This window comes from Amycolatopsis albidoflavus (assembly GCF_039525725.1).
GTDB classification, from domain to species: domain Bacteria; phylum Actinomycetota; class Actinomycetes; order Mycobacteriales; family Pseudonocardiaceae; genus Amycolatopsis; species Amycolatopsis albidoflava.
The window spans coordinates 291027-348697 of the sequence record NZ_BAAAHV010000015.1; the positions used below are offsets into that span (position 1 = coordinate 291027).

Below are 57671 nucleotides of genomic sequence, written 5' to 3' on the forward strand. Positions count from 1 at the left end.
GAACTTCGGGCAGCCGATGCCCGCAAACTTGGGCAGCCGGCCCCCGCACTAGAGCCCCTGCTCACGGAGACCCAGCGATCGGAGGCGAGAATTAACCGGCCAGCGAGCACTGAGCCGCGTCAGCCACACGCGTGCGACGGCACGGAGCGGCATTGAACCTCGGGCGGATTCGAGTCAAGTGCCGAGGTCGTCGTTCTCGAAGAGTTCTTCGATCAGCCCGCCCAAATGCGCCCAGTGTTCCGCCGACAGCTTGGCGGCGGCCTCGGCGTCGCCCTGTGCACAGAACTCCATCAAGGCCATGTGGTGGCCGACAGTGTCCCGGTGACCGAGCAGCGTGGAGAACTTCCGGTAGAGGATCCGGTGCAGCTGAGGGTGCAGGCGCTCGATCTGGCGAGCCAGGACCGGGTTGGCGGCAGCGCGGATGGGGACGCCGTGGAAGTCGTCGTCCGCGGCCAGCGCTTCCTCGATGTTCCCGGTCTGGACAGCATGCGCGAGGCGCGCAGTGGCGCTGCTCATGAAGTCCAGGTCTTCTTTCGTCAGCCGGGGAACCGCTGTGCTGACCGCCAGCTCGTCGAGGACTTGCAGAACAGCCAGAGTCGCCACGACGTCGTCACGGTTCAGGCTCGTGATCCGAGTGTGCACCCCAGGTTTGGCCTCGACCAGACCGGCGTCGGTGAGCCGGGCGATCGCCTCCCGGACGGGCGTGCGCGACAAGCCGAGCCGCGCCGCGATGTCCGCATCGCGAATCTTCTGCCCTGGCTCGAATTCGCCGCGCACGATAGCCTCTTTAAGCCGCTCGTACGCAACGTCGCTCATAACCGGCCGGTCGACCGGCGCACTGTCCCAACGTCCCATCAGTCATTCAATATACTGCATATCATCGAGCGAGCTGCACGGACACGCGCGACGACAGCTTCGGCGAGCGCCACCGCAGGGTCGATCACCGGCACCCGCAACGCCTCCGGCAAACCCAGCGGAACCTCCGTGCACCCGGCGATCATCGCCGCCGCCCCGCGCTCGATCAACTTCTCGGCAGCGGCTGCCAGCAGAGGACCGGGGGCCGCGCCCGCCTTGACCGCGCGGATCGCCGGCATGACCCACTCGTCCTGCTCCACAAGGGACGGCACCAGCACCGTAATGCCCACTTGGCGCAGGCGGTCCTGGTACAGCCCGGCCCGGACAGTGCCGGTTGTGGCGAGCAGCCCGACCGCGGCGAAAGCTGGTTTCATCCGCGCCGCAGCGGCAGCCGCGGCACCGATCATGTCGACGATCGGCACGTCGATCCGCCTTGCGACTCGCGGGAGAAACGCGTGCGCGGTGTTGCACGGGACGACGATCATGTCTGCTCCGGCCTCGACCAGCCGCATCGCTCCGCGCAGCAGTGCCGGCGTGGGATCCGGCCCGCCTCCCAACAGAGCCTCGGTGCGATCCGGAATGAGCGGGTCGCTCCAGATCACCGCGCGCACATGCTCCTGGTCACGGCTCGCTGGCGTCGCACGCACCAGCTTCGCGTAGAAGTCGGCAGTCGCGGCCGGCCCCATTCCGCCAAGTATCCCGACCAACGGGCCGTCACCGCCAAGACAAGGCCCGCGCTCCGCGCCGGACACGCCCCGGTCTTGAATACCACCAGATGAGTGATCTGCCATATTGCCGCTCCAGGGCACCGAATCACCGTGTAATATACTGCATACCACATCTCGCAGGAAGGTACAGCAGCAATGGCACTGCCGTACCGGGATCTGGAGTCCAAACCTTCAGGTCGGAGAACGCTCCGCGGAGCGCCACCAAGACCCGGTGCATCGTGGTCAGGGAATTTGGCGCACCATCCGAGGCTGTCGCCGCCTCCCCTGTTCGACAAGGCGACTTCCTTGAAATTGCCCTTGATTCCCGCTGCGGAGCGGACGTATCGGCACCCCCGCAAACTCGCCGTCGACGGCGGACAACCCCGCACCTTCCAGCACGAGCACCCTTCGCCGCGCCCGCACTCGGCGGCGCGCCACCGAAAGCAAGGAAAAAGCATGAGCAGCAGCATGCGAGTCGAACTCGACTCGATCGGCGAGTTCCCGGTCCCGACCGCGGCGTACTACGGGGTGCACACCGCGCGTGCGCTGGAGAACTTCCAGATCACCGGCGCGTCAATCAGCCAGTACCCCCTGCTGATCGAAAGCCTCGCGGCAGTAAAACAGGCTGCCTGCCAGGCGAACGCGGACCTCGGCCTGCTCGACGCCCGCCGCGCCGACGCCATCATTACAGCCTGCGAGGAGATCCGCGAGGGCGCACTCCACGATCAGTTCCCGATCGACCCGATCCAGGGCGGCGCGGGCACCTCCACGAACATGAACGCGAACGAGGTCATCGCGAACCGCGCGCTCGAACTGATGGGCCGCGAACGCGGCGACTACGCCCGGCTGGACCCATTGACTCACGTCAACCTCGGGCAGTCCACCAACGACGTCTATCCGACAGCGATCAAGCTGTGCCTTACCCGCTACCTGCGCGGCCTGGTTTCCGCGTTGGACCGGCTCGCGGCGGCATTCGAACACAAGGCCGTCGAATTCGCCGACGTGATCAAAATGGGCCGCACTCAACTGCAGGACGCGGTGCCGATGACGCTAGGCCAGGAATTTGGCACCTACGTCGTGATGCTGCGCGAAGACTGCGATCGGCTCAACGAGGGAGCGCTGCTCTTGCTTGAATGCAACCTCGGCGGAACCGCGATCGGCACCGGCATCAACGGCCATCCGGAATACGCCGCGGTCGCCTGCCACTACCTCCGCGAAATTTCCGGCGAGCCGATCACGTCGGCCGGCAACCTCATCGAGTCCACTCAGGACTGCGGGGCCTTCGTCCAGATCTCTGGAATCCTCAAGCGGGTCGCGGTGAAACTCTCGAAGACGTGCAACGACCTTCGGTTGATGTCCTCCGGCCCGGCCACCGGCCTCCGCGAGATCAACCTTCCGGCCGCACAGGCCGGTTCGTCGATCATGCCGGGGAAGGTCAACCCCGTCATTCCCGAACTCGTCAACCAGGTCGCCTTCGAGGTGATCGGCAACGACACGACTGTCACGATGGCGGCGGAGGCCGGACAGTTGCAGCTCAACGCATTCGAACCAGTCATCGTCTACAGTCTGCTGCGCGCAACCACGCATCTGACGGCCGCCGCGGATACCCTCGCCGCCAGGTGCGTCGCCGGTATCACCGCCAATCGCGAACATCTTGAGCAAGGAGTTCGCCGCTCGGCCGGCATCGTCACCGCGCTCTCTCCGTACATCGGATACGCCGCCAGCGCCGCGATCGCGAAGCAAGCCATGGTGACGGGCGAATATGTGGGCGATATCGCTGTCGACCAGGGGCTGCTGACCCGCGAACAAGTCGATGACATCCTCTCTCCGCGACGCCTTGCCGGAATCCTGACGACGATGACAGAAGGAGCCGCCGAGTCTGCCCCCGGTTATCAGCCGGGCTGATAACCGAGGGTCGCGCAGGTCACCGCGCAACCGGCAGGACAAGTTCCCGACGCCGACGCGGTGACCGCTCCGGCCAGGCAGCAGCGGCGTCGTTGCGGCCGATTCCTTGTGAATGAAATAGACGGCCAATTTTCCGATTTCGTGATGTCCCACCGGCGCAAATGTCGATCCGATTACGCGCTAACCACCTCCTTGACATCGTTATTCCCGCCGGGACAGAGTTAGCCGCCGCTGATGCGGCACTCCGAGGTTTTGCCGTCGTGGCTTGGCGACACTGCGCGAAAGGATGCGCCAATGGATCCGATCGAAAACAACCAGATTGATCAAGAATCCGGTCTCGCCACCACTTTGCACTCCCGGCACATCACCATGATTGCCTTCGGCGGCGCGATCGGGGCGGGCATTTTCGTCGGCGCCGGAACCGAGATTTCCCGGATCGGCCCAGCGGTAGCGCTCGGGTACCTGGTGGTCGGCGCACTCGCCGCGATCGCCATGCGGTTGCTGAGCGTGCAGACCCGGCTCAACCCGGACAGCGGCGCGTTCGCCACGCACGTCGGCGACGCGTTCGGCCACATCGGACGGTTCGCAGTCGGCTGGATGTATTGGTGGCTCATGGCAGCGACGACCAGCGTCGAATGCATCGCTGCGGCCGACATCGCGCACGGCTGGCTACCCAGCTTGCCCGCCTGGGCCTGGTCGGTGCTCTTCTTCTGCACGCTCACGGCGGTGAACCTCGCCCCGGTCCGAGTCTTCGGCGAGTTCCAGTTCTGGCTCGTGCTGTTCAAGGTCGCGACCGTCGTGGCTGTGCCCGTGCTCGCGCTACTGGCGGCTCTGGGAGTTCTGCCGGGCATCCACTCCCCCGGGATGCGCAACATCGTCGACAACGGAGGACTGATGCCGCGCGGCTGGGGCTCCCTGTTCCCGGGAATCCTGCTCGCCGCGTTTGCGTTCGTAGGCATCGAAATGACCGCAGTCGCGTCCGCCGAAGCGCGTCGGCCCGGTCGCGACATGGAGCGCTCGACCCGTATCGTCACTTACGCCGTCGCAGTCTTCTACGTATTGGCATTGCTGATGACTGTCGTCCTGATTCCATGGCACGATCCGACGGTCGCAAAGAGCCCGTTCGAAGCACTGCTGAAAGCGTTGCACGTGCCGGCCGCAGCGACAGTGATCGACATCGTCGTCTTCACGGCCCTGCTGAGCGTCGCCAACTCCTGCATCTACGCCGCTTCCCGAATCAGTCACGCACTAGCCAAACAGCACGACGCGCCCAAGTCCTGGGCTCAGCTCTCGACTACGCGGGTGCCTGCCGCCGCGATCGGGGCAACGGCGTCAGTCGGACTGGTCATCACACTGTTCGGATACTTCGCTCCGGACGCGTTGTTCACCGCACTGATCGACTCCAGCGGAGCCGTAATCCTCATGGTATGGATTGGAATCGCCTTGTCCTACCTGAGGCTCCGCGCGAAGTCGCGGACGCGATTCCGCGCGGAGCCGAGGCACTCGAGCAGGCGCTTGGAACTCGCCGCGTGGATCGTGTCGGTGGCGACAGCGACCATGCTGATCGGAATGATCTTCGTGGATGACACGCAGCTCGACCTGATCATGACTGTGGTCCTGGTCTCGGTCATCTTCCTGATTGTGCTCTGGCGCGAGACTAATCAGTCAGCGGACCCGGAGTGGTGACAGCGTGACGATCAGCGGCCGGTCCCCTCGGCTCAGGAACAGGCGACGCGTAGTCGGCGGAGGCATCTCGATGCTCGCTCCCCGGGCTCAACGTCCGCCAGGCGATCCTGGGGATAAGCCAGCTTCGCCGCTCGCCCGCGGCACCGGGCCGTAGAAGTTCACTCAATCTCACGCACATCTGGACATCGTGCACTCCCCCAGCTTCCCAGAACTCGCTTGCGACCAATGAATGCCCGCAGAATCTCTTGGCGATTACCCCTAAGTGCCCCGCCGAAAGAAGCCGCGTGGTTCCGTTCCGAACTTTTACCACGCTGCCACATCGAGACGGTTTATTCCCGCCGTTCTGCGGTCCGGCGGGTTTGTCTCCGCCAAAGATTCTTAACGTGCCGGCTCTGCTGGCGTGCTTCGCTCAGTCCGCAACGCTCAGGACCGCGTGGATCGCCGCCGCCGACGGTAACCAGCGCTTGACCGGATCCGGACGCGTCAACCACCGCACCGAGCCGAACCGCATTCTGGTCGGCGGCAACGGCACCTCAGCCGCGAGTCCATGAAAACGCACGCCGGCGGGAAGGCTTCCCCGGTCGATGATGAACTCGTTCGCATCGGCGAGGAACACCACAACGTCCGAAGGCCCGGGAAGCACGAGTGCCGGCGCCATCACTCCGGCGCTGCGCAGCTTCGCGCGCGCCCGTTCCGCACGGAGCCTGGGCGCCGAGAAGGCGACCGTCCCCGAAACGAGCGGAAGCAAAAGTGCGCCATCTGCGATCCGAGTTCGCCAGGCATACTCGGAGAGATACAAGTTCGACGCCTGCTGCAGCAACTCGACAAGCCTCGACGGAGCGGGCCCTAGTCCTGTTCGGAGCCCGTCCGACGGAGCAGAGACGATGGGAGTTGTCTCGGCCGCGTCCGGACCTTCCCGGCGTGCAGGGAGGCTCACAGCTCGAGGATGAACTCGGCGCACCTGCTGCTGGCGCAGGGCTGCTGCTCGCAGCAGACGCTGCAGGTGCCGTCCGCGGACGCATGCTCCACGAGGACCGCCGCCGCTTGCTCTCGCAGGTGCTCCAGTGCGGTGTCCCAGTCTTCGCGCAGCGGCTGCACGGAATGTGCGGTCGACATCATAGTCATCACGGCTCTCGGCTCTGGTGAGCGTCTGGCTCGAGTGGACGGTGAGTCGGCGCTCGATCGGGTACGACCGGATGGTCGTGCCCTCTAGTCTGAACTGACGTCCTTCATGAACTCTTGACGGCAGCTATGCGGCGGACAGGCCGTCGCGGATCCACGCGTGCTGCGGCTTTGTCAGCAGCGGCACGCGCTTGTTCATCGGCCGGCTGTCACGATCGGCCGCGATGCGCCTCAATCGGGCCCGCACTGCCTTGTCAGTCTCTTTGTCCGCCTGTGTGCGGTCTCCGGTCTGGAGCAACAGCACCTGTGCCCGAGACGCACCTGGCCGCACCTCGATCACCCGAAAGACCGCGTCCTGGCCGAAAACGACGCGGTCCGTGCGGTCTCCCACTTCCACGTCCGAAACTTGCCGACCGGTACGCGACCAGATCAGGTATTCCACGTTCCCGGGAAGCTCTGCTCCCGGCGCCGCGGTGGCGCTGAGCAAGTACCGGCCACACAAGACCGCACCAGGTTCGGCGAACCGATACGCGTCGTCGTCGAGCCATCCGGAATGGAGAGCCAGCCCACAGTGGAGCGGCAAGTGGGCAAGCCCCGACAGAACGCACCGCGCAACCGAATCCTTCGGATCAGGCCAATCCGCTTCGACAGTCGCGAGATGCCGTCGCACAGCGAGCAAGTCGTCAATCGCCGCGTCGGCGTCGTTCCCGCGCAGCGCCGGATTCAGTGCCAGCAGGCGCCGCATCGACTCCGCCGCAGCCGCGTAGCGGGAGCCGAGCAAGCTCCGAAGAGCAGCGCGCTCGGCCGGCGTGCTGCAGGGCATCTGATCGAGGATTTCGAGCTTGTCCGGGCCTGTGATCCGTTCCCTCGCCGCGCTGCGCAGCTCACGAGTCGGCGCGTCCGTTTCGAGCGCGGCCTGCTGCCGCGGGGCAGTCAAGGCCGGTCGGCAGGGAGCGTGAACACTCAGCACATCGCGGTCCTCCGGAGGCAGGCGGTCCAGAAGCTCAGCGACGCCGGCCCGCAGCCCAGGCGTGTCCGCGGTACCGGCAGGGCCGACCGTAAGGCGCGGTCCTGCCGGGTCGAACGGACGCGCCCGCGGCGCGCCCGCGCGCGGCGGCGCATCACCCTCGTACAACCAGAGGCCGGACGCGACCACCTCGACCAGGAGCCGATCGCCGAGCCGGTAGACCGACGGCGCGACTTCAGCCAGCCCGCGGATCGGCGGCCGTGCGGCCAGGACAATGGGGGCCGCAGTTCCAGGCAGGTGCAGAAGCTGCTGGGCGCACGGATGCCACGCCGGGGTGCCTTCCTCGCGAGGAACAACGACGTCCGCGCCGTTCGCGCCGAAATGCGGCAGCCCGGTGTAGGACTCCACACGGAAGCTGAGCCGGTCCGCGAGCGCTGCGGGCACCCCGCAGTGGGCACCGAGCGGGACCAGCCGCAGAAATTCGCGGGCACAGGCTGAAAGACCCGATATCACTTGGGCGATGTCCGCTTCCGGGAGCGCTGGGCCTCCGGGCGTCCCGACCGCGACGAGCATCGCCTCGGTCCGGCAAGCCAACGCATCGAGCTCAGCGATCGGCTTGTCGTCACTGGCGCCCAGCCAGAACCCGGCCGGAATCGGATCGAGCCGGAGACCGTCGGGCACCTCCACGCTCGAGAGGTCCAGCTGTGCTTCCCATGCCGGTGCGGGAAACCTGGCTCCCGACAGTTCGGGGGCCCGGCCTGGACGAAACCGCCACCAGCCCGCGCTCGTGAAGGCCGTCCCGGAGCTGATCCGCGGCCACCCGCCCGGGGTGACGACTTCCGCGGAGACCTGCTCCGCGATCCATTGCGCCGGAGGGAGAGGCCCCTTGCCCGGACCGGCGCTGACCAGCCTCACCGGCCCTAGCCCGCGCAGCGCATTCACGACGGCAGCTTCGACGCCAACGTTGTTCGTCGCGGCGAGGTCCAGGATCACGGTGGCGCGATGCGGATCAGCGACCAGCTCAGTTGCCATCTTCCGCGCCGCCGGGCTCGGCCCGGACGGCGGGCCGATCACCAGGACTGGTCCCACCTTGTGCCGCACCAGCACGACTGCCGGGGGCTTCGACCGATTCCGCGCTACGCGCCAGGGCCACATGAATGGATCCCTTCGTCCTGCCGGACATCGCACCAGTTCGGTGCCGGACTAGATCGACACTGAAAGCGCGAGTACGACCGCTCAAGTCGCGTTCGGCGGTTGTGCACCTGTGTGCGGCGGATTCGTGTCTCTCCGGTCATCGGACCGGACGAACCCGCAAAGGGTGCCCTTTCACACCTGGCGACCACGTCGCCCGTCAGGGAACACTGAGTCCCGGGACGTCCGCGCATTGACGACCGACCGGCGGATGCCCTGCCCTGGCCCGCGGCGCGACGCACGGCTCCAAGCCGCGGGCAGCACGGCGAGGGCGACGACGCCCCCCACGTCGCCCTCGCCGTGCGTTCCACTCGGCGCTGCCAAGTGATTCCCGCCGAACTGCCGCTCTCGGCGTCTCCGCAGGGATCGCCGTGCTGGTCCGCAGGCTCCATCCGATCGACCAGCCGCTTTCTCGTGTGCCGCACCGCTCTCCTGTTCCGGGAGGATCCAGCGATCTAGGCACCAAACAAGGGAAACAAGCAGGTCAGAAACAGATGACCCGCTCAAGCAGCTCTGCCAGCGCGCTTTCCAGCGAACCTGAACGATTTATCGCGGCAAGATCCCTCAAAAGCGATTACTCTCGGAATTCGGGTAACACCGCCCTAATGTCCCCTCACCAGATGACGCCAAGCAATGAGGTTACGCAGAATAACCGCGCACACCGAACATTAGTCGGCAGCACTCCCGGCACCGGCGCCGGCAAGAGACCTGGACATCAGCGCGCAAACCAGATAAAGCGGACACTCAGCCCGGTCTGGGCGGACTTAGTTCACACCGCGTCGCGCATTCCTGGACCGCGTCCAAACGATCCGGTCACCTCGCGTCAAGACTTCGTGTAGTCACACTCGGCACACTGAGCGCGTCAGAAGGCTCAGCGGCGTCAGGAGTGATCGATGGAACGAGTACGCGTCGCGGTGCACGCATCAGATCCCATTTCGCACGCCGGGGTGTCAACCTATCTCCGGTCCCGCGCCGAGCTCCACGTCCTGCCGTCGGGGCAGTCCGAGGATGCCGACCTGCTCGTCGTGGCCGCCGACGCGATCACTGCCGAGATCATGGCGATGCTGCGCGGCGCGACCACTGACAACCCGCAACTCCGCGTCGTGCTGATCACCAACGAGCTGAAAGAGTCCGACCTGCTGACTGCGATCGAATGTCGGGTTGTCGCCGTTCTGCCGCGCTCGGCGGCCACGGGAGAACGCCTGCTCACTGCGGTCGTCGCCGCTTCGAAAGGGTGCGGGATGCTGCCGTCCGACCTGCTCGGGACGCTCCTGAATCAGGTGGAACGATTGCAGCGGGAAGTGCTCGCCGCGCACGGGCTCACGGCCCCGGGGCTCGCCCCGCGCGAGGTCGACGTGCTGAAGTTGATGGCCGAGGGCGCGGACACCGCGGAGATCGCCGCGACACTCTGCTACTCGGAGCGGACGGTGAAAAACGTCATCTGCGCGATGATGAGCCGGTTGAATCTCAAGAACCGCCCGCACGCCGTCGCATTCGCCATGCGGGCCGGCATCATCTGACCGATGCTGGCCGTTCGGCGAGGGGCACGCTGAAGAGCCCGGCCACCCGAATACACCGGAGGCGATCCCGGCCACGGACCTGCTGTCAACACGGCGTTCCGCGCATGGACTGCCCGAACGGCCGACATCCCTCACTTTATGCAGCAAGAAAAGTGCAGGCTTTAGCGTCTGTGCGCACTCAACCCACCTGGCCTGGCGGTCGAGGCAATCTGATCTGGCCAAGGCTGCCAGCCCGGGCTGGCAGCGCCGACCGGCGGCCCATGGCAGGGTCGCCGGTCGCGCCTCGTCAACCGCTCCTAGTGGAAGATGTTGTCGACCACCTGGTCGGCACGCTTGATCTCGTCCATGATGTTGCCGAGCGACGTCCCGGCCGTCTGTCCCTTGACCGACAGGTCCTGCGCAGCCGCGCTGAGAGCGTCGTGCAACTGTCGGTACGTCGCCTGAGCCGTCGCGTTCCAGTCCTTCAGACTGGTGGCAGCGGCCTGGTCGAGTTCCTCCATCACCTTCCGCAGCGTCGCTGCTGTCGACTGCATGTCCGCAGCGATCGACTGCGCCGCATTCACGTTCGCACTGTATCCGGTCATTTCCCTCTCCGAAGTGTCTCTGCTGTAGTCAGTCGTGCTGGATCTCGCGACGGCAGGTCAGAGCTGCAGGCCGCTGTTCATGTTCGACATCGCCGTCTGAGCGGCGTCGCCGATCCGGCCGTGGGTCCGGACGTACTCCGTCAGCGTGTCCTGGAGCTGGCTGTGCAGCGTCACGGACTTGCCCTTGACCTCGGAGATGAGCGACTCGAGTTCGAGAAGAGCCTTGTTGAAGATATCGGCCGATTCGCCGCCGAAGTTCGGGGCGAGGCTCACCCGGTGGGATTCCACGGCGGCGCGGTTGCGCTCCAACGTCTGCACCGCGTTCTCCGCGACGGTGACGCTTGCACGGATCCCCTCGAGCGGGGTCTGAATCTGACTCATCTGGGCACCTTTTCGTCGAGACCCAAGACTGGCCGGGGTCGTCCTCAGCAATATCCCGGAGAGGAATTGCTCCGGGCGATTCCCTCATTGGGATCTGTTCCCAGTGAATCCGAGCCCGCTCCCCGTCACCAGGTGCCGAGTGCCAATATGCCCTCCTACGCACGGGATCTGTTCCCTTGCTGCCACGAATTGACTTGGCCAATGCGGGCATTCGCCGATTCCGGCGAACTCCCGCTCCGCCGTCACTGCCGCTTGACATCCTCCGGCAGCAACGTCCGCAGTTCCGGCACCGAATGCGCGCCGGACGCGCCCAAGCGGTCAGCCTGCGCGGCGATCACAGCCTGCGCGGTCTGGCACGCCCAATGGCCTTCCCCGGCTCCGGTCGCCGGCGAGCCGGCGAAGACCGACGTCAGCGCACGCACGGTCTCGCCGGTGCACACGTATTCACGGTCTTCGACGTAGCCGACCGCGATCGCGGCCAGCTCGCCCGCCGTGTACCCCGCGAACTCGAGCCGCCCGGAGAAGCGCGCCACCAGTTCCGGATGCCGGGCAAAGAAACTCCTCAGCGGGCCGCTTTCTCCCGCGGCGAGCAATGCCACGTCAGGGTACTCGTCGGCCGTCGCGACGAGTACCGCGACGGCCCCGTCGACCAGATCGCCCGGATGGTCGTCGAGGGCCGGAAGCTCTGTCAGGTAGAGCACTCCGCCGCGAGCACGGTCGAACGCTCTGCGCACCAATCTGCGCGTCTGGCCGAGCCAGCGGCCGACCAGCATGCCGGCCTCGACTTCGACGAGTTGGCCGCGGCTCAGCAGACCGGCGCCCCGGAGCAGTTCGCCGTACGCCGCGGCTACCGTCCGCTTGCCGGTTCCAGCCGGCCCGGAGAGCAGCGCACCGCATTCGCTGGGCTTCCTTCCGTCCAATGTGGACATCATGCCAGTCAGCGCCCTCTTGATCTCGACGAGTCCGACGAGGGCACGCAACGCTTCGGGCTGCTCGCTCGTCCGGCCCCCAGCGCCGTCCGCAGCCTGCCCCTGCCCAGGCGCTAGATCCGCGGCGGTCAGCCGCGTGAGGTCGCCGACGTCGGCAGTCACGGCAAGCCGCGTCGCCTGCCGGTCGACCATATCCTCGAACGTCTTCCGGGCGTCGCGGCCGTTGCCGAACGTTTCGCCGCGCGGCATCCGTTCGAAGTACGTTGCGAGTGCACGACGAGCAGCAGGCTCCAGTTCGTAGCTGTGCTTCGCGCACATCTGTTCCACGATCGTCACCAGCTCGGCCGGGCTGTAGTTGACGAAATGGATCGTGCGGCTGAACCGCGACGCCAGACCGGGGTTCGAGTCGAGGAATCCCGACATCTCCGCAGAATAGCCGGCCGCGATGACCACAACGTCGTCGCGATGGTCCTCCATCAGTTTCACGAGCGTGTCGATCGCTTCGCGGCCGAAGTCCGGCCCGGTGCCGCCTTGCCCGGACGAACTGAGCGTGTACGCCTCGTCGATGAACAGCACCCCGCCGAGCGCTCGGGTGAACGCCTCAGTGGTCTTGATCGCCGTGCCGCCGATGATTTGCGCGACCAGATCAGCCCGGGCTACTTCGACGAGGTGTCCTTCCCGGAGAACGCCGAGATCCGCGAGGATCGTCCCGTACAGCCGTGCGACAGTGGTCTTGCCGGTGCCTGGGGGGCCCGCGAAGACGAGGTGCCGGCTCATCGGCGGCGCCGGGAGGCCCATCTCCTGGCGGCGCTGCGCCATCTTGTTGAGGTTCACCAGCGTGGTGACCTCGTCCTTGACCCCAGCCAGCCCGACCAGGCCGTGCAGTTCGGCGATCGGGTCGCCGGGCCGTCCGTCCGCATGCGGCGGCCCGACCGGCCGCTGCGGGGCCGTCTCGCCGACGGAACTGATCGCGGCACTGCTCTCGTCCGACTGCCCCCCGTCAAGGCTCGACAGGTTCACCACGCTCAGGTTTTCGCTCGCGGCGGCCCGCCGCAGTCCCCGCCCACCGTTGTCAGCGACCTCGCAGTCCTTGATCGAAACCGGATCCGCGCTATGCACGACGAGTCCGTCGCAGGCATTCGAAATCGCCTTGCAGGACGTCAGCTTTGCCCTGGCCCCGACGGAAACGACCACGCCGTGGCGGCGAGCTGCCCGCACCGTAAGACGGGTCAGGCTCACCTCTCCCCCGCCCTCGACGACCACTCCGTCCGACGGTGCGGCAGAGATCTCGCCGTCGCGGAGGCTTCCCGAGCCCCCCGACGCGACGACTACCCCACAGCCCTCGACCCTGAGGCCCGAAAGCGTGGGACTGCCCCCGCTGCCCACCCGGATGCCGGTCCCCCGCGTCTGGATGACCTCGACCTTCTCGAACCGCCCACGGCCCTGATCAACGACCTCGATGCCGTCTCCTTGGCAATTGACCACGCGGAGATCCCGAACCATCGGGTTCGAGCCGGACCGCACGCTGAGCGCGACGCCGTCCAGACCGTCGAGCACCAGGCCGTCGAACTCCGCGGCTGAGTCCTCGTCGAGCCACACTCCGGCACCGCCGGCGACAGTCGTCGTTCTGAAGGAACTTGTACTCGCGCCGCTGACGACCAGGCCGCCGGTCGCCGCACCCGCAACCTCGCAGCCTTCGAACGTGCCGCGGGATCGCCCGGTCACATGAATCCCCGCCGCACCGGCCGCGCTGACGCGACACCGGCGGACGACCGGATCGGCGCCCTCCGCGACCGCGAGGCCGTGTCCAGCCGCGTCGTCCACTAGGCAATCCTCGATCACCGCCCGGCTGCGGGTAGTCAAGTAGATCCCCGAGTCGACACACTCTCGGAGCGTGGTGCGCACCATTGACGGCGAGCTCTCGTCCGCGAAGGCCGCAGCAGGCTTGCGCATCCCGATGATCTCGCAGTCCTCGATCCTGCCGGTCGCACGGCCGGTGAAGTACAGCCCGTTCCCGTTGGCATTGCGCAGAATCGTCCGCTTCAAGAGCAAGTCGCCGCTTTCGGCGACGACGACCGCAGAAGTCTCGAGGTCCTCGATCACGCAGTTCTCGACTGCGCTCCGGACCTGAGAAGTCACGACCACGCCAGCGCCGGCCTTGTTCGTCACGTGGCAGTCCCGCATGGCGATCGAACCCTGTTCCCGCGCCTGCACCGTGGCCCAGCCCCGGCCCGAGATGTCACACGCTTCGACGTCCAACTGACCGCGCACAACGTCCAACGCCACCTGCTGCTCGTCTTGCCCGATCACGGTCAACCCGGTCACCTTGACCGCTTCGGCGGCGCAGATGAGAGTGCTTCCGCTCCACGACAACAGCTCGACGGTGCCCCGCTCGGCGACGATCGTGACCACCTTCGTGATGACGACGCTTTCCTCGTAGCGTCCGGGCGCGATGCTGATCACCGAGCCCTCCGAAGCGGCGGAAAGCGCGGCAGACAACGTCCGGTAACCACTGGAGCGGTCAGCGGACACCAAGAGCATCGGGCGAGTCACAGCGCCTCCTTTGAAGACGGGCGGAGACTCAGTCCCCGGGCTGAAGGAATTAGTCCCGGACGAACCCGTCGAACGATCCCGCGCGGAACCGCGAGCCAGGTACGGATACGCGCGGCACCGGCGATCCCGCACTCGGCATTCGGCTCGTTACTATCCGGCCGCTGGCCAGTCCCGACCGAGTTCCCGCGGCGAAAATGGCCGAGGTACGGCCGAAATCGTGCCCCTTCGGTCTTCTCCCCGCCCGCGAGCGGATCCGGCTCATCCGACCGCCTCGAACGCGCCTGCCGCCTGCTGCTTGCACAAGTCCAGCCCGCCGATCAGCCAGGGGTGTTCCCTGGCGGTGAGCCGGAGGGCGAAGGCGCCGGACTGCTCGTCCCTTGCCTCGGCGACCCGCTCCAGCCGGTTCAGGATCTGCTTGTCGCGACTGGTGATCTCGGCCGGCTCGTGCTGATCGAGAACCTCACGCAGAAGAACCCGGCCGCCGCCGTTCCGCAGGACCTTGAACGACCTGCCCGGTGAGAACACCACACGCCCGGCCATCGAAGGATCCGAGGGCGCAACGTCAGCCACGCGACGGCCAGTCACCGACCAGACGAGGCATTCGGAGCCTTCGGGCAAGCCCGCATTCGTCGACGAAACCGCGTTGACGAAGCGATCGGAGGTTACAACAGTGCCCACTCCCGAATCCGCGGCAACGCGCTCAACGTGCAGCACCGGACCGCGGTGGGAAGGCAGCCGGCGCAGACCGGACATTACGCAACACGCGTAAGACCGCAGCGCGCTGAGCGGGCCGGCGTTCAAAGCGGCACTCGTCCTCGCTCCGCCGTTCGCCAGATACACTTGCACGCCGACGAGATCAGTGACCACTGCTTCCAGCGCCTCGCCCTCCACCGCCCGCAGACCAGGTTGGCGGGACAGCAGCCGCACCACCGCACTGGCGAAGTTGTCGTACTCCGTGCCGAGAGCCCGGCGCAGGAGGTCACGTTCCTCCAGCGTGCTCTGATGTTGCGGATCGATCACCTCGCCCACGTACCCGATCGGCTCCGGCACCAGCTCGTCCACAGGTTCCAGCGGCGCGGCCAGTTCCGGCTCGTCGGGCAGCGGCGGCAACGCGACCTCAAGCACGTCCTGGATTCCTCGGGAACTGTGCCGCGGAGCCGGGACCTTTGTCGCCGAATGCTCATGAACAGACGATTCGACAGCCACGACGGAGGCAGGCGGCAGCGACAACTCGGCCGGTGCGGGAAGCTGCTGACCAGGCCGCCAGAGCACGTTCGTAGGTGCGTCTTCGGACAGCGCCCCGGTCCGAGGAAGGTCCACGTTGGAGACCGGCGCCGGCTCGATCCGCCCCGGTGAGGCTGGAGCGGTGGGGAACATGAACCGCACCTGCCGACGGTCCGCGCCGTCAAGCCGGTCGAGGAGTTCGACAGCAGCCACCGACAACTCGTTCGCCGCGGGCCGGTCGGGATCGCCGATAGCCACCTTGATCCACCGCGGATCCAGCTCGACAGCCCGGATCCGGGAGGCGCACGGGGGAGCTTCGGGCGGCCGGATCCACAAGCCGGACGGAATCACTTCGACGACAATGTCCGTGCTGAGCCAATGCACTGCCGGGCCGCTGGCTGAGACATTGTCGAACGGGGCACGACGTTCGAGAACGACTGGCTCCGATCCCCCTGGCAGGTAGCCGACCTGGGTCGCGAACGGCCGCCAGGCGGACTGGCCGTCGTCGTCGATCGCGACCACGACCCGGGTTCCGGGAGCGGGCCCGCCGACCGGCAAACCGCCGTAACAGACCACTGGCTGTCCCGCCTCGTTCGCCACGAGCTGCCCGAGACTCTCGGTCTGCGAACCGAACGGCGCGACACGTGCCCGCGCGCGCACGTCGTCGGGCAATCCGGTCAGAACCCGTGCCACCGTCGACGCGGGAACGGGCGGCACCCCCGGACTGCCGACCACGATCGTCAGGGTCTCGGCGTGGTAGGGCATAGCATGGACCGAACGGGCGTGCGCGTCGCTGCGCGCCTGCGTGCTGCGCACCCAAAGACCGGCTGCGATCTGGTCAACGCGCCACTGCTTGCCAAGAGCCTGGGCGAGGTCGGCCGGCTCCGGCAGCGACGCCTCCCAGACGGGTACCGGGAAGCGGACAGTGGCAGGCTCGGCCGGCTGTCCCGGACGGAACCTGCGCCATCTGCCCGCTCCAGCGGGTCCTTCGACGAAAGTGCCGTCCCCGAGAGGCCGGACACCGCCGTCCGGAGCCAGCACTTCGACGTCAAGCTGCGCGGCGAGCCAACCCGCCACCGCGGTCTGGCCGGTTCCAGTGCCCGCACCCGCCAACCGGACCGGACCTACGTCGCGAAGTACCTCAACAACTGCTGTCCAGGTCCATGGGTTGCTCGGAAAGGGCAGGTCGAGAACGACCACTTGACGGTCCGGATCAGCCGGGAGCACATTCGCCCATTCGATCACTGCGGGCCTGCTCGTGCCGGGAGGACCGACGACGAGCGCATTGCCGACTTTCCGCCCCTCGAACCGCGAGCCGGACGGCATCCGCGCAGCCTGCTTGCGAGAACGGTTCTTGCCGATCATCGGGTCTGCCTCCATTCCGTGCGAGCAGCAACGGGATCCAGGACCGGGCCGGTCGGGATCAGCCCGAGCACCGACGTGGGAACAGGAACGGGTCTCACTCCGGCGAAGCCGAGCATGGCGGCGACGTCCGCCGACGGCACCGGATACTTGACACCGAGGTCGGTGACCAGAAACAGCGCCGCGGCGGAGACCCCGGGGGCGGATTGGGCCAAGGCGAGGGCGCCGCCTCCGGCCGGCACCGCCACGCGATCCGCATTCCCCACCGCGGCCGGCAGTTCGGCAGGCGCCAGTCTCGTCCGTCCGGACGGGATTGTCACCAGCTGGGCGAGCGCGCCTTTGTCCGAAGAAAACGACAGCTGCACGCACAAAGTGCTTCCTGCGGCGGACAGCAGATCAAGCGGCTGCGGCGGCAACGGTGGGTAGCCCGGCGTCGCCGCCGACCCAGCCAGCTGAGCTTGAGCGATGTCTGCGGAACTCACCGAAATCGGCACCGGCGAACCGCCGGGGTAGGCCGCGGCCGCAGCAGGGTCGGCGAGCAGGAGAGCCGCGTCGGTTTGGCTGACAGCAGCCAAACCGTCCTTCCGGACGACGAACTGGTCCTTGTGCCCGGAGGTGGTATCGCTGACAAGGACCTGGCCGATCCTGGTCGGCACGCCGCCGACCGAGCGGCCAGGGCTGCCCGTCCCGTCCGGCAAGTGCGCCGCGAGATCTGGGCCGCTCGCGAGCGTGTTCAACCACGCTGGACTGACCGGAACGGGTTGTACCGACATGAACCCGAGCGCGGCCAGCGCGCTGGCCCCCGACACGCGCATCCGCTCGTCGCGCCATACGAGGTAGTCGGTCCCGTCTGCACGCACCAGCACAGCCCGCGCCTCGGGCACGGGAGCGGCTTGTTCCGGCTCGAGGCCGAGAAGGATGGCCGGGGCGCTGCTGCCGTCGGGTTGCGGGTGGCTGGCGGCGCAGCTGTACCACGGTCCGCCGGACAACGCGGCTGGAGTCGGCAGAGCGTCCGGGGCGCCCATGATCCCGATCGCCTGGCCGTGCGACACGCCCGCCAGCGACTTCCGGCTGACCGTCTCGACCGGGGCTTGTTTTCCGTTGGCGAGCATTGCGGAGACATAGTTCAGGACCGGTCGCAGCGTGCCATCGAGATACACATACCGATTCCCGGTCTCCTTCTCCACGACGACAACGCCTGGAGCCGCCCAAGCCTTGTTGCCGCCGCCCGAGATCAGGCCGTACACCGCGAATCCAGCGACCAGCACCACGGCGAGGATCGCGCCGATCACGGTTCCGGTCGTCGCGCGCCGAACCGGAGTTTCCGGAGCGTCCGGCTCCGCCCGCACCAGAGCAGACACGAGCCGGGCGGCCAGATACCGGTAGGCGTGCAGCTGGTCGCGTTTGTTCTGCACGGTGTCCTCTCCACGGTCCGTTCAGCCTCGAACTCCGAATTTAGGACCGGGTCTCGCTGCCGGGAAGCGCGCAGAAACCGGAATGCACCCCCGCACCGGCAGTTGCTTCCCCACGAGCCATCAGCGATCGCCGAACTGCGACGGGAATCCCCTATCCGAACAGCCCGCGCGCCCAGGAGTAGACGCCGAGCACTTGAAGCAGCACGGGAATCGCGGCGAGGGCCATCAGCGACTCCGAGATCTCGGCCCATCGGCCCCAGAACGGCACCAGTCGCCGCCCGGGCAGATAGGCGGAACCGAACGAGAGGGCAATCGCGGCAGCACCAAGCACGAGAGCGATCCCGGCTCGGCCCCAAGGCGGCATGCCTCCGGCGAGGGTCAGCGCCAGCGCACAAGCGGCCACCGCACCAGGCACAACTGCCGACGAGCGCTGCCACGCGCTCACCAGCACCCGGGATCGCAGCAGCATCGCAGCGCCGACGAGGAACCCCAACGTGCGCGGAGCCCAGCCTTCGGCGGGCACGAGAATGATCGCGCAAGCCGAGCACAGCACACCGGCGGCCACGCTGAGCGCGTTGAGGTACCGATCTGCCGACTTGGCCCGAGACATGAGCTGCGGCCCGGGCAACGGGTCGATGTCTTCCTGCAACTGTTCGATCGTCTCAGGCATCAGCGGAAGGCGCAGGCGCACCAGTCTGGCTGCGTTCATCGGTCCGAAGATCGTGCACACCAACGCGGTCACCGCCACGAGGCCGGACGCCCCGACCCGGCCGATGCTCCAGACTAGATCGACCGTGCCGCCCAGAACGACACCGACTCCGATCGCTGCGACGCTTACGAAGGCCGGGCGGACGATACCCACCCCGATTGAGACAGCAGTCGCGGTCAAGGCACCTAACGCACCCGCGGCTAGGAAATTGGCGGCCGACAACGGACCGACTGACCAGCCGAACGGCCCGGGAACGGTCGCGGCCGCAGCTGCGGAAGATTGAAACAGATTGGGCAAGAGCAGGCCGCTGAAGCTCGCGAACGGAGCGGCCGCCAATCCGAAAACGCACGCGGCGGCCGGAGCGCCGAGGCTGCGCGAGCAGACGGTGCCCGCGACCCCGGCGAGCACCGCCAACAGCCCCGCGCCGAGCGCTCGAGGCAGCAGCGGCCCCGCGATCAGGAGGGCGAACAACGCGATGACGAGCGCCGAAGCCGCCAGCCCGAGGTAGAGATGCTTGGTCATCGCCGGACGCCATCGGTCCGGACGCTCCCGAATGGCGGTCGCCACTCCGTCGACGAGGTCGTCGAAATGGACCGGAGCCATAGCAGCCTCTCGCATCTGGAGGTACAGCACGTCGCCGTCCAGCAGTCCGAGTGAGTCCGCGGTCCCGTCAGGGTCGAGCGGCTCTTCGCCGACCCGCTGGAGGACCCAGGCATCGATCCCACCGTCCTGAGCCGGGTCCACATGGCGCAGGAGCGTGGGCAGGAGCTCCGAAACGGTCATCTGGACCGGGATCGAAAGGTCGGTCCGGCCTTTGGCCGCGACGACCGTGATGCGGCAGAGGTCGTCGATCACTGAGCTGGTCACGAACGGTCACCTTCTTCGCGGCGGTTCATCGAGGGCCGTCTTCAGCCAGATCGACGTACCCGGTTTGGACGAGCTGGACGGATCGGCGGGTGACGAACTGCGCGCGGCCTGGCAGGAGCGTGCGCGGGACTGCCTCGCCGAGGAACTTGCCCTCCTCTTTCGGATAGGACAGCAGGACACCCGGCGCGCCGAGTTCCCACAGCCTGCGGAGGACCGGATCCATCATCGACCGCATGGCGCCCGAAGTGCTGCGAGCGATGATCAGGTGCAATCCGATGTCCGCGCCCTGGGCCAGCAACGGCTCGAGAGGGTCGAGGGGACCGCCGATGCCCGCGGTCATCAGGTCGTAGTCGTCGATGAGCATGAACAAACGCGCGCCCGTCCACCAGTCGCGCATGCGGAGCCGGTCCGGCGTGATGTCGGTGCCCGGAAGCCGTCCGCGCATGGTGGTCTCGGCTGCCCGGACCAGCTCGCCGAGCGCGTCGGTGCTGACCGCATAGCCGACCCGGTAAGGCTCCGGCACGATCTGGTACAGATCCCGGCGGAAGTCGCCGAGCAGCAACTTGGCCTCGTCGGGCTGGTACCGGTTCATGACCGCCCGGGCGACGAGCCGCAGCACGTTGGTCTTCCCGGTTTCGGCATCGCCGAACACCATGAGGTGAGGCGAGGTTTCGAAGTCGTGGACGAGCGGCTGCAGGCGACGCTCGTCCAGCCCGAGCGGGACCCGTACATCGCCGGTTGGCGCCGGCAGCTCGGAAGCCGGCAGAACCGGCGGGAGAAGCCGCACGCCGGGTGCCGGGTCGCCAGGCCAGAAGTCGGTCACGTCTTCGACCAGCGCCTTGAGCGCCTCCGACAGATCCTCAGTTTCGCTGATGCCGTCCAGCCGGGGAAGCGCGGCGAAAAAGTGCGCGCCTTCGCGAGTGAGACCCCGGCCTGGCGCGTCCGGTACTCCGCGCGCTGCCCGGCTGCCCACCTCGGACTCGAGCGGGTCGCCGAGCCGCAGCTCGTACCGCGTGCCCAGGAGGTCTCGCAGCGATGGCCTGATCTCCGACCAACGGGTCGCGGAAGCGATGATGTGGATGCCGTAGCCGAGACCGCGCGCGGCGACCTCCGAGAGCACCCGCTCGAGGTCCTCGTATTCTTGGCGGAGGGTGTGCCAGCCGTCGACGACCAGGAAGACGTCGCCGAACGCGTCGTTCACCGCTCCGGTACGGCGGAGCCGCCGGTAGGCCGACATCGATTCGACCCCGTTCTCCGCGAATCCCCGCTCACGCAGTTCCAGCAACCCCACCACTTCGTCGACCGTGCGCTTGACGCGGTCGCGATCCATCCGCGCCGCCACCGAACCGACGTGCGGGAGGCTGGAGACCGCGGCCAGCGCGCCGCCGCCGAAATCGAGACAGTAGAACTGGATCTCATCCGGTGTGTGTGTCAGCGCCAACGACATGACCAGGGTCCGGAGCACGGTCGACTTGCCGCCCTGCGGAGCGCCGACGACCCCTACATGGCCCGCTCCGCCGGCGAGATCCGCGACGAGCAGCTCGCGGACTTGTTCGAATGGCCGGTCGATCACTCCGACCGGGGCGCGCAACGCGCCGCTGCCTCGCCAGTCGCCCGCGGTCAACCCGCGCCGCGGATCCGGCGCGACCCCCGGAAGGAGCTTGTCCAGTGTCGGCGGCCTGTCCAGCGGCGGAAGCCAGACCTGCCTGGCGGGCGGTCCCTGTCCCTTGAGGCGGTTGCCGAGCACCGTAAGCAAGGTCTCCTCGTCTTCCTCGGACAGCGGCTCGACCGGCGCTGTCCCGGCCGCCAGCGGCTGGCCCACGGGGATAGCAGGCGCTTGGTACCCCAGAGAGAACGGAACCACCTCGGAGACGAGCATCGGACCGTCCGCACGCCCGGCGATCGCCTGCGGAGCGGCCGGCACCGGGCCGGAGACATAGCCGGCCTTGAACCGCACGAGGGTGTGCATGTCGATTTTCAGGTAGCCGTTGCCCGGTGCGGCGGGAAGCTCGTACGCGCTCGTCACGCCGATGACAGTGCGGGACTCCATCCCGGAGAAGGTCCGCAGCGCAATCCGGTAGGACAAGTGCCCTTCGACCTGATGGATCCGGCCCTCGTCAAGCCGTTGCGAGGCGAGCAGCAAATGGACGCCGAGGCTGCGGCCCAGCCGTCCGATCATGACGAACAGGTCCATGAATTCCGGTTTGCTGGCGAGCAGCTCGCTGAATTCATCGACGACGATGAAAAGCGTCGGCAGCGGCGACAGTTGGCTGCCGGCGGCGCGTGCCTTTTCGTACTCGAGCAGCGAGCTGTGCCCGCACTGGCGGAGCAGCTCCTGCCGCCGGATCAACTCGCCGTGGAGGGACACCTGCATCCGGTCGACTAGCGGCAACTCGTCCGCCAGGTTCGTGATCACCGCGGACGTGTGCGGCAGTTCGTCAAGGCCAAGGAAGGTAGCCCCGCCCTTGAAGTCGACCAGCACGAAGTTCAGCACCTCGGACGAGTGGGTCACCGCCATCGTGATCACCAAGGTCCGCAGCAGCTCGCTCTTGCCCGAGCCGGTGGCGCCGATCAGCACCCCGTGCGGCCCCATCCCGCCTTGCGCCGACTCCTTGATGTCCAGCTCGACAACCGAACCGTCCTGTCCGATGCCGATCGGCACCCGGAGCTTGCCGGAGCGCGACCGAGCCCGCCACAGGGCATGGACGTCGTAGTTCCGGACGTCGCGGATCCCGAGCAGCCTCGTCATCTCGAAATCGTTCGTCAGGGGTTCGGACGAATCGACTGCGCCGCCCGCCGTGCGCAACGGCGCGATGCCGCGCGCGAACGTCTCGACGCCGGTGAGGCTCAGGAAATCCGGAGCCAGCAACCCGCTCTCCACTCCTTCTTCATCCACAGTGGACACTACAGAGGGCTCGGCGACCAGCTGCAGCGAGTGCACCCCAGGCTCCCGGGTCCCGATCTCCAGCAGCACCGCATTCCGCATCCCGCCGGCCAGGAACCTCGAATCTCTAGGCAGCTTGGCACCGTCCGCAACGACCACCAGGTACGGCTCGGTCGAATTCGGCACGGCACCCGCGTCGAAGGCTGACCGCTCGGTGAACGCGGTCCCGAGAACGCCCATCAGTTCGTCGTGGTCTGTCGCGAACAACCGCACCGGCCCTGCAGCGTCCACATCGGACGGATGAGCGACATGAGGGAGCCACTTCGCCCATTCCCACTGCCGGGAAGCAGCCTGGTTCGTGAGCACCGCGATCCGCAGGTCGTCCGGCGCGTGGAAGGTCGCCAGCTGCGCGAGCAACGCACGCAGCAAGCCGCGGGCGACCTCCTGGTCTCCGCCGATTCCGACGCTCGACAGCCCCCGCAGGTAGAGCGCCATCGGCATTCCGGGCACCGAGCTGTGCGCGCGAATGAACCGCCGCAGCGCGATCGCGCACAGCGGCTCAAGGTCTTCGACCGGCTTGGTCTGGGGCGGCACCAGTTTGATCGCCGAGCGCTGCTCCCCCAGGCCGATCCGCACTTCGCCAAAGTCCTCGTTCCCAGAGCGTCGCTCCCAGAGGCGGCCGCCCATCGACAACGACCACAACGTGGCCGGATCGGGGTTGTCCCATGCCGCAGCCTGGCGCTGCTGGCGCATCCCCTCCTTCATCTGGTCACGGGCCTGTCCCAGGTACCGGAGGTAGTCCCGACGCTCGTTCTTCATCTTGCTGCGCCGTGCACCCGCTGCGTTGGTGAGCTGCCCCAGCATCATGCTCACCATCGCGACGCCCATCATGCCGCCGCCGATGAAGCTCGACGGGCCGCCGCCGGAACCGGTGTACATCAGGGCCATCGCCCCGCCCATCAGCACCATCGGGAGCACCGTCATCGCCTGCGTCAGCCCCATGCTGCCGGCATCGGCCAGCACGGGCGGCTCCTGCAGCTCCAACTGGCCTTCTGGCATCGGCGGGCCGGGCTGGCGGGGCATCCTGCTGATGACGATCGTGCTCACGCGCGGACCTCTTCCTCGCCAGTCGCTGGCTGCTCGAATCCGGTCGGCCGCCAACCTCGGCTCCGGCCGCGAGGGACGATCAGCGCGCCGGCAAGGGCGCATACGCCGAGAACCGCAGCACTGCCGCCCACGACCAAGGCCGCGGCATTGCCTGCGCCGAGGCTGGGAGCCGGCGCGGGCCCCGCGACCGTCGTCAGACGAGCAGGCACTGCCGCAGCACCGTGCTCTTCCGGCAGGATCCGGCTCACTGCCGCGTACGGATTGACGACGCCCCAGCCGACTGCCGGGCTCGGGAGGACGCTTGCCGGATGATCTGCTGTCGCTTCGAGCCGGTGCTTGACTTGAGCCGCGGTCAGATCCGGATACCGGGCACGGACCAGCGCCGCTGTCCCTGCGACGAACGGAGCCGCGAAACTGGTGCCGCTGCCGAGAACGTGACCGCTTCCTCCCGGAGCCAGGCTCAGGACGTTCACGCCGGGTGCGGCGATATCGACGTAGTCGCCGACCGCGGAGAACGACGCGCGCTGGCTGTCCGGCCCGACCGCGGCCACAGCGAGCACCTTCGGATAAGCCGCCGGATATGACACGGCGTTCTCGTTCTGCGCGTCGTTGAACACCGCCGCGACGATCAGGACATCACGCGAGGCCGCGTAGTCGACCGCGGACTCGAGGTCGGACGTACTGAAGCTGCTCGCTGCAGAAATGTTCAGTACGCGCGCGCCAGCGTCGACCGCAGCATGGATGGCAGTGGCCATGCGGGAATTCGTACCGTCTTGTCCGTTCGTCGTCTGGCGAATCGGGAGGATCCGAGCGTCTGGAGCGACGCCTGCCAACCCGATGCCGGGCGTCTGGCTCGCCGCGATGATCCCGGCCACGAATGTGCCGTGCCCGACGCAGTCGTCCTGCGCCGGAGCGTTGCCTCGGACAATGTCCTGGCCGGGTTCGACCTTGCCCGCGAGCTGAGGCACCGAACCGTCGACACCCGTGTCGATCACGGCGACGAGCTGGCCACCGCCTCGCGAAAGCGGCCAGGCGCGTTCAGGCACCAGCCTGGTCTGCGCCCAGGGAACAGCCTTGACCACCACGGACGAGGGCGGCGCGCATTGGCCGGGTTGCAGGCTTCTCGGATCGAGGACTGGCGGAGCGGCCGGCTGCTCCTGCGCGGAGGCGGGCACGGCAAGAGCCATCAGAGCGAAGACGCTCGCGCCCAGACAGCACGTCCACCGCTTGCTCAGGTGCCTCACGACTGGACTCCACTCGACCGATGCCGACGAACCACGCCCACGCTATGCGGAGCATGGATCTTGCCGGTCCGTCAGAGACCGCCGCTGCCCTTGTGGGCGCGGCAATGCTTCCCCGGAGGACAACCGGCCAGGCGGCCAGGCGAGCCGCTAGGGCAGGACGATGTCGTCCTGCCCTAGCGGTTGAAGCAGCACGATGGCCGACTTGGCACGCTCAGCAGACCGTTCCAGGTCCCCGCGCTCGAGCGCCCGCAGCGCATCGGCCCCCGCACACAGGCCGCAGAGCAAATCGAGGTAGCACTGCCGGGAACGCTCGCACGGCTGCTCGTCCAGCCATGGCAGCAGCCGGTCGACCCAGGAATCGAGGCGACCGGCGAGGACTGCCTGCGGCACGAGGACGCCGTCGACGGGCAGCGAAACGCGCCGCTCACCTTCGACCGCGATCGCGGGCGTTGCCGCTTCTTTGTCTGGCTCCTCGGATGAGAACACGGTCCCGCCTTCCACCGCACGGTTGTTCCGCTGTCCACTATCGCGACATCGATCTGGAATCGGCAAGCAATTCGCTGACTCTTGACAGCGAAGACAGGAATCCGTGCCCGTAAGACTGCCGAGGTTTCGCACCCGCCCCGGCGATCCGTCACGTCGCGGATGCGTAGCGCTTCCGTTCGTCTCCGGGCAGGCAAGATCACCGGATCGCGGTCGCCATGCGCCGTCTTCACGCCGCGCCCCCGGCAGCCGACGGGCACGGAGTCGGAACGTGCAAGCAAGAGCGGTTCGCCCGGGCAACATCCGGCTCCGCTGATTTCGCGTTCCCCGGACGAGGTCCACGGTGTCCTGACCGCGCTTGACGATCGGAGGCGACAATGAGTTTCCCTGCGCACCGAACGTTTCTCCGCGCGGCGACCCATATCGCCGCCAGCATCCTGAGCATGCCTGAGCCGGTCACCCGTTTGCTGAGCGGACCGGCGATCACCGTAGACGGCAACCGGCTGGGCGCAACCGCGCAACTGCTCCTCAAACTCGACCGGATGTCCCTTCGCGGCGAACCGCACGAAGCCGAAGATCTCGCCGATCTCAGACGTAACGCGGACGCGGCGGCGCTGAGCGCATCGGCCGGTGTCTGCCGTTCGGTCCGCACGGAGGACTTCGTCCTGCCCGGTGCCGCTGGGCCTTTGCGGGCGCGCACCTACCGGCCGCGCGGCCTCGGCAGGGCCGGGGCCGCCCTGCTCTACTTCCACGGCGGCGGCTTCGTGCTGGGAAGCCTGGACACGCACGACGGCATCTGCCGCTTTCTCGCCGAGCACTCCGGAATTCGCGTGATAGCCGCGGAATACCGATTAGCGCCGGAAAATCCCTTCCCGGCAGCCGTCGACGACGCCAGTGCGCTTTACCGCCACCTGGTCGAGCACGCCGCCGACCACGACATCTTGCCCGGCACGATCGCTGTCGGCGGAGACAGCGCGGGCGGGAACCTGGCTGCGGTCGTGGCCCACGACGCGGTGCGCCAGCGGATTACGCCGCCTGCGTTCAGCCTGCTGCTGTACCCGACCACAGATGCGGTCGGCGACCACCGCTCGCACGAACTGTTCGGGACCGGCTTCCTGACTAACCGGGAAACGCTGGCCTGGTACCGAGACCAGTACCTGCCTGACCCGGCGTACTACCGCGACCCGCGAGTCTCCGTCCTGCGCGAAACCGCGTTTGCCGGCCTTCCGCCCACCTATATCGCCACTGCCGGATTCGATCCCTTCCGCGATGAGGGAATCGAGTACGCCCGTCTGCTCGAACGCGCAGGCGTACCGGTGATCCACAAATCCCACTCAAGCCTGCTGCATGGATACGGCAATCTCGTGGGCGCGGACGTCCAGGCCCGGTACGCCATGCGAGAGGCGGCAAGCGCTTTGGTCACCGGGATTCGGTGCGGTCGCATCTGCGGCGAGTACGACGGACGCGTCAGCGCCTGACGAACTGGGTGCCTTCTTCCTGTATTAACAGCTTCATCACGCCGGCACCAGGGCCTCTGGGCCCAAGCCAGTCGACGCGTCGACGGCTACGCTCGGTGCTCAAACGAACCGGAGGTCGTCCGGCAGAAAGGCCGCGATCGCGACGTCATCGGTCCGCTGGGCAGCGCCAGGGAGGAGAGAACGGTGACCGCCAATGCCGAACGGCGACGCTTGCTCATCGAACTGCTGGGACCGATCAGTGCCACCTACGACGGAGCAGTCCTCGATCTTGGCCCCGCATTCCAACGCACTATCCTCGCGATACTTGCGCTGCGCTCCAATACCGTCGTCTCACGCGAGGAGCTGATCGACGCAGTATGGGGCGACCGGCCGCCGCGCACCGTCGAAGGCAGCATTTACACCTACATTTCAAAACTGCGGCGCGCGCTCGAGCCAAGTCTGAACCGAAGCCATGAGGCGCGCCTGCTGTTGAGCAACCGGCATGGTTATTGCCTGCAACTAGATGATGATGCCATCGACGTCCGAGTATTCGAAACCGCGATCGCCGAAGGTCGAGCACGCTTCAGCCGGGGCGAACTGCCCAAAGCGCTTGATGCTTGGCAATCCGCCCTCGACATGTCGCACGGGCAACCGCTCGGAGACGCAGTCGGACCGTTCGCCGAGGCGGCCCGACTCCGCCTCGGCGAGCTGCGCCTCGACGTCCTAGAGCAACGCTCCGAGGCGTTGCTCGCATTGGGCCGCAACGCGGACATCCTCGCTGAGCTCCCTTCGCTGATCGGCGAACGGCCGATGCGCGAGCGGCCGTACGAGCTGCTGATGCTCGCCCTGTACCGCAGCGGTCGGCAGGCCGATGCGTTGCAGACCTACCAACGCGCACGCACGCTGCTGATCGACGAGCTCGGAATTGAACCGGGTGCCTCGCTTCGCGCCCTCCACGAACGCATCCTGGCCGACGACCCGGATTTGCGTTCCCTTGACGCCGAACCGTCAGGCATGAACTCCGCTCCGTCGCCGCAGGCAATCGCGCCAGGACAGCTGCCGCACGACGTGTCCGGGTTCACCGGACGTGAAGCAGAGCAGAAACGACTGGTCGATCTGTGCCGCCACGGCACGTGGGGAGCGTTCGGTTCCGCCGTCGTCATTTCCGCGATCGACGGGACTGCCGGCGTCGGCAAGACCGCGTTGGCGGTCCATGTCGCGCACGGGCTGCGCAACGCGTTCCCAGACGGCCAGCTGTTCCTCAATCTCCGCGGATTCGACCCGCGTCAGCCTCCGACCAGCGTCTCCGACGCACTGAGCCATTTGCTGTACGGGCTGGGCGTGAAACCCGACGAGATGCCAGCCGACCAGAACGAGCAGGCAGCGCTCTACCGAACCCTGTTGTCCGGCAAGCGCGTGCTCGTGCTTCTGGACAACGCAGTCAGCGCCGAACAGGTCCGCCCTCTCCTTCCGGGTTCGGCCGGGTGCGTCGCGATCGTCACCAGCCGCAACCGGTTGTCCGGGCTCGTCGCGCGAGACGGCGCGGCACGGATCGCCCTCGACCTGCTTTCCCCCGGCGAAGCGCTGGAACTCCTGCGCCGAACTGTCGGAAACGAAGCCGTCGACGCCGAACCGGGACCAGCCGCCGAACTCGTGGAGCGGTGCGGTCTGCTGCCGCTCGCTGTCCGGATCGTCGCAGAACGCATCGCGACCGGCGACTATCGCGGCATCGCCGACATGTGCCAAGCACTCCAGGCCGAGCACGACAGGCTCGACACGCTCTCCGTGCCCGACGACGAGTTCTCCGCGGTGCGCCAGGTGTTCTCAGTGTCCTACCAGAGCCTGAAGCCGGAGCTGGCACGAACGTTCCGCCTTCTCGGTCTGCACCGCGGGGCCGAGTTCAGCTTGCCGGCCGCAGCAGCTCTCCTCGGCGTCGACGCCGACACCGCCAGACGGAGTTTGGACAGCCTCGCCAGGCAGCATCTGGTTGTCCAGACCGCGCCGGGCCGATACCGGTTCCACGACTTGCTCCGCGTTTACGCCGCCGAATGCGCACGGCAGGACGAGACTTCCGCTGAACAAGCCGCGTCCGAGCGCCGCGTGCTCGAGTGGTACTTCGCGTCTGTGCTCGCGGAGTGGAAAGTCGTCGCGGTAGGCCAACGTCCACCGGACAGTCGGCCGTTCGAGCATTCGTGTCCGCCGATGAGCTTCGAAAACTACGGTGAAGCGCTCGCCTGGGCAACGCGCGAGCATGAGACGATCGCCGCAGCAGTCAAGCAGGCTCTCGACGCGGGCGAGAACGAGCTTTCGTGGAAACTCGCGACCGCGCTGGGCCCGTTCTACCAGCTCACCAAGCGGCCCGAAACGTGGCGGCAGACCCTGGAAGTCGGGTTGGTGGCGACCCGCAATGCGGGCGACCGGGACGGCGAAGCGCGGACCCTGAATCAGCTAGGCATCGCACACAATGACGGCGGCCACTACGAAGAAGGGGCCGAATGCCTCTCCGATGCTTTGCAAATCAGGCGAGCGATCGCCGACCTTTCCGGCGCCGCGATCACCGCGAGCAATCTGGGCCTCACTCTCAGTCTGCTGGGCCGTGCCGCCGAGTCCGTCACGCTGCATCGCGAAGCCGTGGACCTGGCTCAGAAGTCCGGCGACAGCTACGCGCAAGGTGCTGCTGCGCTCAACCTCGCATTCGCTCTGCGCGCCTTGGGAGAGTTCGATGAAGCCATCGTGCACAACCAAGAAGCGGTTGCCGCATTCGAACCGGACAAAGCCAATTACGCGATGGGCCACGCGCTCGCAGAACTGGGCGAAACGTTCCGGCAAGCCGGAAAGCCCGGCACCGCGGTCGGTCATCTCGAGCGGGCGCTGGAATTCCGCCAGGCCGGCCGCGACCGTTGGGGAATCGCAGTGTGCTTGCGCATGCTCGGCCATGCGCGGGCCGACCTGGGACAGACGCCCGCGGCCCGAGAGTTGCTGACCCAAGCCCTCTCAATTCTCGACGAGATGGACACGACCAGTGCTGCGCAAGCTGAGAGAATAAAGGTCAATGCCGTCCTGGACGAACTGCCCGCACACGAAACAGGATCCGCGGAGTCTTCCGCACAGGCCCAACCCGAGTGACCGCCGGGCACAGATGCCCGCTCGCCTCAGACAACCGATGCGCATGCTGCCGTAGGCCGCCGCACGTGACCGAACGCGGCATCGCCGACCGCGCCCGCTCCGCCGACCGCCGCCGTGCGACTTGCCCTCGAAGACGCAGGATCGTTGCCCGATGATGCAGATCGGTTGTCTGGACTGCGATGCCGTCCAAGGATTCTCCTGAAGGGCTTCTTTCCGGACAGGCAAGCGAAAAGAAGCGCCGCGGTCCCGGGGACCATCAGCGCGCATGGTGCGCCTGATCGGGATCTTGCCCGAACAACCCGACCAGAACCCGGTGGTGCGATGACTGACCTTCCCCCGCTCCGGAAGGACCGGACGCGCGCACTCGTAATCGGCTCCGGCTTGACCGGCGCCATCGCCGCGAACCGGCTCGCCCTGGCCGGTGTGCAGACGATCGTCCTGGAACGCGGCCGACGCTGGACGGTCGATTCCGATGGCGACACCTTCCCTGCGTTCTTCTCACCGGACAAGCGGACATCGTGGTTGGCGACCTCGCCGACCTTCCCGCAGTCACCGCCCGCGCTATTCGAGAAATATGCGGGGCTGGTCGATCTGGTCAAGGGCGACAACATCGACATCGTCTGCGGTGCCGGGGTCGGTGGAACCTCGCTGGTGTTCGCCGGGATGCTGATGAAGCCGGACGCCAAGCTCTTCGCGACGATCTTTCCGGCCGGCGTGGACTACCAGCGAATGGCCGATGAGTACTACCCGCGCGTCGCCGAGCGGCTCGGTGCCGCCACTGTCCCGGACGATCTGCTCGAACACGAGCGCTATACGTCGAGCAGGCTCTTCCTCGAGCACGCCGCGTCCTCTGGCCTGGAGGGGCACCGGACGCCAGTCGCTGTCGACTGGAATATCGTCCGTGACGAACTCGACGGCACTCGCACGGCCTCGGCGACCGTCGGGAACCACCTTTACGGCATCAACAGCGGAGCGAGGAACTCGACCGACCGCAATTACCTCGCCGAGGCGGAGGAAACCGGGGCCGCGGAAGTCCGCCCGTTGCACGTGGTCACGGAAATTGCCGCGGCAGGCGGAAAGTACGTTGCTCGGGGACGCCGCATCGACGAATCGGGCGCGATCGAGGAACTATTCGAGATCACGACGGACGCGCTGGTGCTGGCTGCGGGCTCAGCGGGCACGTCGAAACTCTTGGTCCGGGCACGGGCGACCGGTGCCATCCCGTCCTTGAACGACGAGGTCGGCCGGCACTGGGGAAACAACGGGAACCGGTTGTTCATCCGGGTCAACGTGCCGGAGAAAACAATGGCGCGACAAGGCGGGCCAGGCTGCACTGTGATCACCGAATGGCAGCGGCCGGTGCCGGCCACTGTGGAGCACGGACCAGCCCCGGTACCCGCCGAAGCGCATCTGATGAGCGTAGCCGGCATGGGCATTCCAGATCGGCTGGGCCGGTGGGTCTACGAGCAACGGCAAGACGACGTGCGGCTTCGCTGGCCCTACTCCGGCGACGCGACGGCGCAGCGCGCCATCCGCGAAGTGCTGAAGGCTTTGACGGACTCGACTGGCGGGATGGTCACCGATCTCAATGCCTTCCGCAACTACACCTGGCATCCGCTCGGCGGCGCGGTGCTCGGCAAAGCATGCGACTGGTATGGCCGCGTCGTCAACACCCCCGGGCTTTACGTCATGGACGCAGCTCTCGTGCCTGGCCACACCGGGTGCTGCAACCCGGCCTGGACGCTGGCGGCTCTCGCGGAACGTTGCCTGGACGAAGTGCTGGACAAGGACCCTGGAGTGCTGTTCTGAACCGGCAGGAGGCAGGGGCCATGCGGCCAGGTCTCGACGGGCACCCTCTGCGGCTGCCATTCCCGCGTGATGATGTGCGCTTCATCGCGCCCGCGTATGCGCGCTTGGGCGAACGCGGCCGGGTCGAAATCGTCACCACGCCAGCGGGCAGTCCGGCCTGGCTGGTGACCCGGCACGACCATGTCCGGGCGTTGTTCCACGACGATCGGCTGGGCAGGTCCCATCCCGATCCCGAGTCCGCTCCGCGCTACTCGGCAGATGCGTTGGTCGGCGGTCCCTTCGGCAACTACGAAACGGAAGTCGAGGATCACGCACGGCTGCGCAGCCTGATGGTCCGGTTGCTCACGACCCGCAGGATCGAAAAACTCCGCCCGCACGTCGCCGAAATCGTCGACGAACTGCTCTCCGAAGTCGCCGGGATGACTCCTCCGGTCGACCTCCGCGCGCACTTCTCCCTGCCGTTGCCGATCCGAACGATCTGCGCGGTGCTCGGGGTGCCCTACCGCGACCGGCTCGAGTTCCAGTCCATGGTGGACGGCATCGGCGACATGACCGATCACGACCGCGCCACGGCCTCGTTCGTGCAGCTGCAGCAGTACATGGCGGACTTGATCAAGGAAAAGCGGCGAAAGCCCGCCGACGACGCCCTCAGCGAACTTCTCGGGTTCAGCGAGGCAGGCAAGGGTCGCCTGACTGACGACGAGCTGTTCCTGGTTTGCTCGGTACTGTTGTTCGCTGGCTACGAAACAACGGTCGCGCGACTGGACTTCGGCACTGTTTTCTTGCTCACCAACCCGAGCCAGCTCGCAGCGCTTCGCGCCGAGCCGAACCTGATCACCAACGCGGTCGAGGAGATCATGCGGCTGAGCGCGCCCAGCACTGGCGTCATCCCCCGCTACGCGCGCGCCGACGTCGACCTCGACGGAGTAACGATCCGCGCCGGCGAACTGGTTCTCCTCGGGTTCGACCAAGCCAACCAGGACGCGGGTGTATTCGCGGAGCCCGAGCGCTTCGACATCACCCGCTCCCCTTGCCCGCACGTCGCATTCGGACACGGCCGTTACGGCTGCATCGGCTCGGCGCTCGCCCGTGTCGAGTTGCAGAGCGCCTTCTCGAAGATCTTCGACCGCTTGCCGAACCTTCGGCTCGCCGTACCGCCCGAAGAGTTGCGCATCCGGGACCAGGCACTGGCCGGCGGCCTGCGCGAACTGCCGGTCTCGTGGGACGGCCATGGCCGCTGACCGGCCGGTGGTCGCCGCCATCGCCCGCGACCAGCCGGATGCCGCGCTCGTCGCGTCCGCAGTCGGGCGGGCCGGTCTGTGGGAATTGCTTGCGGCACGCAGTGACGGAGCGGCGGACTTCCAAGTCCTGATCACCGCTGGAATGTCCGCCTACGGAGAGCTGAGTACCGCAGTCTCCCCCACGCTGGTCGAGGCCCTGGTCGACCTCCTGCACGAGAAGGGGTACCACCGAGTCAGCGTCGCCGGCAACCGCTTCGGCCCCGATCCCTGGCTGGCTGAGCCCTCGTACGGCGCGCTCGCCGCCACGCTGGGATATACCGGAGTCACGCCCCGCGGCGCCAAATACACGCTGGTCGACCTCGCGCACGACACGGCCATCGGGGACTACCCGACGACCAGTGTGCTGCACGGCACCGAGATCGGACGGGAGTGGGCAGAAGCCCAGTTCCACATCGCAGTCGCACCCAATACAACCCATCCGGAGTTCGGGTTTTCCCTGTGCCTGGCAAACCTGTTCGGACTTCTGCCTGCGGACGACAAGCACGATGCCTACCGGGCGCGACGCGACGGTGCCGACGTCATCATGGATCTCCTCGACCGGTATCCGCCCGACTTCCACATCGTCGACGGAATCGTCAGCAGCCACGGCGCCGCCGGCAGTGCGATTGGCGAACCTCTCGCGACGCGCTGTGTCTGGGCGTGCACCGATCCCGTTCTGCTCGACGTGCTCGGCGCGATCATGATGGGCGAGGACCCTGCCGTATCCGCGATCACCGCCGCCGTATTGCGCCGGCGCGGCGTGCCCGAAGACTACAGAGTGGACGGCGACCTCACCCCGCACGCCGGATGGAAGAGCCCTCCCCGCTTCGTGCTCAACGGGGTGCGCAGGCTCCGCCCGGAAGGTGCGATGCACCGGCTGTTCACCGCCGCGGTGACCGAAGTGGACGACCGACGGTTCGAAGTGATCGACGAATGGCTCGCGAAGTCCAGCAAGCTGCTAGTCAGGCTCGTACGGCTGGCCCGGACGGACCCGCGGGCAGAGCATCGGCTGCGCGCGCTCCTCGCTGGTGCCGGCGTCGCCGATGCGGTGGATTCGGCGTGGCGAGTCATCTTCGCCAAGAGCCAGGTCCGGCAACGGGCTGTCTCACTCGGATTCGCCCCCGCCGATTACCAGGCAGCAGAGTACGACGCGGTCCCGGCGCGACTGGCGCAGAACGAGCACCTCATCGACGCCCTCGCACCGAACCGTCACGGGATGCGATGGACGCACCTCGACGGAGCGGTGCTGTTCGGCTGCGATCGGGTGCTCAACGCTCCCTATCCGGAGTTCGTCCGGCGAGTGGAGATCAGCAGCGTCATCGCGTTGATGGAGGACTACGCGGGCGGGTGCCTCGCCGTAGTGTCCGCTGACGGCCGCGGTCGACCGACCCGGCAGGCCGAGCGCAATCTCTATCTGCCGCAGCCGAACTTCCTCGCATTGCTCGGCGGCGCCACCATCGACGTGTGCAAGCTTGAGTCGATCCAGTATCGCCGGCACAGCCGGAAGATCTCGTGGCGGACAATATTCAGCCCGAACGGATCAGCCGAGTGCGACGACGGCTCAGTGGAGTTTTCTTCCGCTGACAACGGGCAGCGGACTCTGATTCGCATCCGGACGAAGCAGAAGTTCGTGCTCCCCCAGTTCGCGCAACTGCTCGGCCTCGACGCGGTCGACGGCCTGCGCGATCACCTCGTGTCCGACGCCTATCACCGATTCTTCTCGGCAACGATGGACAATTTCGAAGCTTGTTACGAAGGCCACGAGTTCCGTATCGCCGGCCTCGCCGAGGAACGCACGCACGGTTTCGAACTCGGCGAACCGCTCCTCACGCTGAGACTGCGCCTTGTGTACGACCTTATGCGGGAGGGCCTTCGCGAGCTGTGGTCATCAGACCGTCCCGAGCCGGTAGATATCGACGAACAGGGCTTTCGGCACTTCACGAATGACCAGGACGCCACGGCCGTGCCGGGGGCAGCCGCCAAGATCGCCGACAAGGTGGGCCCGTACCTGCGCGATTTCACCGCCGGTCTCCGCGCCGCCGCAGAGCGGGACGCCCGCGCCGCTCGACCCGCCAGGCTCGGCTGGAGACGGTGAACGTCTCGTGGCGTAGCTTCCTGGGCCGGGCCGCAATTGGGCCCCGGTCGCAGCCGCCGGTCTCGGCCGAGTACGCCGGTGCGGCGACGCAGTGGCCGAACCCCGCCCGAAAATGTCCAGACCACCCGGAAAAGGGTGCCCTTTCGATTCCCGTACCACTGCTCCGAAGAAATTCCTTGTACTATCGGTAACGACCGCGAGTGCGGTCTCCGCGTGAGATAATTCGGAGGTATTCCCATGAAGGTCATGCGTATCGCCCGCAATGCACTGACCGGCAGGAGCCTGAAGTCCCACATCTGGCCCTACTGGTTCTGACGGGCCGGATCTGGAGTGGGCGGCCGGCCCTCGTCGAACGGAGCTGGCCGCCCCGCATCAGAAAGGGGTTCGCGATCACTATTCACTCAGGCCAGCGCACGGTACGCGAAGTGATATTCGCGCGGCGGTTGCAAGAATTGCTCGACCGCTATCGGGGGAAAGCTTTCTTCAGGCTGGGACCGGACACAGTCGGGGTGGCCGGCGCTGAACTGATGGACGCGCTGCTGCGCAGCCGGCCGGCCAACGCCGAGGAACGGCCGACCTTCAAACCGGTGCTCGGCCGGGTGGTCACCCGCCCGGAATCGTCCGCGCTGATGCGGGCGGTCGGCACGGATGTGCGCGCCGCGCTCGAGAAGCCACTCGGCCAGCCCGATCTCACCGGAGCCTGGCCCGCCGCACCGCACAATTACCTGCGGGACTTGGTGTTCGGCCACGAGCAGCGGCGGTTCCGGATGCTGCTCGACCGGCGGCTGAGATTGGTGCCGAAGATCACCTGGTCGGCCGTCGCCGCCGGGGCTGCATTGCGGGGCCGGCCCGCGCCCGAGGTCCCACTCTCCGCATTGGCCCGGGCGGCACTGGAAGCGGAGACCTTTCAGCAGCGCCGATTCGCCATGTGCCTGTACCGGCGGGTCGCCGGCCCGATCTGCTTCGCAGTCGCTGCGTTGGTCACGAACGCCCTGTGGCTGAGCTCGTCCGAGCACACAGGCCTGCCGACCGGCTACGTCCTCAACGAGGCAGCACGGTTGCTGCCTCCAGCATGGTGCCTGCTGCGAGGGCATTCGCCGGAATTCGCCGCGGTGGACTCGCGGATCGGTCCCGCGGACGATGTCTTGCTGCTCCCGCTGCTCAGCCACCGCGACCCGGAAAACTGGGACGCGCCAGACGAGTTCCGTCCGGACCGCTGGGCCGACCTCGACCCGGACGCTCATCCCGGTTACCTCCCGTTCGGGCACAACAGCGAACGCTGCTGGGGACGGCATCTGGTGCTGCCGCTGGCCGAGCGCGTGCTGGACCTTGTCCGGCGGGATGGGCTGCGCGTCGATCCGGCCCAGATCCGCGCCAAGGCGCACCTCGACGGCCTGCTGGAGATCTCGGACGTGCGCGTCCTGCGCGCTTGACCGGAGTGCACACGTCGATAAAGCTGCGAAGAAGAACCTGCCGAAGACGCACACAGCACTAATGCCGCGGGTTGAAGGAGCACCGATGAGGATCGCGGTCACTGGCGCGAACGGATTGATCGGAGCCCAGGTCGTTCGGTCGGCGGCGAGACAAGGCCACCAGGTCACTGCCGTCGTCCGGCCCGCGAGCGATCGCCGCGGCCTCGCCGGTGCCGATGCCGCACTGGCCGAAACCGAACTGGACGACCAGGCAACCTTGGCAAACGCCTTGGCGGGCGCACAAGCGTTGATCCACTGCGCCGGACTGTTCTCCTACGCAGCGGCACCCGGCGAGTTGGCCGAAGCGAATGTCGCCGGCACCGCCGCGTTGCTCAAGTGCGCCCGTTTACTGGGCGTCGAACGCGTCGTCGTGACTTCTTCGTCGGTGACCTGCGGATCGTCACTGTTGCCGGAAACCCGGTCCGAAGTAGACCGATCCGCGCCGGACGATTCGCGACCCGAATACTTCGCCTCCAAATTGTCCCAGGAAGAGACCGCCCGCCACATCGGTGCCGACATCGGATTGGATGTCGTGATCGCATGTCCCACTGCGGTGGTCGGCGGGCCGGACTGGCGGCTCACTCCGAGCAACGCGCTCATCGTCGGCTACCTGCTGAACCCTCTGCGCACCACCAGCCCGGCCGGCGGGTGCAATGTAGTCTCAGTCCGAGACGTCGCCGACGCCCACGTCCTGCTGGCTGAAAAGGGCACGCCCGGGGAACGATATCTCGTGGGCGGAGAAAACGTGACCTGGCAACATTTTCACGAGCTGCTCTCCGAACTCACCGGCGGCACCGGACCGCGCACCTTCGCCACGCACACGTCGGCGTATCTCGCCGCCAGCGCGCTCGAACTCGCCGCAAAGCTGACCGAAACGACGCCGCTCATGACCCGGGCGGAAGCCGCCACGATGGGGCAATACTACTGGTATTCGAGCGACAAGCTAGCGCGCCTCGGCTACCAGCCTCGTTCTGCCCGGCGCGCACTGGTCGAAGCGCTGGGCTGGCTGTCGACCAGCCCCCACGTGCCTCGCTTCGCCCGTTCAACCTTCCGGCTGGATCCCTCAGTCCTCGAAGCGCGCGAGCTCACGCCGCGGCCGCTCGCCGACTGAACCCGGACCTCGCCATCAACTCGCTCGCGCGTCCTCGGCGTCTTGCAGCATCTCGGTGAACCGCACCAGCTCATCCCGCTTCAGCTCCGCCGCGCCAGTCACCGCGTCGACGCAATAAGCGGCCACATTGACGATATAGCGGAATCCGACCTCGCGGCTGAAGTCCCAATACGTCTTCCCTACTTCGGCGGCCGGCGGCCGAGTCCGCGCGAGCTCGCCCAGGATGTTCGCGTAGACGCCCCACGCAGCCATCTGCATCTCGCCGGAACGGACCACGGCGTCCCCCAGGGTGCGCCAGGCCCGATCCTTGCTCGCCTTGACCTCGGGAGAATCATTCCTCGCCATGACTGCCTCCTAAGCGGCACGGGGACTGAGCAGCGTCGCATGGTGAAATCCCAGCCGCGGATCAGCCCACTCGGGCAGGCCGTCCGCGAATTCCTGAAGCTCGGGCATTTCCACTCTAAGCCGCACTTCCGCTGACGGGTAGTCGTAGACAGTGATCGTGTTGAGCCCGCGGTTGGCGGTGAACAGCAGCGTCTGGTCGGCCGAAAGCTGACACGCATAGACCGAATCGATGAGCGTACCCCGGGAAACCCGCAATGCCCCGAGGAAGTGCTTGCTGCTGGGGATCAACGATCCCCGGGTGAAAGCGTCCGCGACCTGGCGCAGCGCCTGGCGCGACGCCTTCAGTTGCGCACCCAGGTCCGGCCTCTCGTCGATCACCCGGAACGAGGAGAAGGTTTCGAGGTCGAGCAGGACGATGGTGCCGCTTCCGCCGTTGCAGAAGATCAGCTCCCGATCGGAAACGCAGACGTCGGAGTTGATGTGGGCCGGCGTATCGGCGGCGCAAGTCCAATGCCGCAGAACGGTTCCCGTCGCAGCGTCGATTTCGTAGACGTACTCCTTGAAGTACGCCATAGCCCATTCGTGCCAGTCCCGTCCCTCTTGGGCGACGACGCGGAACGAGATGGCATAGAACTTGTCTTCGCTGGGATGGGTCGCGACGTGCCAGCACGTAGTCGGCAACGGGATCTGCCTGCTGGTCCGGTTCTCGAGGTCGAATACTCCGACCTCGCACGCTTCTCCTCGCCGCGGATGGTCCATCCCGCCGTACACGAGGTATCGGCCCGACGCGGTCTGCTTGATCGCGTGCGGCAACTTCACACCGTGCGCTCCGATGCGTTCGGTGTCCGACAGCCGGTTCAAGTCGAACTGCCAGAAACTGTCGCCGATGGCCGTGATTCCTGTGCAGCGGTCCAGCCACACGGCGTGCGTACTGCTCTTGATCGTCGAGTCGGGCACTTCGAATCGCAGCGCAGACATCCGACAGGCTTCGTCGAGCGTTCGCGCGTCGTAGAACATCAACTGCTGGCCGGTGTTGCCCAGGAACCCGATGCCGTTGTCCGGGCTGACGCACACTGCATGGCCGCCAGCGACGCCGTCGTAATACTCGATCTTGTAGGCGTACCGCTCGCTGAGCGGGTCGTAGCGGAAAACGCAAACCCCTGCACGTCCCTCAAGCCCATTGAGCCCGTTCCCGTCCAACGCGATGTGAAACGCGTACGGATACTCTTCGGCCATATCGTCCTCTCCGGGCTCGCTTGCTTATTTTCGCGGCTTTCGCGCAGCGTTTTGCGCGGCAGATCGGACCGGTGACCTTTGGGCAGAATCGGCTGCCCGAAGGTCATCCGCTACGCAGGCGGACTCCGGACTGCACAGTGGACACTCGTTAAGTGACGGCATGGGCGATGGCTGGGACGACGAGGCGGACCTCGTGGTGGTCGGCTTCGGAGCGGCCGGAGCGTGCGCCGCGATCGAGGCCGCGGCGGCGGGAGCCGACGTTCTCGTCCTCGACCGATTCCGCGGCGGCGGCGCGACCGCCCTCAGCGGCGGCATCGTCTATGCCGGCGGCGGTACGGACGAGCAGATCGACGCGGGAATCGAGGACACCGCCGACGCGATGTTCGACTACCTCCGGTTCGAGACCCGCGGGGCGGTTTCCGACGAGACTCTTCGCCGGTTCTGCCGGACCAGCCCGGCCCAGATCGCGTGGCTCAAGGAGTGCGGAGTGCCGTTTGACGGCAGCCTCTGCACGTTCAAAACCTCCTACCCCCCGGACGGCCGCTACCTCTACTACTCCGGCAACGAACTCGCGCGACGTGACCAGGCAACCCCGTCGCCGCGCGGACACCGCGTGGTCGGAAAGGGCGGAACAGGGCGGATTCTGCATGAACACCTCGCCACCACGGCGCAGCGGCTCGGCGTTCGGATGCGCTCCGAAACAACCGCTGTCGACTTGATCCGTGCGGGAGGCCGGGTGGCCGGCGTCGAGTGCCGTGCACTGACCCCGCGCACCGCTCGAGTCCACCGTCTGCTTGGCCGTCACCACGGGAAGCTGACGAGCTACGCGCCCGCTGCCGCGAAGCTGGTCACCACACCGATCCAAGTCATCGAGCAAACGGCCGGACGTCCGTGGCGGGTCCGGGCGCGACACGGCGTAGTGCTGGCGTCCGGCGGGTTCGTGCACAACCCGGCGATGCTGAGACTCCACGCGCCGGCGTATGTGCCCGGGCGGCCGCTCGGCACGATCGCGGACGACGGCTCGGCAATCGCACTGGGCCGTCGGCTGGGCGCTGAGGTCTCGCACCTTGACCGCGTGTCGGCGTGGCGGTTCGTGATGCCGCCGACAGCCCTCGGCCGCGGAGTCCTCGTCGACGCCCGCGGCGTGCGGGTGTGCGACGAAACCCTTTATGGGTCGACCGTCGCCGAGGCGATAGTCGAACGGCATCGCGGCAACGCCTATCTTCTGGTCGACAAGGAGATTCTCAGCCAAGCAAAGCGAGAGCTCGCAGAACAGACAGTGCTGTTCCAGCGCGTCCAGGCGCACTACCTGTTCACTGTCGGCCGCCGGGGGAACACGATCACCGATGTCGCCGTCAAAGCCGGCATCGATCCCGCCCGCCTGCGCCAGACGATCGACGAATACAACTTCGCCGCCCGCAACGGCCTCCCTGACGCCGAGGGCAAAACGCCGGACTACGTCAGGCCGGTCGAGCACGGGCCGTTTTACGTCTTCGATTTCTCTTTGCGGAATTCGCCCCTCTTCCCGTGCACAATGATCACCCTCGGCGGCCTGGTCGTCGAGGAAACAACGGGACTGGTCCTGAGCCAGCGCGGCGGAGTGATCGACGGCCTGTACGCCGCCGGCCGCGCGGCGGTCGGCATGTGCTCGAACTCTTACGTCAGCGGACTCTCCCTTGCCGACTGCGTTTTCTCTGGACGACGGGCCGGTCGGCACGCCGTCTCCAGCATCAGGAAACACCGGCGCTGACAACACTCGGCAGCATTTGACATCAGCTACGAGTTTCCGGTGATTACCGCCCCGCTCCCGACGTCCGGCGGCCGCATTCGGCGGCATTGACATGAGGTCTGCCCAAAGGTTCCTGGCCTGGCAGAAATTGGCACTTGTTCGGTGCAGCGAGTGGCCAATCATCGCGGGAACGCCCAGGGTAGGGCGGAGTAAGGTTGCCAGAACGGCGCGCGGCGGCGAGCTCTCCTGGCCGGCGCAGCCGGAACCGGGGGCACCGCCAGGACTCAGCACGGAGGATGCGATGTCGGACACCGAGAAGGTGTTCTCCTATCCGTTCGGAGAACCGGAACAGCTGCTCCTCCACCCGGACTACGCGAAGATGCAGGCCCTGCCCGGCCTGGCTCGGGTGAAGCTGCCCTACGGTCGGGAGGGCTGGCTGGCCACGAAGTACGAGGACGTGCACAAGATCCTCACGGACACGCGATTCAGCCGCGAACTCGCCATCGCCAACGACGAGCCCCGGATGTACCCGGGACACCTCGAAATGGGAATGCTCGACATGGACCCGCCCGCGCACACGCGCATCCGCCAGATCGTCGCGTCGGCATTCACCCCGCGACGGACCGAGCAGCTGCGCCCGCGCGCCGTCGAACTCGCCGACGACCTCATCGACACCCTGCTCGCCGGGCCGCGACCGGCCGATCTCGTAGAAGGGTTCACGCGACCGCTCCCAGTCGTGGTGATCTCGGAGATGTTCGGGCTGCCGACGGACGATCGGGCCTACTTCGCCGAACTCGCCGAAGCGGTGACCACGACGACGCGGCTGACCCCCGAACAGATCGGCGAGTATCTCCAGCAACTGTGGGACTACCTCGCCGGTGTCATCGCTCAACGGCGCAAAGAACCCCAAGACGACGCCCTCACCGCCCTGGTCCAAGCTTCCGACAGCGATCAGATGACCGAGCACGAAATCGCCCAGATCGCGGCCGGCCAGCTCGCGGCCAGCTATGAGACGACCGCGAATGAGCTGGCCAGCTTCTTCTTCGCGCTGCTCCACAATCCAGAGCAGATGGACCATCTGTGGATGAACCCGTCGATGATCAAGCGAGCAGTCGAAGAGCTGCTCCGGTTCTGCCCGATGAGCTCCGCTTCGCTGTTCGCCCGGTATGCCACGGAGGACGTCGTGATCGGCGGCACCCTGATCCGTGCCGGCGAACAGGTCCTGGCCTCGTTGATAGCCGCCAACAAAGACGAAACGGTGTACCAGGACCCGGGCAGCCTGAACCTGAATGTCGAACGCAAACCACACCTCGCTTTCGGCAGCGGCGTGCACCGGTGCCTCGGCACCGGCATCGCGCGGATGGTCCTGCAAGTCGGTCTGAGCACGATCGTCCGCCGGATGCCCGGCCTGCGGCTGGCCATTCCGGAGTCCGAACTCGAGTGGCGAACGGAAGCGCTGATGCGGGGCCTCAAGCACATCCCGGTCACCTGGTGAGGAGGCGGTTCAGCCGGAGCGGGTGAGTACCCAGTGCGCGATCCCGTTCCGGGAGTCCACTTCGAGCTTCTCCATGATGCGAGCGACATGGTTCTGGACCGCCAGCCGCGGAATGCGCAGCTGCGCGGCGATTGCGGGATTCGCGAAGCCGGCCGCGATGAGCTCGGCGATCGAGAACTCGATCGGCGCCAGGACGAGCTCCGCGTCGGAGCGCCCTTCGGCAGGCAGGATCACCCGGCGAATCCCGTACTGCTGGACCCGCGCCTCGCCGCGGCTGATGTCCCATGCCGCCCTGAGCTGAGTGAAAATGGCCCGGGCCTCGCGAAACGCGTGCTCGGCGGCGATGATGTCGCCTCGCTGACCGTGCACGACCGCGATGTCCTCCAGCACCGCGGCCAGCTCGATCCGGCGACCGACGCTCCGGTACCGCGCCGCCGCCTCGATCAACGGCTCTGGGCTGCCGTCGATCAGCCCGCGGCACCACGCCTCGGCACACCACGCGCGTGCAGGTGTCGACTCCATCGCCGCTTCCTTGCCTGCGACGGCAAGCGCCGACTGAGCGCGATCCGCGTCCCCGATTTCCAACGCGAGCCGGACGATGGTCGGGAGCCACTGGTGACGGAGCATCATCTGCGCGTACTCGCGGTTCAGCACTGGCGCGAGCAGCTCCAACGCCCCTGCGACGTCTCCGCGCTGCTCAGCCGCCAGAGCCTCGGCGGCGAGCAGAAAGTCACCGCTTTCCCGGTTCGCGACGGTCGTCTGCTGATATTGCTCGGCTTCCTCCAGATAGGCGGCCATGTCGGCGATAACCCCCCGCCGTCCCGCGATGAGCGCGCCGACGCCGTACAGCTGGCGGATCGGGCTTCGGTCGCGGGTGCCGAAGAACGTGCGTTCAAGCCCGTCGTCGACCGCGGCCGCGAGTTCGACGAGCACGTCGTCCCATTGGCCAATCCAGTAGTAGTGAGTCGCGGCGGTGATATGCATTCCGCCCGGCGACGAACGGCGGACGACCATGTCCTGCGCCGCGGTCAGCACCTCGCCCGCGTCGTCCAGCCGGTCGAGGTTCTGCAGCGAAAGGATGCGGTTGTCGAGCAGGCTCAATTGGAGGTCGGCGTACTCGGCGCTGCCGGCCACTGCGTCGAGGGACCGGTCCACGTAGTCGAGCGCGGCACGGTGGTTCCGCCGTACCGACTCGACCTGCCAGAGGACCTCGAGCGCGTAGGCCATCGCGAACACGTCGTTGACGTCCGTCGCGTGCTGGAGGGCGCTCGTCGCGGTGACCTCGGCAGCGACCAGGTCGCCCTGCCCGGCTCGTTGGACCATCGCGAGCAGCGCCTCGCACCGTGCGCGCCATTGCAAGGGCACGCCCAGCGCCCGCGTCACGTCTTCGAGCGCGAGCGCGGCGGCCGAGACGTCGCCTCTGCGGTAGTCGATATAGGCGAGCAGCCACCGCATCTCAGCAGCGACGGCGGGGTCGCTGGTCACCTCGACGATGGCGCGGGCTTCCTCCGTCGGATCCCGGCCGAGCCAGAAGAGAAGCTGGACGAGCCGGACGCCAAGGGACTGGCCGATCGCGGTTTCCATCCCCTCTTTGCCCAGCGCGGCGCGCAACAGGTCAACCGCCGTGCCGGGAGATCGCTTGGCGATGGCATCGGTGTTCGTGATCAGCCAGTGGGCGACCCACGCATCCGGCTCCGCAGGTGTCGCGAGCAGCTGCTCGACCACTCGCTCGACCGGGGAACCGGCCGCCGCCAGCGCTTCGGCCGCTTGCCGGTGCAAAGCGAGCCGCAACGCCGCCGGAAGAGATTCGTAGAGCGAGTGCCGCAGCAGGGAGTGCCGGAACGCGAACCGGTACCCGGCCGCGGCCAGCACCCCGGCGGTCAGCGCCTCGACGATCGTGGGCATCAGCTGCGACGCGGGCTTGCCGGTCACCACGGACAGTTCGCTGAGCGCGAAGTCGACCCCGAGCATCGCAGCCCACTGCAGCACCTCGCGGGTGTCCGGGTCCAGGAAGTTCAGCTTTCGCCAGATGGCCGACGCGATTGTCGCGGGCACGTTGTCCAGGGTGGCCTCGTCGATGTCCGCGACACCGGCCTCGGTCGTCACGGCTCCGTCCTCGATCAAGGTCTCGACCACTTGACGGAAGTACAGCGGGTTACCGCCAGCACGACCCACCAGTCGCCGCAACCGCGGGCCTGGCCGCGCCTTGAGGAGGTGGGTGACCAGCTCACGGACCGACGCCTCAGGCAGCGGACCGAGCGGCAGAAGGGTCCCGCCCGCTTGATCGACCGCCTCCCTCAGCCGGTCGACCTCGACCCGAGCGGGCACCGGTCGCGCCGCGGCGATCAACAGGAGCGGAGCCTGGCTCGTGACCCGGAGCAGACGCCGCCAGGCGAGCAGACTGACGTCGTCCGCCCATTGCACGTCGTCAAGCACGAGAATCAGCGGCGCATCCGCGCACAGCACGTCGACCAGGCTCAGCACCTGGTCGACGGCTGCCAGAACCGGGTCGCTCGCATACCACGCACCCGGCCGCGGCACATCCTCACGCAGTGCTCGCGCGGTTTCGGCGCGACGAGGATCTGCCGAGTCGGTCGTGATTCCCAGGCAATCGAGCAGGACGCCCAGCGGGACCCGCTGGCTGATCTCGTCGCAGGAACCCCAGGCGACCCCGTCCTCAGACGTCGGCACGTCCTGCAACGCCGCCGCCAGCAGCGCAGATTTGCCGATGCCCGGCTCGCCGTCGATCCAGACCACTCCGCCGCGGCCGGCCGTAAGATGGCCCAGCGCGGTCCGGATGAAGCTGAGCTCGCTGGTGCGTCCGACGTGCTTGCGCTGGGGCGCGGCAGGGAGCCCGCTGTTCACCGGCGGCCGCACTCCGTGATCGCGGCCGCCCTTCGGTGGCCGGCGCCTCGGTTGCGTGGCCGCTCCAGCACCCGCGGGGGCGGCCACGGCGAGCAAGTTCCCGAGGACCTGCTCGTGGACATTTCGCAGCGCCACCGACGGCTCGATCCCGAGTTCGTCGATCAGCAGTGCACGCGCGTCGTGGAAGACCTGAAGAGCTTCCGCCCGCCGGTCGGCGAAGTACAGCGCCTGCATCTGAAGGACACGCAGTCCTTCGCGAAGCGGATGCTGAGCGACCAGGTCCGCCAGCTCAGGGATCGTCTCAGTCGCCCGGCCCATTGCGATCAGGCGCTCGATGCGCCGCTCGCGGGTCACCATCCGCAGTTCTTCCAGGCGAGCCCGCTGCAACTCGGCCAGCGGCCCGGTGAGTCCGGCGAGCGCCTCTCCGTGCCACAGCGCGAGCGCCTCGGTCAGGTGCGCGACGCTGCGGTCGGCGCTGCCCTTGTCCCATTCCGCTTGGGCTTCCTCGCGGAGCTGGTCGAAGCGATGAATGTCGAGACAGTCCCGGTCGAGCCGCAAGCTGTACCCGGAGCCGATCGATACCAGGACACCGTCGGTCGACCGTTTCGACCGGCCCGGGTTCAGCGCGATCCGAAGTTTCGAGATGTAGGTGTAGAGGATGCTCTCCGCGCTGGCGGGCGAAGTGTCGCCCCACAGCCCGTCCATGATCTCGCTTTTGGCCACGATCTGGTTCGCCCGGGCGGCGAGTGCGGCGAAGACTGCCCGCTGCCGCGGGGCGCCGAGGTCGACCTCGGTGTCGCCCTGCCACGCGCGGACCCTGCCGAGCAGTTCCACCCGCAGCGGCCCGCCCGCATGCACCTCCGCAGCCACCGTTCTCACCTTCGTTCCACGCCGTCAAGAGAAGCTGATCGTAGAGGGCACGGCGGCACCAGGCCAACGACACCGCCGCACCCTTTCGAAGAACAAGATCACTCATTTCTCGTTCGCCCGACGGCCCCCTCGACGCGGTCGGAGCCAAGCCGGTCCCGCATCAAAATCCGGCAACGGCGGTCTGGCGCTGAAACGGGTATTGAAAGCTGCCTACGCGCCATCCGGGAAGTTCTCGAATTCTGTGCCAGCCGGTCGCCCAGCACGGTTCTTCACGGTGCCGCGGCCAGCTTGCAGCCGATCACCCAGGATGCCTCAGACCGGGGCATCGACGCTCGTTGTCGGCGGACGCCCCGACGTCAACCCAGGGTCAGCACGGCTCGACTGGCCAATATCCGCCCGAGTCGCCGAGGCCACGCATTTCAACCCTACTGGGGCAGCCCTCAATTATTCACATTTCCGCATTCACAACAAAGTTGTTCTCGATGACTCCGCGCACCACTCACCAGTGCCGTCCCGCATCATTTTTCGACTACCGAAGCAGTGAAGCAATGCGCAAAAGTTACCTTGCCGCCCAACGGTTGGTGATGAATAAACGCATTCCTTGGTGAAATTTCTTCACCCGAATGCCTCACGGTGAACCACGCCAGCAGGACAGAATCCGGAGAACAAAGGAGACCAGATGGACGGACCCGCGCGCATCGTCGTCGTCACGGGCGCTGGCTCGGGGATCGGCCGCGCGATAGCCAAACGCTTCGCGAAAGGCGGCGACGTCGTAGTCGTGGCCGACCTTGACCTCGACGCGGCGAACGCGACCGCGCGCGAACTCGACGGCGGCCCTCGTACGGTGGCCGCGCTGGTCGACGTCTCGGACGAAGCGTCTGTCGCGGCGATGGCCGATGTGGTGCTGACCGCCTACGGGCGGGTAGACGTCCTGGTCAACAACGCCGGTGTCTGCGACGACTTCTCGCTTCCACACGCAATGAGCACGCCGACCTGGCAGCACACACTGGCCGTCAACCTCACTGGCCCGTTCCTGGCAAGCCGCGCCCTGCTGCCGAGCATGATCGCGCATCGGAGCGGGGTACTCGTGAATGTGGCATCCGAGTCCGGCTTGCGCGGAAACGCCGGCGGACCGGCTTACACCGCCGCGAAGCACGGACTCGTCGGACTCACGAAGTCCACTGCGTTTCTCTACGCCCAAGACGGGATCCGCTGCAACGCAGTGTGTCCGGGTGCGGTTCGGACGAACATCATGTCCCGACCCCCCGATCCGGAAGGGGTAGCCCGGCTAGAGCCGTCCTTGCGTGCCGCGGGCACCCCGGTCGAGCCGGACCGGATCGCTTCAGTCGTGCATTTCCTCGCCAGCGACGCGGCGGCCAACGTCAACGGGGTCATCCTGCCCGCCGACGGCGGCTGGTCCGCTGGTTAGGCGCGTGCCCTCCCCCAGCGCCCAGGCCGGGAACACCTGCCGATACAGCCGGTAGTCCAGCACCGCGCTGCCGAAGAACACGCCGGACGACGCCTGTTGCGGCCAGCTGCCGTCGGGCTGCTGCAGATCCGCGAGAAAGCGGAGTCCGCGGTCGATCGCCGCCTGCGGCCCGCCCCCTCCGATGAGCGCCAGGACCGCCCAGGCCGTCATTGCAGCTTGGCCCTCGGGGTGCTCGACGTACTCCCCGGTCAGACAGCTCTCGTAGTGCTCCCCCCAGCTGCCGTCCGGCTTCTGCCGGGTTTCGAGCCAGCGGACCAGGCCGGCGATCGCGCGGTCGCTGGACGGCACCCCAGCTGCGGACAACGCCTCCACGACGAAGAAGGCGGAGTAGGTGAAATGGATCCCCCACGACGCGGGGTAGGCACCGTCTGGCCGCTGGCGGGCGCGCAGGAACGACACACCCCGGCGGATCGACGCAGCGACCGCGTCGTGGCGGTGGCCGGAGTCCCTCGCCGCGAACCGGGCCAATGCGGCGACGCACGACGCTGAGCACTCGACATGCGACCGTTCGGTCATGCAGTCGAGGTACATTTCGGAAGGATTCAACCGATTCGTCCATTGTGGCGAGCGCATCCGCTCGTAGGTTCCGAAGCCGCCGTCGGGATTTTGCCGGGCGAGCACGAAATCGACAGCCTGCCGGACGCGTGCGGCCGGAAGCTGGTCGCCCAGCTCGCCCGCCCATTCCGGACAGTCGTGTGCCATCAGGATCGACGACAGTGCCTCAGCGGTGCAGTCCGAAACAGCCCATCGGTGGGAACCGTCCGAGAAGCACCAGCCGCCCAGAACCGCGTCCCGGCCCGCTGCGGTGTCCGGTGCAAGCTCGTCCGTTTGCTGCGCCGCACACAGCCACTGATAGGCGCGGCCAGCGCCGGCTGCGCTTGTCGACGGCTTAGACGCCAACAGGGCACGCAATACGAAGGCCGTGTCCCAAGCCGACGAACGTGCGCCAGCGATCCGCAGCCCTTCCTCATCGTCAAGCCACCGCCACGCGTCCAGCGCACGCAGAGAGGCGACGATCTCCTGATGGGGTCTTCCCTCGTGCGCCGCCACGAGAATCGCGAGGAGTGCGCTGACGGGCGAAATGCCGTGCCCCCGCGAAGCCGACAGCTCGGCGCGGAGCTTTGCCGAGCAGACCGCCAACGCACGCCGCCGCAGCCAGCGCAGCGGAGCCCTTTCATAGCTGGCCAGGAGCCCGTACAACACGCGCAGGACCAGGTGCGGCCGAAGCACCAGGTCCGATCCGCACAGCACAGTCCTTGCCGCAGCGAAATCAATCGACCCGTAGCCGTCGAACAGCTCCTGGCGCAGTTCGCCGATGAGTTGCTCCTCCAGCCCGAAGACAGCCCGGCGCCCGTACAAACAAGCAAGCCCGAGATACACGAACCGGGTGTGACAGTAAAGCTGATCCGGGTGCAGCGGGAACGTACCGGGCAAGATGGTCAGCTCGGGCGGGATCGAGTTGATGCCCCGGTAGTCGTACAAGCCGAGCATGGCCAGCCACATCCGGCCCCATGCGGGCAGGGCGAGCACTCCGCCAGGCTGACTGCCGAGCCAGGTCCGGGCCGTGCCGGTCAGCGGGTCGTCCGGAGGCACGTCCAGTGCGCGCAGCGCCACGTATGCGAGTGTGGTGACGTAGGCCGAACCCGGCCCCTCTGAATGGACCGGCCAGGCGCCATCCGGCAACTGGGTCACCTCGTAGTGCCGGCGCGCCGCGGTGATGTCCGAGGCAGACAGCGGCACCCGAAGCATCCGGTGGGTCAGAAGATACTGGGACAGCAGCATGGTGTTCCAGGCCATTTCGCCTTCCCACCTACCGTCGTCGAACTGCCGTGCCAGCAAGTTTCCGAGCGCGGCACGCGCTGCGCGGCGAACACTCATCGCAGCTCGTCATGCCCGAGGCTGCGGAGCACCGATTCGGTCAGCCCAGGCCCGTCCAACCCCAGCGCGCTCAGCAAAGCCGCACGTTTGGCGACTGGCTGGAACCGCTGCGGTATCGCAAACTCGTACAGCGGGGTCGCAACTCCGGCCCGGCGCATCGCCTGACCGACAGCGCCGCCGATACCGCTCTGCGCGCCGTTGTCCTCGACTGTCACCACCGCGGCGTGCTCCCCCGCCAGCTCGACGAGCACGTCGTCGACCGGAATCACCCACCTCGGGTCGACCACCGTGACGTCCCGGCCTGCGGCACCGAGGCCTGCCGCCAGCTCGAGGCAAGCCGGCGCGGTAGCACCGACGGACACCACCAGCACATCCGCGCGCCGACCGATCCGCAGCAGATCTGCCAGTCCGGCCCGCCCGAAGCTCGGAATGTCCGGTTCGAGCGGCGCTTTGGGGAAACGGAGCACGGTAGGCGCGTCGGAGACATTCACCGCTTCTCGCAGAGCCGTCCGCAGCGATGCGCCGTCGCGGGGGGCCGCGATCCGGATCCCGGGCACGAGTTGCAGGAGCGAGAGGTCCCACATCCCGTTGTGGCTCGGGCCGTCGTCGCCGGTGATCCCTGCGCGATCGAGGACAAACGTCACGCCGAGCCGGTGCAGCGCGACGTCCATCAGAATCTGGTCGAAGGCACGGTTGAGGAAGGCGGCATAGACCGCGACCACGGGATGCAGTCCGCCCAGCGCCAGTCCGGCCGCGGACGCGACCGCGTGCTGCTCGGCGATCCCCACGTCGAAAGTGCGGTCCGGGTGAGCCCGCCAGAATGCCTCGAGGCCGACCGGGCGAAGCATGGCCGCGGTAACCGCCACGACGTCGTCCCGCTCTAAACCGATGGCTGCGAGCTCGTCCCCGAACGCCGAGGTCCAAGTCGGCGCGTATCTGGCATCGCTCGGGGAGACCGCGTGCATCCGGTCCGCCTCGTGTGCCTCGGCTGCGGGAAAGCCCATGCCCTTCGTCGTCACGCAGTGCACGACAACCGGGCCCGGCAAGTTGCGGGCCTGACGCAGCGCCGGTTCAAGTTGCGCGACATCGTGGCCATCGACTGGGCCGAGATACGCGAACCCCAGGGCAGTGAAGAGCGGGGACGCGCTCGTCGCAGTACGCAGCCGGGTCAGATGGTCGGCGATCCCGCCGACCGTGGGGTCGTAGGACCGGCCATTGTCGTTGAGCACGACGATCACCGGCTGGCCGCTTCCGCCGATGTTGTTCAATGCCTCCCAGCTCATGCCGCCGGTGAGAGCTCCGTCACCGACCACCGCGACAACCGACCGGTACGACTCCTTCGCGAGCGCACGTGCCTTCGCCAAACCGTCTGCATAGGACAGTGCGGTCGACGCGTGCGAGTTTTCGATCACGTCGTGCACCGATTCGGCCTGGCACGGATATCCAGAAAGCCCGCCCGACTGGCGCAGTCCACCGAATCCGGCCCGGCGGCCGGTGAGCAGCTTGTGCACGTATGCCTGGTGGCCGGTGTCCCAGAGGAGAGTGTCGACCGGTGACTCGAAGACCCGGTGCAGCGCGATGGTCAGCTCGACGACCCCGAGGTTCGGACCGAGGTGACCGCCAGTCCGGCTCACCGAGGCGACCAGGAATCGCCGGATCTCCGCAGCGAGATCTTCGAGGTCACGGAGGCTGAGCGCTCGCAGGTCGTCCGGACAGGTCACGTGGTTGAGCAGGGAGCGCGGCGCAACGGCAGTCATCACCAGCTCCGATCAGTGACGAAATACGCGATCTCCCTGAAGTTGTCGAGCACGTCGCTGGGCAGTGCCAGGCGATCGAGGCAATCGAGCGCGGCCGCGAGGTGCCGGGCCGCTTCAGCCTCGGTCCAGGCCCGGCCGCCCGCTTCCTCGATCAGCGTGGCTGCCTCGGCCAGCTCGCTTTCCGGCAGCGGCACCGGGTCGAAGTAGAGCTCGGCGAGCCGGGCTGACGCACCGGTGCCGGCCGTAAGCGCTACGACCACCGGCACCGACTTCTTGCGCGAACGCAGGTCGGCGAGCACGGGCTTACCGGTCCGCCGCGGGTCTCCCCAGATCCCGAGCAGGTCATCGACCAACTGGAACGCCAAGCCGAGGTGTTCGCCAAACCCGGTCAAGCCGCGGACAACCGCAGCGGGTGCCTCCACGAGAATCGCGCCGACCGCGCACGCACTCGCGAACAGTGCGCCGGTCTTGTTCGCGACCATGGCAAGGCATTCGGACAGAGTCACGTCGCCGCGTCGTTCGAATTCCAGATCAGCGGCTTGCCCCGTGATCAACCGCTGCGTGTCGGACATGAGCCGAGCCGCCGCCGCACCGCCGCCCCTGGGCTGCTCGGCGAGAATCGCGGCGGCCTCGATAAGAAGGGCGTCCCCCGCGAGAATCGCGGCTGACCGGCCGAAAACTGTCCAGGCAGTCGGCCGGTGCCGCCGCTCTTGATCCGCGTCCATGATGTCGTCGTGCAACAGGGAGAAGTTGTGCACGAACTCGACCGCGACAGCGGCCGGTACTGCCTCCTCCGCCGGGGCGCCCGTCGCCTGCGCCGACAACAGAACGAGCGCCGGCCGCAACGACTTGCCGCTCCCCGACGCAGGAATACCGAACTCGTCCGTCCATCCATGGTGGTAACTGGCGATGCGCGCCATGTCCGGGCAAAGCCGACCAACTGCAGCGCGCATCGCGGGCGTCACGATGTCTCGCGCCTGCAGCACGGAGGCGGGGACGGACGAGGTGGGAATACTCATGTAGCACGCCTTTCAAGCTGTCGTCGACCATCGAGCCCGACCGGCCGACAGCCGGATGAATTCGGTCGCGATGACCGGCTTCTTCGGCCGCACTGGCGCGGTGAACACGTCGAAACCGCTTCGCCGCAGCGCCTTCGCTGTCGCGTGGCCCCCCGCCACGTATCCGGCGACCGCCACTCGCGCCCAGCCGTGCAAGTCCTGCACGAGGTCAGCGCCAGCCGCGAGCAACTCGAGCGCCCCGTCGGTCTCGTAGGACACCAAAGCACGAAGTTCCGCAGTAACCGGCCCAGCCAAGTCCGTATCCGCGATGCCGAACCGTGCGAGGTCCTCGGCCGGAAGGTAGATCCGGCCCCGGCCGTAATCCTCAGCCAAGTCCTGAAGATGCTCGAGGAGTTGCAATGCGGTGCACACCCGGTCGGACAGCACGAGCCGGTCCGGGGTGGCCGCCCTGGCGATGTGCAAGACGACCCGGCCGATCGGATTCGCCGACAGACAGCAGTATTCCCGCAGCTCCGACATAGTCTTGTAGCGCGAGATGTGCTGGTCACGGACGTTGGCCTCGATCAGTCTGTCGAACGGCTCCCGGGGCACCGACCGGCGGCGGACCAGGCTCTGCAGCGACCGGAAGACTTCGGATTCGGGCACACCCCGGTACACCAGATCCAGTTCCGCCCTCGCGGCGCGCAACAGCGCCTGTCGATCCCCGTCGGCCTCGTCACCGAGATCGTCGACCAGTCGCGCGAAGCCGTAGAGCGCCATCAGGTCGCGCCTGATAGCTCGCGGCAGAACTCCGAGCGCTACCGGGAAGTTCTCCTGCCTGGCCTTCGCGCGCCGACATCGCTCGTCCCAGCGCCAGCCGCCGGGCGTGGCCGGACCAGTTGCGGCGACCTGCTCCACCAGCGACCACCTCCGACTCATCCGCACTCTGTGACAGGACATCGCGTGACCTGCTCGCGAGACAGGGCCCGAGGGCCTACCCAGTCCAAGTCAACTGGCGACCGCCGGCAGCAAGCCGCGGCGGACGAAGTGCTCATGGGCGTCGCGGACTGCCCCTTCGATCGATGTGGGGACAAAGCCGAGTTCCGCCATCGACTTGCTGCAATCGGCGCGGCGACGCGAGGTGAGCAGGCGGACCGCTGCCGGGGTAAGCAGCTGCTCCCGGCCCGGAAGCAGCTTGCCGAGCAGCGGGCTGGCGATCCTGCCGACGCCCGAAACCAGGGCGGCCGGGAGCTTGACCGGCACCCGGTCCCGCCCTGTCACATCGGCGAACAGGGCCATCAGCTCGTCCATGGACCGGAACCCGCTGCCGAACAGGTACTTGTGCCCGGTCCTGCCCTTGTCCATCGCCAATAGGTGTCCGGCCACGATGTCCGTCGTAGTCACGAACTCGAAACCCCCGTCAATATAGGCGCGCAGCCCACCCTTCGCGAACTTCAGCAGCGTCCGGCCCATCCGCGAGGGGAAGTAGTCGTGCGGCCCCAGAATCGCGCAGGAAACGGCCATCACTGCATCGAGGCCTTGGCAGACCGCCCGCAGCATCTCCTGCTCGACGAGCACCTTCGTTTTCGTGTACGCGGTGTGCACCTCGAACGGATTGAACGGCACATCCTCGTTGCTCGGTTTGCCGACGACACGACCGATCGCGCCGAGCGAGCCGGTCACGACCACACGTTCGACGCCCGCTGCGCGCGCGCTGTCAAGCACATGACGAGTGCCCGTCACGTTGGTCTCGTAGATCTCCCGTTCGCCCCCAGAAACCGTGGAGATTCGTGCCGCGCAATGGTAAACGCGACCACAACCCCGGACAGCCCGTCGCACGGCCTGTTCGTCTCGCAGGTCGCCCGGACAGCGTTCAACGTCCAAGCCCGCGACGCCCGTCTCGTCACCGCCGGGGCGGAGCAGCACCCGCACCGCGGCGCCGTCGACGAGCAGCCGCCGGGTCAAGTTCGCTCCGAGGTGCCCGGTCGCACCGGTCACCAGCACCTTGTCCATCCGGTGAGCTAACTCCAGGCGAAGGGCCTCGGCCAGGGTCCGCGGGCCTGGCCCGGTTCGCCCCGTCGAGCTGACGGTGTCCCCGATCGCAGAGCACACCTCCGCTTCGCGGAACGGCATTCCGGCGACGTTGCGCAGTTCGAGTAGTGACACGTCGTGCTTTCGCCGCAGCAGTACCGCGAACTGCCCAAGACAACTGACGGCATGCGGCGAGCAAACCGAACGTCGGCCCCCAGCTGACAACCAGCACTCGGCCGCGACGCCCGGGTCGTCTGCGTCCGCGTTCGCCAGGGAACCGTCGGACAGCACCAGCACCCGCGTGCGGTCGCGGAGAGTGGTCCGCGCCGCGAATCACGTCGAAGCAGTCCGCAGGCGACCTTGGAGCGACAACCGGCACCGGACTTCCGCCGTCGCGACCGAACATCGCCTGGAACAGATCGGCCTGCTCGGCGCGGATCGGCAAGCCCGTCGACGGCCCGCCGCGCTGCACGTCGATCACAACGAGAGGCGTTGCTACTGGGCCCAGAGGCCCTGGCCGGAGCGGTCCCGATCAGATGTGCTCGGACGACGGACGGAGGACGGTGCGCACATGACAGGGTCCCGGGCGGTCGTCGTCGGCGGAGGTCTGGCGGGACTCGCTGCGGCGGTCCGTATCGCGCAACGCGGCGTCGAGGTCGTCCTGCTGGAAGGACGACCTCGACTAGGCGGCGCGACGTATTCCTTCCCCCGCAACGGGTTGCTAATCGACAATGGACAGCACGTGCTGCTCCGCTGCTACGACGAACACCTGCGGTTCCTGAACGACATCGGCACCAGCCGTCTGGTCGAATTCCAGTCCCGGTTCGACATTCCGGTGCTCATGCCCGGCCGCCCGCCGGCTAGGCTCTACCGCACTCCTCGGCTTCCCGCTCCGCTGCACTTGCTCGCCGGCCTCGCAACCTACCGCCCGCTCACGCCACGCCAGCGGTTGAAGGTCCTCGATGCCGCGCGTCGGCTCCGATTCCTAGACCCCGACGATCCCTCGCTCGACAACCAGAGCTTCGGCTCGTGGTTGCGGGACAACGGCCAAAGCGCACGCAGTGTGTCAGCGCTGTGGGATCTCTTCATCGTTGCTGCGCTGAACACAACTTGCGACGAGGCGTCGCTGCAACTGGCAGTAAAGGTGTTCAGAACCGCACTGCTGACCAGAGCCGCTGCCGCCGACGTCGGCATCCCGCTGGTCCCTCTTTCGGGTCTGCACGCCACGCCGGCAGCCAACACACTCGATCGGCTCGGCGCGAAAGTCATGCTCCGCACCAAGGCAACCGCGGTCCGGCGGGCCGACGACGGCACGCTCGTCGTGGCCACCGACGGCGGCGACGTCGCCGCCGACGTAGTGGTGCTTGCCACACCGCACACCCAGGCCGGCAAGCTCCTCCCCGCCGGTGCCGTCGCTCAGTCCTCTGCCCAACTCGGCAGTGTCCCGATTCTCAACGCGCATTTCGTCTTCGACCGCAGAGTGACCGAACTCCGTTTCTGCGCTGCGGTCGGCTCTCCGATCCAATGGACGTTCGATCGCACACGAATCGCAGGAGGGCACCCCGATGAGCAATACCTCGCCGTCTCGCTATCGGCCGCAGAGGAACTGATCGACCTGCCCGCCGAACTCCTCCGAGAAAGCTTGTACCCAGAGCTTGCCCGTCTCTTCCCTGCGGCCCGTTCCGCCGTGGTACGGGACTTTTTCGTTACCAGGGAACGTCATGCGACATTCCGCCAGGCTGCGGGCTGCGGTCAGCACCGGCCGAGCGCCACCACCGCCACCGCTGGCTTGTTCCTCGCCGGCTCATGGACCGCCACCGGTTGGCCGGACACCATGGAGGGCGCCGTCCGCAGCGGGAACATCGCCGCTTCCCACGCGCTGGAACACATCGGTTTCCCACACATGTCCTCGGTCGCCGAACGGTAGGAAACCCCGATGCCGAACGAGCCTCTCCCGCTTGAACAATCGCGTCCCGCTCATGGCGTGCTGCTCGCGGGACCGCGTGCGTTCTGCGCCGGTGTCGAACGAGCAATCGAGATCGTGCGACGGTTGCTCGATCAACACGGAGCTCCGATCTACGTTCGCAAGCAGATCGTGCACAACGTCCACGTCGTGCACGATCTACAGCGGCAGGGCGCCGTCTTCGTTGACGAACTCGAGGAAGTTCCTGCCGGTGCCACTGTCGTCTTTTCCGCACACGGTGTCTCGCCGAAGGTGCGCGACGAAGCCGGCGCGCGAGGTCTCGACGTCATCGACGCCACGTGCCCGCTCGTGACGAAGGTGCACTCCCAAGTTCGGCGTTACGCACGGCGCGGCGACACTGTCGTCCTCATTGGACACGCCGGACACGACGAGGCAGTTGGAACTCTCGGCCAAGCCCCACAACAAACAGTGCTCGTCGAGACCGTGGACGACGTCGCGAAGCTCGACATCACGGGACCGGTCTCCTACGTCACCCAGACCACACTTGCCGTCGAAGAGGCACAAGCCATCGTCGCCGCACTTAATCAGCGCTTTCCAGGGATCGCAGGGCCGGACAGCGAAGACATCTGCTACGCCACGACCAACCGTCAGCGCGCGGTCCGCGCAGTTGCCGAGGACGCCGACGTAATACTCGTGGTCGGCTCGGCGAATTCCACCAACTCGAACAACCTGGTCGAGGTCGCCCGTCGCAGCGGCACCCCCGCGTACCTCATTGAAGATGCCGGCAGCATCGACCCCGGCTGGTTGGCCGGCGCTACGGTCGTCGGTGTCACAGCAGGGGCCTCCGCGTCCCCCGATCTCGTCGCGGGAGTTGTCGAGTGGCTTGCGGAGCACGGGCACACCGAGGTGGCCGAGCGCAATATCACGACTGAGATGATGTCGTTCGGCCTCCCCCTGGAGGTGCGTGACAAATGAAAACCCCTGGCCCCACCGGGACTCCCCTGCTCGG

The 57671-nt window shown here is 67.1% G+C and carries 38 protein-coding genes and 1 pseudogene (1 of these 39 only partly in view); 16 read left to right on the forward strand and 23 right to left on the reverse strand.

All coding sequences use genetic code 11. The annotated features are described in order from the left end of the window. Window positions 1–174: 174 nt before the first annotated feature. Entirely contained in the window at window positions 175–816 is a 642-nt protein-coding gene (locus tag ABD156_RS25810; RefSeq protein WP_344278796.1) for a GntR family transcriptional regulator, read from the reverse strand. Between the two features lie 38 nt (window positions 817–854). Further along, window positions 855–1664 (reverse strand): cysteate racemase, encoded by an 810-nt coding sequence (gene cuyB, locus ABD156_RS25815; protein WP_344278799.1) that lies wholly within the window; start codon window positions 1662–1664, stop codon window positions 855–857. Window positions 1665–2030: 366 nt separating this feature from the next. Between cuyB and ABD156_RS25820 the strand changes: the two genes are divergently transcribed. Continuing rightward, a complete protein-coding gene (locus ABD156_RS25820) occupies window positions 2031–3467 on the forward strand; it encodes an aspartate ammonia-lyase (RefSeq protein WP_425546112.1) in 1437 nt (478 codons plus the stop codon). 294 nt (window positions 3468–3761) lie between these two features. Next, complete coding sequence (locus tag ABD156_RS25825; RefSeq protein ID WP_344278805.1) at window positions 3762–5153, forward strand: amino acid permease; 1392 nt, start codon at window positions 3762–3764, stop codon at window positions 5151–5153. A gap of 409 nt (window positions 5154–5562) precedes the next feature. Here ABD156_RS25825 and ABD156_RS25830 read toward each other — a convergent pair whose 3' ends face one another. The 3 genes from ABD156_RS25830 to ABD156_RS25840 form a co-directional block, all read right to left on the reverse strand. Beyond that, complete coding sequence (locus tag ABD156_RS25830) at window positions 5563–5973, reverse strand: hypothetical protein (protein ID WP_344278808.1); 411 nt, start codon at window positions 5971–5973, stop codon at window positions 5563–5565. 113 nt (window positions 5974–6086) lie between these two features. Further along, window positions 6087–6278, reverse strand: coding sequence for a hypothetical protein (locus ABD156_RS25835; RefSeq protein WP_344278811.1), 192 nt, complete (start codon window positions 6276–6278; stop codon window positions 6087–6089). A 124-nt stretch (window positions 6279–6402) separates the two neighbouring features. Then, on the reverse strand, window positions 6403–8397 hold the full coding sequence (locus tag ABD156_RS25840) for a hypothetical protein (RefSeq protein WP_344278814.1): 1995 nt from the start codon (window positions 8395–8397) through the stop codon (window positions 6403–6405). 1061 nt (window positions 8398–9458) lie between these two features. Between ABD156_RS25840 and ABD156_RS25845 the strand changes: the two genes are divergently transcribed. Continuing rightward, on the forward strand, window positions 9459–9953 hold the full coding sequence (locus ABD156_RS25845) for a response regulator transcription factor (RefSeq protein ID WP_344278817.1): 495 nt from the start codon (window positions 9459–9461) through the stop codon (window positions 9951–9953). Between the two features lie 296 nt (window positions 9954–10249). On the opposite strand, the gene ABD156_RS25850 is transcribed toward ABD156_RS25845, so the two are convergent. The 9 genes from ABD156_RS25850 to ABD156_RS25890 form a co-directional block, all read right to left on the reverse strand. Continuing rightward, window positions 10250–10537 carry a WXG100 family type VII secretion target gene (locus tag ABD156_RS25850; protein WP_344278820.1) on the reverse strand — a complete coding sequence of 96 codons (288 nt, stop codon included), beginning with the start codon at window positions 10535–10537 and terminating at the stop codon, window positions 10250–10252. Window positions 10538–10594: 57 nt separating this feature from the next. Then, window positions 10595–10918 carry a hypothetical protein gene (locus ABD156_RS25855; RefSeq protein ID WP_344278823.1) on the reverse strand — a complete coding sequence of 108 codons (324 nt, stop codon included), beginning with the start codon at window positions 10916–10918 and terminating at the stop codon, window positions 10595–10597. A gap of 242 nt (window positions 10919–11160) precedes the next feature. After that, on the reverse strand, window positions 11161–14400 hold the full coding sequence (locus ABD156_RS25860; RefSeq protein WP_344278827.1) for a right-handed parallel beta-helix repeat-containing protein: 3240 nt from the start codon (window positions 14398–14400) through the stop codon (window positions 11161–11163). 258 nt (window positions 14401–14658) lie between these two features. Beyond that, window positions 14659–16989, reverse strand: a complete 2331-nt coding sequence (locus ABD156_RS25865) for a hypothetical protein (RefSeq protein WP_344278830.1) — start codon at window positions 16987–16989, stop codon at window positions 14659–14661. Further along, complete coding sequence (gene eccB, locus ABD156_RS25870; RefSeq protein ID WP_344278833.1) at window positions 16986–18401, reverse strand: type VII secretion protein EccB; 1416 nt, start codon at window positions 18399–18401, stop codon at window positions 16986–16988. The genes ABD156_RS25865 and eccB overlap by 4 nt, the downstream gene beginning before the upstream one ends. A gap of 151 nt (window positions 18402–18552) precedes the next feature. Beyond that, window positions 18553–19977: a type VII secretion integral membrane protein EccD gene (eccD, locus tag ABD156_RS25875; protein ID WP_344278836.1), complete on the reverse strand. Its 1425-nt coding sequence runs from the start codon at window positions 19975–19977 to the stop codon at window positions 18553–18555. Between the two features lie 25 nt (window positions 19978–20002). Continuing rightward, window positions 20003–23968, reverse strand: coding sequence for a type VII secretion protein EccCa (eccCa, locus tag ABD156_RS25880; protein ID WP_344278838.1), 3966 nt, complete (start codon window positions 23966–23968; stop codon window positions 20003–20005). Then, window positions 23965–25212, reverse strand: a complete 1248-nt coding sequence (gene mycP, locus ABD156_RS25885) for a type VII secretion-associated serine protease mycosin (protein WP_344278841.1) — start codon at window positions 25210–25212, stop codon at window positions 23965–23967. Before mycP ends, eccCa begins: the two co-directional genes overlap by 4 nt. A gap of 147 nt (window positions 25213–25359) precedes the next feature. Next, window positions 25360–25698, reverse strand: a complete 339-nt coding sequence (locus ABD156_RS25890) for a hypothetical protein (RefSeq protein WP_344278844.1) — start codon at window positions 25696–25698, stop codon at window positions 25360–25362. Window positions 25699–26138: 440 nt separating this feature from the next. Between ABD156_RS25890 and ABD156_RS25895 the strand changes: the two genes are divergently transcribed. The 7 genes from ABD156_RS25895 (at window position 26139) to ABD156_RS25925 (ending at window position 38045) form a co-directional block, all read left to right on the forward strand. Beyond that, window positions 26139–27173 (forward strand): alpha/beta hydrolase, encoded by a 1035-nt coding sequence (locus ABD156_RS25895; protein ID WP_344278847.1) that lies wholly within the window; start codon window positions 26139–26141, stop codon window positions 27171–27173. Between the two features lie 183 nt (window positions 27174–27356). Further along, complete coding sequence (locus ABD156_RS25900) at window positions 27357–30278, forward strand: AfsR/SARP family transcriptional regulator (protein WP_344278850.1); 2922 nt, start codon at window positions 27357–27359, stop codon at window positions 30276–30278. A gap of 321 nt (window positions 30279–30599) precedes the next feature. Continuing rightward, window positions 30600–32087: a GMC oxidoreductase gene (locus ABD156_RS25905; protein ID WP_344278853.1), complete on the forward strand. Its 1488-nt coding sequence runs from the start codon at window positions 30600–30602 to the stop codon at window positions 32085–32087. Between the two features lie 20 nt (window positions 32088–32107). Continuing rightward, window positions 32108–33328 (forward strand): cytochrome P450, encoded by a 1221-nt coding sequence (locus tag ABD156_RS25910; RefSeq protein ID WP_344278856.1) that lies wholly within the window; start codon window positions 32108–32110, stop codon window positions 33326–33328. Next, a complete protein-coding gene (locus ABD156_RS25915) occupies window positions 33318–35462 on the forward strand; it encodes a DUF362 domain-containing protein (protein ID WP_344278859.1) in 2145 nt (714 codons plus the stop codon). The genes ABD156_RS25910 and ABD156_RS25915 overlap by 11 nt, the downstream gene beginning before the upstream one ends. Window positions 35463–35971: 509 nt before the next feature. Continuing rightward, complete coding sequence (locus ABD156_RS25920; RefSeq protein WP_344278862.1) at window positions 35972–36895, forward strand: cytochrome P450; 924 nt, start codon at window positions 35972–35974, stop codon at window positions 36893–36895. A gap of 85 nt (window positions 36896–36980) precedes the next feature. Then, window positions 36981–38045 carry an NAD-dependent epimerase/dehydratase family protein gene (locus tag ABD156_RS25925; RefSeq protein ID WP_344278865.1) on the forward strand — a complete coding sequence of 355 codons (1065 nt, stop codon included), beginning with the start codon at window positions 36981–36983 and terminating at the stop codon, window positions 38043–38045. 15 nt (window positions 38046–38060) lie between these two features. Here the strand turns inward: ABD156_RS25925 and ABD156_RS25930 are convergent, their stop codons facing one another. Then, window positions 38061–38390, reverse strand: coding sequence for a hypothetical protein (locus ABD156_RS25930; protein WP_344278868.1), 330 nt, complete (start codon window positions 38388–38390; stop codon window positions 38061–38063). Window positions 38391–38399: 9 nt separating this feature from the next. Then, window positions 38400–39626 carry a YncE family protein gene (locus ABD156_RS25935; protein ID WP_344278871.1) on the reverse strand — a complete coding sequence of 409 codons (1227 nt, stop codon included), beginning with the start codon at window positions 39624–39626 and terminating at the stop codon, window positions 38400–38402. Window positions 39627–39756: 130 nt separating this feature from the next. On the opposite strand from ABD156_RS25935, the gene ABD156_RS25940 reads away from it, so the two are divergent. Both ABD156_RS25940 and ABD156_RS25945 read left to right on the forward strand, forming a co-directional pair. Further along, complete coding sequence (locus tag ABD156_RS25940; RefSeq protein WP_344278993.1) at window positions 39757–41376, forward strand: FAD-binding protein; 1620 nt, start codon at window positions 39757–39759, stop codon at window positions 41374–41376. 280 nt (window positions 41377–41656) lie between these two features. After that, complete coding sequence (locus tag ABD156_RS25945; protein ID WP_344278874.1) at window positions 41657–42850, forward strand: cytochrome P450; 1194 nt, start codon at window positions 41657–41659, stop codon at window positions 42848–42850. A gap of 9 nt (window positions 42851–42859) precedes the next feature. Here the strand turns inward: ABD156_RS25945 and ABD156_RS25950 are convergent, their stop codons facing one another. Then, window positions 42860–46585: an ATP-binding protein gene (locus ABD156_RS25950; protein ID WP_344278877.1), complete on the reverse strand. Its 3726-nt coding sequence runs from the start codon at window positions 46583–46585 to the stop codon at window positions 42860–42862. A 679-nt stretch (window positions 46586–47264) separates the two neighbouring features. On the opposite strand from ABD156_RS25950, the gene ABD156_RS25955 reads away from it, so the two are divergent. Beyond that, a complete protein-coding gene (locus ABD156_RS25955; protein ID WP_344278880.1) occupies window positions 47265–48014 on the forward strand; it encodes an SDR family NAD(P)-dependent oxidoreductase in 750 nt (249 codons plus the stop codon). Here the strand turns inward: ABD156_RS25955 and ABD156_RS25960 are convergent. The 6 genes and pseudogenes from ABD156_RS25960 to ABD156_RS25985 form a co-directional block, all read right to left on the reverse strand. Further along, a complete protein-coding gene (locus tag ABD156_RS25960; RefSeq protein ID WP_344278883.1) occupies window positions 47928–49952 on the reverse strand; it encodes a prenyltransferase/squalene oxidase repeat-containing protein in 2025 nt (674 codons plus the stop codon). The two genes, ABD156_RS25955 and ABD156_RS25960, sit on opposite strands and share 87 nt — an antisense overlap. Continuing rightward, window positions 49949–51709, reverse strand: a complete 1761-nt coding sequence (locus ABD156_RS25965) for a 1-deoxy-D-xylulose-5-phosphate synthase (protein WP_344278886.1) — start codon at window positions 51707–51709, stop codon at window positions 49949–49951. Before ABD156_RS25965 ends, ABD156_RS25960 begins: the two co-directional genes overlap by 4 nt. Further along, a complete protein-coding gene (locus ABD156_RS25970) occupies window positions 51709–52728 on the reverse strand; it encodes a polyprenyl synthetase family protein (RefSeq protein WP_344278889.1) in 1020 nt (339 codons plus the stop codon). The genes ABD156_RS25965 and ABD156_RS25970 overlap by 1 nt, the downstream gene beginning before the upstream one ends. 12 nt (window positions 52729–52740) lie before the next feature. Further along, window positions 52741–53646 carry a squalene synthase HpnC gene (hpnC, locus tag ABD156_RS25975; protein WP_344278892.1) on the reverse strand — a complete coding sequence of 302 codons (906 nt, stop codon included), beginning with the start codon at window positions 53644–53646 and terminating at the stop codon, window positions 52741–52743. 69 nt (window positions 53647–53715) lie between these two features. After that, entirely contained in the window at window positions 53716–54720 is a 1005-nt protein-coding gene (locus ABD156_RS25980; RefSeq protein WP_344278895.1) for an NAD-dependent epimerase/dehydratase family protein, read from the reverse strand. 282 nt (window positions 54721–55002) lie between these two features. Then, window positions 55003–55237, reverse strand: a pseudogene (locus ABD156_RS25985) (2-oxoacid:acceptor oxidoreductase subunit alpha); the annotation flags it as partial. A 72-nt stretch (window positions 55238–55309) separates the two neighbouring features. Between ABD156_RS25985 and hpnE the strand changes: the two are divergent. The 3 genes in view from hpnE to ABD156_RS26000 are tightly spaced (at most 9 nt apart) and all read left to right on the forward strand, a layout consistent with a single transcriptional unit that may run on beyond the window. After that, window positions 55310–56665, forward strand: a complete 1356-nt coding sequence (gene hpnE, locus ABD156_RS25990) for a hydroxysqualene dehydroxylase HpnE (RefSeq protein ID WP_344278898.1) — start codon at window positions 55310–55312, stop codon at window positions 56663–56665. Between the two features lie 9 nt (window positions 56666–56674). Beyond that, on the forward strand, window positions 56675–57637 hold the full coding sequence (ispH, locus tag ABD156_RS25995; RefSeq protein WP_344278901.1) for a 4-hydroxy-3-methylbut-2-enyl diphosphate reductase: 963 nt from the start codon (window positions 56675–56677) through the stop codon (window positions 57635–57637). Next, window positions 57634–57671, forward strand: partial view of a cytochrome P450 gene (locus tag ABD156_RS26000; RefSeq protein WP_344278903.1) — the start only. Its footprint extends 1324 nt past the window's final position; the window shows 38 of its 1362 coding nt (coding positions 1–38); its start codon is at window positions 57634–57636; its stop codon lies off the right edge, out of view. Before ispH ends, ABD156_RS26000 begins: the two co-directional genes overlap by 4 nt.

What these genes read in the sequence shown, in the direction of transcription:
- ABD156_RS25825 (WP_344278805.1), top strand. Translation starts at nt 3,762, where the DNA reads ATGGATCCGATCGAAAACAACCAGATTGATCAAGAATCCGGTCTCGCC.
- ispH (WP_344278901.1), top strand. Translation starts at nt 56,675, where the DNA reads ATGCCGAACGAGCCTCTCCCGCTTGAACAATCGCGTCCCGCTCATGGC.
- ABD156_RS25935 (WP_344278871.1), bottom strand. Translation starts at nt 39,626, where the DNA reads ATGGCCGAAGAGTATCCGTACGCGTTTCACATCGCGTTGGACGGGAAC.
- ABD156_RS25855 (WP_344278823.1), bottom strand. Translation starts at nt 10,918, where the DNA reads ATGAGTCAGATTCAGACCCCGCTCGAGGGGATCCGTGCAAGCGTCACC.
- ABD156_RS25925 (WP_344278865.1), top strand. Translation starts at nt 36,981, where the DNA reads ATGAGGATCGCGGTCACTGGCGCGAACGGATTGATCGGAGCCCAGGTC.
- ABD156_RS25835 (WP_344278811.1), bottom strand. Translation starts at nt 6,278, where the DNA reads ATGACTATGATGTCGACCGCACATTCCGTGCAGCCGCTGCGCGAAGAC.
- ABD156_RS25905 (WP_344278853.1), top strand. Translation starts at nt 30,600, where the DNA reads ATGACTGACCTTCCCCCGCTCCGGAAGGACCGGACGCGCGCACTCGTA.
- ABD156_RS25840 (WP_344278814.1), bottom strand. Translation starts at nt 8,397, where the DNA reads ATGTGGCCCTGGCGCGTAGCGCGGAATCGGTCGAAGCCCCCGGCAGTC.
- ABD156_RS25910 (WP_344278856.1), top strand. Translation starts at nt 32,108, where the DNA reads ATGCGGCCAGGTCTCGACGGGCACCCTCTGCGGCTGCCATTCCCGCGT.
- ABD156_RS25820 (WP_425546112.1), top strand. Translation starts at nt 2,031, where the DNA reads ATGCGAGTCGAACTCGACTCGATCGGCGAGTTCCCGGTCCCGACCGCG.
- ABD156_RS25965 (WP_344278886.1), bottom strand. Translation starts at nt 51,709, where the DNA reads ATGACTGCCGTTGCGCCGCGCTCCCTGCTCAACCACGTGACCTGTCCG.
- hpnE (WP_344278898.1), top strand. Translation starts at nt 55,310, where the DNA reads ATGACAGGGTCCCGGGCGGTCGTCGTCGGCGGAGGTCTGGCGGGACTC.
- hpnC (WP_344278892.1), bottom strand. Translation starts at nt 53,646, where the DNA reads ATGAGTCGGAGGTGGTCGCTGGTGGAGCAGGTCGCCGCAACTGGTCCG.
- ABD156_RS25955 (WP_344278880.1), top strand. Translation starts at nt 47,265, where the DNA reads ATGGACGGACCCGCGCGCATCGTCGTCGTCACGGGCGCTGGCTCGGGG.
- ABD156_RS25970 (WP_344278889.1), bottom strand. Translation starts at nt 52,728, where the DNA reads ATGAGTATTCCCACCTCGTCCGTCCCCGCCTCCGTGCTGCAGGCGCGA.
- ABD156_RS25945 (WP_344278874.1), top strand. Translation starts at nt 41,657, where the DNA reads ATGTCGGACACCGAGAAGGTGTTCTCCTATCCGTTCGGAGAACCGGAA.
- ABD156_RS25850 (WP_344278820.1), bottom strand. Translation starts at nt 10,537, where the DNA reads ATGACCGGATACAGTGCGAACGTGAATGCGGCGCAGTCGATCGCTGCG.
- ABD156_RS25865 (WP_344278830.1), bottom strand. Translation starts at nt 16,989, where the DNA reads ATGATCGGCAAGAACCGTTCTCGCAAGCAGGCTGCGCGGATGCCGTCC.
- ABD156_RS25960 (WP_344278883.1), bottom strand. Translation starts at nt 49,952, where the DNA reads ATGAGTGTTCGCCGCGCAGCGCGTGCCGCGCTCGGAAACTTGCTGGCA.
- ABD156_RS25930 (WP_344278868.1), bottom strand. Translation starts at nt 38,390, where the DNA reads ATGGCGAGGAATGATTCTCCCGAGGTCAAGGCGAGCAAGGATCGGGCC.
- ABD156_RS25980 (WP_344278895.1), bottom strand. Translation starts at nt 54,720, where the DNA reads ATGGACAAGGTGCTGGTGACCGGTGCGACCGGGCACCTCGGAGCGAAC.
- ABD156_RS25895 (WP_344278847.1), top strand. Translation starts at nt 26,139, where the DNA reads ATGCCTGAGCCGGTCACCCGTTTGCTGAGCGGACCGGCGATCACCGTA.
- ABD156_RS25810 (WP_344278796.1), bottom strand. Translation starts at nt 816, where the DNA reads ATGAGCGACGTTGCGTACGAGCGGCTTAAAGAGGCTATCGTGCGCGGC.
- ABD156_RS25915 (WP_344278859.1), top strand. Translation starts at nt 33,318, where the DNA reads ATGGCCGCTGACCGGCCGGTGGTCGCCGCCATCGCCCGCGACCAGCCG.